Genomic DNA, 57,671 nt, shown 5'->3' on the forward strand with positions numbered 1-57,671 from the left:
ATAATAGTGTAAAAATATATATAATCTGTTGCCGAAATCAACTATATTGCTGTTCATAATGCCAAATTTTCAGAGTTTTACCTCCATGCAACGATCTATATCGCCAAAACTATGTCAGCCTTTAAAGATTGTCGCTTTAGGAGATAGCTTAGTATATGGATATGGCGACCCGGAAAAAGGTGGTTGGGTGGAACAACTCCGACGATGGTGGATGTTACCAGACAGCGTGGGTCATGTGCTTTATAATTTGGGAATTAGGGGCGATCGCACACAGCAAGTTTCCCAACGACTAGAAATAGAATTCCGTCACCGTGGGGAAATTCGTCATCGTGTTCCTGATTTGATTATTTTATCTGTTGGAGTTAATGATACACCAAGATTAGGACGCACAAACGGCAGAAACTACACAGATTTTAATCAGTTTGAATTGGAGATAGCTGCATTACTAGATCAAGCACAACAATTATGTCCTGTAATTTTTGTGGGCATGGTTCCTGTAGAAGAAACTAAAATGCCTTTCCTTGACTGTCTATTCTACAATCACGCCGACCAATATCGCTACAAAGAAGCAACTCGTCAAGCTTGTTATCAAAGGCAAATTCCCTACTTAGATATTTTTGACCAATGGATGCAACGTAGTCCAGCTTGGAGAAGTGAACGCATGAGCAATGATGGACTTCATCCCAACACGCTGGGGTATCAAGACTTGTTAGAAGCCGTACTCAACTGGCCAGAACTAGCAAAATATCATTGTCAAGTTGACTATCAACAAGAACTAGGAACTAGAGAGTGGGGTGTATCGGTGGGAGAAAACGTTGATTTGTGAACAGTCTAGAGTGATTTTTGTTATAATATATTGTTAAGAATTATAAATATTCTTTGCTAATTGAAAATTGCAGAGATGTTTATAATTTATACCCTTGAATCGAATTATTTTGTATGAATAAAATAGCTGTAAAGGCTGATATGAACTGGCAGCAATTAACATCTGCAAATGTAGTTGCTGATACTACTCCTAATTTTCTGGGAGAAATTTTCCAAGAAACCTTTGCTTTAACTCGTCGTCTTTTTATTCAACTGCAACGCCGTCCTTCTACCCTTGTTGCCGGAATTATTCAGCCTGTGATGTGGTTAGTTTTATTTGGGGCTTTATTCCAAAATGCCCCCAAAGGTTTATTTGGGAGTACGACAAACTACGGACAATTCCTAGCAGCCGGTGTCATCGTATTTACAGCTTTTGCTGGGGCTTTGAATGCCGGTTTACCTGTAATGTTTGACAGGGAATTTGGCTTTTTAAATCGGTTGCTGGTTGCACCTTTAGCTTCTCGCTTCTCAATTGTGTTTGCTTCTGCTATTTTTATTATTAGCCAAAGTTTATTACAAGCGGCGGTAATTGTGGCAGCAGCAGCGTTTTTAGGGGCTGGTTTACCGGATACGGCTGGGTTATGCGCGATCGCTCTCATTGTCTTGCTTTTAGCTTTGGGTGTCACGGCTATTTCTCTCGGTTTAGCTTTTGCTTTACCAGGGCATATTGAACTGATAGCTGTAATTTTTGTTACTAATCTACCTTTGTTGTTTGCCAGCACAGCCTTAGCACCTTTATCCTTTATGCCTGGTTGGTTGCAGGTTATCTCTACCCTCAACCCTCTCAGCTATGCGATTGAACCTATTCGCTATTTGTATCTACACAGCAGTTGGTCATTAAATGACATAGTAATGCACGCTTTTTGGGGTGATGTTACCTTTGGTGTAGCGTTATTAGTGTTGTTGGGTTTTGCATTAGTAGCTTTACTGAGTATTCAACCCCAATTGCGTCGGACTCTTGCTTAATATAAAAAGCATCATTATGAGGGGAAATTTCATGAAAAGACCATTTTTACCAGTTCACAAAATTATTATTGCCACTATCGCCGGCATAAGCTTTGCTTCTATTCTCATAGCAAAACCTACCTTAGCTAATCCTAATCAACCTTTTGGTAGTCCCGGTAGCGATGGTAATAGTAATCCTTTATCTGGTAATGCCTCAGATTTCAATATGTTTAACTTAATTCATCAGGCACAATTTGGAAATCTCCAATGGAATGCTAATGAACAAAGTCAACAGTTAGATCAAGCCGCAGCCGCATTCAAAGCTGCACAACAAAAACGTCTGCAAACTCAGTCACAACAAAATCCAGGTGCGTCTGAGGTTACAAATACATTGCCTTTACAAATTTTACCTTTATCAGGTCAATAATACCTAAAAAAGGAGTTCAGGAAAGAGCAGTGGTTTAAGCTGCTCTTCTGGACGCAAATCCTGAAACAAAGAATGGGCGCAGACTCTGCGCCCCTACTGATTTATGATTACAAATTCAGTGCTGCCAAAACATCACTAGCGTGTGTAACTGTATTTACAGCGGTATCAATATGAGTAATCTTGCCATCAGTACCAATTACATAGGTAACACGCTTGGCATAACCACCACCATCAACATCATAAGCAGTGATGATGCTTTTATCGGTATCAGCTAACAGGGGAAAATTGAGATTATATTTGGAGGTGAATGCTTGGTGGGCTGCTTCATCATCAGCACTCACTCCAAGAACAACTATGCCTTTTGTCGAATATTCTGGTTTAGCATCCCGGAAACTACAAGCTTGTTTGGTGCAGCCTGGTGTGTCATCTTTGGGATAAAAATAGAGAACTACGGTTTTACCGGCGAAATCTGATAATGAAACTGTATTACCGTTAGTGTCTTTAGTTGTAAATGCAGGTGCGTCTGTACCAACTGCTAGAGGCATAATTCACCTTGTCCTGTTTAAAAATCTTCATGCAATCAAAATTTTACAATAATTTACAATATTTAAATAAATTGTTAACGAATATTATCAAACAGAAATATTCATGACAAAAGTATTGACAAAAAGCACAATTTATAGTGAGTAAAAATGTCTACTGTGAATTCCCCAAACCTCAAACCCTTAGTTTATACTGATAAAGCCCTAGAAAGAGCCGAGCGATCGCTCATCTGTTCGCCCTTTAATCTCAGTTTATTTGTAGCAATGGCCAGCCAAAGTATCCAACTAGGCACTATTGCCATGGATAAAGGCATCAAGCAAAGTTACACCAACCGTCCATTATCAGAATTAACCTGTGAAAATGCTTTAGCCTGGTTAATTGACGTAGGAGTATTGCGGCGAGAAGTTGATGGACAGGGAATTACAGATAGTTTTCGTCTGACACCGCTGGGACATTTACTCATAGGAAAGTTACAAGATCAAAATTGGCGTAATCCGTCAGTAAGCGATCGCTTCAATGATTTTATTACTCGCTGGTTGCGTTTACCCTTTTAACCAATAAATTGTGGTTAAAACTCTTATGGGGTGGGCATCTTGCCCGCCATACTCATGCAACTTTAAAAAAATCACAGCTTATTTACCGATGCACTACTGATCCGAACATACTAGATTATAGTTAAAAATGAAATCAATAATGGTAGTGGGAACAACATCCCACGCGGGGAAATCACTGTTAACCACAGCTATTTGTCGGATTCTTTCGCGGCGCGGTTGGCGAGTAGCTCCCTTTAAAGGGCAAAATATGGCTTTAAATGCCTACGTGACTGCTAGTGGGGGAGAAATTGGCTATGCTCAAGCAGTGCAAGCTTGGGCGGCGGGAGTAGCGCCCTTAGTAGAAATGAACCCAATTTTACTGAAACCCCAAGGGGATATGACATCCCAAATTATCCTTAAAGGTAAAGCCATAGGGAAAGTCAGCGCCACAGACTATTATGAACAATATTTTGAACTAGGTTGGCAGACTATTAAAGAATGTCTACAATATCTATCTACAGAATTTGATGCTTTAGTTTGCGAGGGTGCTGGTAGTCCCGCAGAAATTAATCTCAAACATCGGGATTTAACTAATATGCGGGTGGCAAAACATTTAAATGCACCCACCCTTTTAGTAGTTGATATTGATCGAGGTGGGGCATTTGCCCATGTAGTAGGAACATTAGAACTATTAGACCCAGACGAACGCGCCTTAATTAAAGGAGTCGCGATTAACAAATTTCGGGGACAACGATCAATTCTCGAACCAGGAATCAAATGGTTAGAAGAACGCACAGGTATATCTGTTGTGGGGGTAATTCCCTATTTAGAACAGGTTTTTCCAGCGGAAGACTCCCTCGATTTACTAGAACGCAAACCAGCAAAAGCTAATTCAGAACTGAATATTGCTGTAATTCGCTTACCTAGAATTGCTAACTTTACCGATTTTGATCCTTTGGAATCAGAACCATCGGTAACAGTAAAATATCTCAGCCCTAAGCAAGATTTAGGACATCCAGATGCAGTAATTATCCCCGGAACAAAAACCACAATTGCAGATTTAATCCTGTTGCAAAAAAGCGGTATGGCAGAAGCAATTCAAAACTATGCAGCTTCTGGAGGAACAGTTTTAGGAATTTGTGGTGGTTTCCAAATGCTGGGACAAACTATCGCCGATCCAGAAGGAGTAGAAGGGCAAGCTGGCAGATATCAAGGGTTAAATTTATTACCAATAAAAACAGTCATTACAGGTCAAAAAATTGCCCGTCAGCGTCAAGTTACCTCCAATTATCCCCAAATGGGCTTACCTGTAACCGGGTTTGAAATCCACCAAGGGCGATCGCGTATCGAAAACCCCGCTGATCAAAAATCCTGTCATCCTCTATTTGACGATGTTAATTTAGGTTTAGTGGATAGTTGTCAATCGGTGTGGGGAACTTATCTACACGGAATTTTTGATAATGGACCATGGCGACGAGCTTGGGTAAATCGTCTTCGACAACAACGAGGTTTGAAATCATTACCAACAGGTGTATCAAACTACCGAGAACAGCGAGAACAAATTTTAGATTCTTTAGCAACTCAAATTGAAGAACATTTAGATTTAACACCGTTTATCTCGTAGGGGCGCAGGGCCTGCGCCCATTCAGGAGTCAGGAGTCGTAGGGGCGAAGCATTGGTGTAAGGGCGAAGCATTCGGAAAATAAACTTGGGAAAAACCGATAATTTATCGTCCGAATGCTTCGCCCCTACAGGAGTATGGCTCACGCCACGCTGCGCTATCAGAAGGAAGAAGAAAGTATATTTATTTCTCCCCTACTCCCTGCCCCTATTTGGAAGTTCCTAACTTAGGGTGTGCTTTTGAGTATTTTGTGACTATAGCGGAAACTTCTGGATTGTAAAGTCGGAGATAATTCCAGTAGTTACCAAAAACTTGACGAACGTAATTTTTAGTTTCATCAAAAGGAATTACTTCCACAAACTCATCTGGATCTTTTTTGGGTATAGTTCGCAACCATTTGGCAACATTACCAGGTCCAGCATTATAACTAGCGATCGCTAACATGGAATTATTACCATACTGTTGATGAGTATGATCAAGATACCAAGTACCCAAATTGATGTTATCGGTGGGATCTTCCAGATTGAGTTTTTTAAAATCTAAATTGATTTGTGGGGCTATCCATGCGCCTGTACTGGGCATAACTTGCATTAAACCAGTTGCACCGACTACCGATTTAATTTTCGGTTGAAAGCGAGACTCTTGCCGCATCAAGGCTGTAACTAACAGCGGATTAAGTTGACGGGAAGTAGACCATTTTTCAATTTCTTTAAAATAGGGAAAAGGATAACGGGCTTGCCAATAAATACTTTGTTGACTTAAAGCTTGATATTCGGCTTTGTCTGTGGGAGTTTTCCTATCTTCTAATTTAGAAATTTTGTCAATCCCAATTAGATAATCACCTTTAGTGAAACTCATCAACCCTTCTGTAAATTGTTCCGCGACACTAGGCTCAGTTTTTTGATTAACTTCGGTTTTCCATTGTTGCCAAGCATCACGATCTTGTCCTAACAAATACAATTCTTGGAAAGTTTGAGAACCCGCTGGAGGTACAGGGCGTTGATAAGGAATAATGGTGGGGTTCATCAAACGTATATTATTAAAATTACCCACATTTAAACCTAAAAGACTGGCAGAACGCCAAGCATAATAAGAGTAAGGAAATTCACTAATTACATACTGATAAGCCGTAATCGCTTCCTGTTGCTTATTTAGTGTCGTTGCCCACTTGCCTACCCAAAATCCGGCTCTGGGAGCTATGATACTAGTCTTGTTATTAATAGTAATTGGTTGCGCCCATTCCCACGCACCTAAATAGTCATTATTCTTAGCTTTAGCTTCGGCTGTTTTCCAGCGAAATTCTGCGGCTTCATCAGATCCGCTATATTTACCTAGTAATAATTTCCATGTAGCATTAGCTGATTGATCATCTTTAAGACTTTCCAAAAGAGTAGCTTTTCTTGCTAAAGCTTGAGGCGCTTGTTCAGGAAATTTACTGATAATTTGGTCGAGATAAGTTATGGAATCTTTACCTTTAGCGATTTCTGATAACCGTAGTAAGGCTGTTCCCGTTTCTGTTTCAGTGGGAAATTTTTGGATGAGTTGTTTGTAAACAGCGATCGCTTGATCTTGCTCTTTATTTAATTGTAATCCCCTAGCAATGCGGTAGAGGCTAGTAGCTGTTTTCGGTGCTTTAACATAGGCATTTTTAGCTTTAGTAAATTGATTATTTTTCCAGTACACTGCACCAACAAGTTCCCAATCTGCGGGTTTAAGTTGTGGTTGTTTTACTAATTGATCTAATACACCAATAATTCCCGGTTCATCAGCGGCGTATTTAACCAAGATTAATTGTAAATTGGGTTGATTAGGATTTTCTCTTAACCGTTTGCGGATAATTTCCCACGTGAGGGGATGGGAAGGGAATTGAGCGATCGCTTGATCATGCAATTTTGGTTGAGCGATCGCATATATGGCTTTAACTACCGCTGCTTCTTGAGGATATTCCTTTAACACCTTTTGGCGCAAATCTGAAGCTTTTTTACCTTCACCTAAAATATCATGTGCCTGGGCTTGTTTTAGTAAAACATAAGGAGCTAAAACGGGATAGTCTTTTTCTAGTCCTAATAATAAACTCAGGGCTTTTTCCCCTTGAGAAGTTTCTACATAATCACTGGCCAACAGATAACGGGCCCGTTCCCGATCTGGGGAACTACCTTGTTCAGCAATTTCCGTAAGTTTTGTTAATCTCTCTGGTACAGATTGAGACAGTATAGAAAATACAACTGACTTAGCTTTGTTAGCCTCAGTTAGTTGTTCCTGCTTATCTGGACTCAAGTTCAGCCATTGGCTTAGGGTTTTGCCAGCTTGGGGGGCTGCCACCATTGCACCAGCAAAAAAGGCACATATTCCAGCGCCCGTAAGCAGATAAATTTGTGTTTTCTGTAATTTCTTCAACATTGATACTCGCTGTTTGCGTAGTGTCTGGAAGAGAAAGTTGGCAATTAATATCTTTGCAACTTTAACATTTAGGGTAACACCCATGATTAACTTTTACGACTTTGCTGCATGAATTTCCGCCAGTTTGGATCAAAATAACTCTTTAACGACAAGTTATAGCGTCAAGCCATGACAATATAATTTTTGCATTTGCTCTACCTCATAGGGCGTTGCTGAATCAGAGTATGAAATTTAAAAATTAGTTTAACTCTTAATTCTTTGCGCCTTTGCGCCTTTGCGTGAGGCTAATTCATACATTCAATCAGCAACGCCTCTCATAGAATAGCGATCGCTATAACTCCTAACTGATAAACAGAACTGATTAAAAATGGTGGGTTAACAATAACGTCACCCACCAAATAAGTAATTTGCTAATGCTATTAAAACCCGTAATTAACCAACATTAGTTAATAGCAACTCACGAGTTTCCGATTTTCTGACTTTTACCTGGCCATCATCATCTACATCAACGATCGCCTTATCTCCATCTGTAATTTCACCAGATAGGATAGCTTCAACCAGAGAATCTTCTAGCAGACGCACAATAGCGCGGCGTAATGGTCTTGCGCCGTAGCTTGGGTCATAGCCTTCTTGTACTACCTTCTCTTTAAAGGCTTCTGTAACTTCCAAGGCTATATCCTTATCTTTCAGGCGAGTAGCAACATCACGCAGCATGATTTCAGCAATTTGCTTGACTTCATCTTTGTTGAGTTGAGTAAAGACGATGATATCATCAACACGGTTGAGGAATTCTGGACGGAAATAAGCTTTGAGTTCTTCGTTAACTAAGTTGCGAATCCGATGATAACTAGCATCTGGTTGATTATCAAACTCAAACCCTAAACTACTACCACCTTTTTCAATTACCTTAGAACCAATATTAGAAGTCAAGATAATTAATGTATTCTTGAAGTCTACTTTTCGACCTTTCGCATCCGTAAGATGACCATCATCTAAGATTTGCAGCAGCATATTGAATACATCGGGATGCGCTTTTTCGATTTCGTCGAATAGCAACACTGTATAAGGTTTGCGCCGTACAGCTTCCGTTAATTGTCCGCCTTCGTTGTATCCTACATAACCAGGAGGTGAACCAATCAACTTAGAAACATTTTGGCTCTCCATGTATTCGGACATATCTAAGCGCACCATAGAGTCTTCGTCACCAAAGAAGTAAGCTGCTAAGGCTTTGGCTAATTCAGTTTTACCTACACCAGTTGGACCAGAGAAGATAAAACTGGCGATGGGACGATCAGGACTTTTTAAGCCGACACGGGCGCGACGGATAGCGCGAGAAACGGATGTAACTGCTTGTTCTTGCCCAATGAGCCGTTTGTGTAAGGTGTCTTCCAGGTGTAAGAGTAACTCTGATTCAGATTCAGTGAGTTTGTTAACAGGAACACCAGTCCAAGAGGCGACAATTTGGGCGATGTCTTCCTCGTTGACAATGGGAGCGTTAACAGGTTGCTGGTTTTCTTCTAAATCAAGTTTGGCTTGAAGTTCCAATTCTTGTATCCGCAACTTACCAGCTTTGCCAAAGTCTTGAGTTCTGATGGCTTCAGATTTGGCTTTGGTAGCGGTGGTTAATTCCCGTTTGAGTTCTTTATTATTGGCAATACGCGAGTTACGTAAGCGCACACGAGAACCAGCTTCATCAATCAAGTCAATGGCTTTGTCTGGTAGGAAGCGATCGCTAATATAACGATCCGCTAACTCCGCCGCTGCAACTACCGCTTCATCAGTAATATTGACTTTATGGTGCTGTTCATAAGCACTGCGTAAACCATAGAGAATATCAATAGTTTCGGCTACCGATGGTTCACCGACCAAAATTGGTTGGAAACGCCGCTCTAGGGCTGCATCACGCTCGATATGCTGACGATATTCATCTAAGGTCGTTGCACCAATACATTGGAGTTCACCCCTTGCTAAGGCTGGTTTCAGGATATTAGCTGCATCTAAACCGCCTTCTGTACCACCTGCACCAACTAAGGTATGAATTTCATCAATCACTAAGATGATGTTACCTGCGGTGCGGACTTCTTCCATGATTTTTTTCAGGCGTTCCTCAAAATCACCACGGAAGCGAGTTCCTGCAACTACAGACCCCATATCCAAGCTGATTACTTGCTTATCGAGTAGAACTTCGGGAACATCTTGATTAACAATCCGTTGCGCTAGACCTTCAGCGATCGCTGTTTTGCCAACGCCTGGTTCTCCAATCAAAACCGGGTTGTTTTTCGTCCTCCGCCCCAGAATTTGCACAGTTCGTTCAATTTCTTTCTGACGACCAACCACGGGGTCTAGTCTGCCCTCTTGAGCCAATTTGGTGAGATTTCTCCCAAACTCTTCTATAGATAAATTCTGATTGCGCTGGAAATTATTTCTACCGCCAGCCGTAACAGTTGTATCTTCACCCAATCGGCTCATGACAGCCGAACGGACAACTTGTAAGTCCACTCCTAGATTTTGTAATACTTTGGCGGCTACTCCTTCACCAGCCTCAGTTAAACCTAATAATAAGTGTTCAGTGTTTATGTAATTATGGCCAAGACCATGAGCTTCTCGGAAGGATTGCTCAAACAGGCTTTTTACTTTGGGGGTAAAAGGAATTTCCGGTGGGACAAAACCAGAACCCCGGCCAATTATTTTTTCTACTTCCCGACGGGCTTCTTTCAGGGTAACACCCAACTCAGCCAGGACTTTCGCAGCAACCCCTGTTCCTTCTCCCATTAAACCCAGGAGAATTTGTTCTGTTCCTACAAAGTTGTGTCCCAGACGGCGTGCTTCCTCCTGAGCTAACATGATTACCCTAATGGCTTCGGAAGTGAAGTGTTCAAACATAGCGGGTTATTGCTCCCTTGCTGCTTGGACTTTGGGTGAGATAAAGTTCACCCTCATCTAAAGTTTCTTGTATTTTCTTAAAGATAATGTATCTTTATTTAAAGCTGAATGGCAGTAGTGAGAGCCGTAAGTAACAAGGCGTAGTTGCCGTCATTCTCCAGATAATGGTGGATAATTAGCAATTACAGAGGTTTTTTGAGTCTGATATTGTTGATGTATTACCAATTATGTACTCATAATAATTATGACAGAGCCTTTAGGTAGCAAAGACCAACAACACCCCCTCTACGGCCGCGATCGCCCCCTTATTGATATTTTACTCGCTCAAGGCGCAACGGACTACAATTTATCAGAATTAGCTAGACTAAAAATTCGCTATCAAGGTTTTCCAGGCGCTAGAGACATCCAAAATGACCTAGATCAGGTTTTGCAAAGTTGGGGTTTAACGGAAGCTGAACTCTTAGAAAAAACTCGCCAACTCCATGATATTGGCGGAATTTACAAAACTCGTGGCAAAAAGGAAGAGCAGGATTGGAATTAGTTAGTTGTCAGTTGTCAGTTGTCAGTTGTCAGTTGTTAGTTGTTTTTTCCCCCTGCCCCCTGCTCCCTGCTCCCTGCCTCTTCTCTGTCACCTGTCACCTGCTCCCTGTTCTCGATAATTTCGGAGTTGTTGTAGAAGTTGTTCTTGGGATAAATTGGGTTGTTCTGGGACGGATTGCGGGGGTTCTCTACTTTCTCAAGAATTTTGGGTGCAGGATTAATAACTAAAGTTTGTTTTTGAGGAACAGGTGCGGTAATTACTACTTTTGGTTGGTTGACAGAAGCTTTGAGAGAATCTAGGGTTGCAGCTACCTGAGTTTGTTCTTTGATATCCTCGGTAGAAGAGACTAATTCACTCAGACCATTGACAAATCGCAGCAGATTTTGGCGAAACTTAGGATCACCTGTCAATTCATCTAAATCAGAGGTGATTTTTTGTGTATTTTCAAAAGTCACTCTCGCTGCATCTAAGGTTTGTTGCAGTAAGACAATGTTTTTTGGATCATTTAAGGATTGAGAAGCATCTTTTAAATTAGTAGAAGCTTCGGCTGCATTTGCAGAAAGGGTTTCTAGATTGTTTAGTAATTCTCCTTGGGTTAAGCGATTAAGGGCTGGGGATAAACTTGTCACTGTCTGACGCAGTTGGTCACTAGTTTGCGTCATACTATTCAAAGCTCCCACTAAAGAAGAACGATTAGTAGTGACGAGATTATCTAAGTTAGTCAGTAAACGACTTGCTTGTTGGGCTGTAACACTAAAGTCTTTAGCTGTTGTTCCTAATTGATCTGCTGTTTTGGTAGTAGTTGCAGTCAGTTGGTTGGTGGAGCGTTGTAATGCTACAGCAGTACCAGAAAATATGCCTAATTGTCCCTGAAAGCTTTTGCTCAAACTTTGCAAATCTTTGGTCAAATCTGCGATATTGGCGGCAGCACTGGAAGAGGTTTCCAAGGTGCGATTAATATTTTTATAGAATTGTTCATTACTGTATTGAGCCGCAAAACTGGCTGATTGACGCACCAATTCGTCAACACTGATACCAATTACACCTTTTAAACGAGAACCATTACAAATAATGAGACTGGGGTTACAGTCTTTATCGAGGGGTTTAGCGATCGCCTCTTTAGGTAACTCTTCTTTTGGCGCAATGTCAATAATATTTTCACTAATTAATCCACTTTGATTCGCTTCAATAACCGAATTAGCAGGAATTTTCAAATCTGGTGAGTTAATTTGAATTTCTACATCAACAGCATTTGTTCCAGCTTGAACATTAGTAATACTCCCAACTTTGACACCCCGAAACCGAACGGCTGAACCCTTTTGCATTCCCCCGGCGTTAGCGAATTCGACAATGGCTTTATAGGAATCTTGTCCTGGGGTAATTTTATTCAACCACAGTAAAATTACGCCAAATGCGCCTAACCCTAGCAGGAGCAACAATCCTACAGAGCCTTCTCTCCATGTGCGTGCGGACGTGAAACTGCTAATTAGATCTCGCATTTGTTCCTCCACCTATATCCTTAGCGTGGCATAAGCCATAAAGTTAAACTTAGAAATTTTTAGATACTTAACCTGCGACTTGAATAGGTCCTTGTACCTTTCCACTCATAAATTGTCTAATCAAAGGATTTTCTGTATTATCTATTTCACTAACTGTACCTTGCCATTGCACTTTACCTTGATAAAGAAATACTATTTGGTCAGAAGTCCGGCGAATGGTACTATCTTGGTGCGTAACAATGGAGTATGTACTACAGACTCCATGTGTATGTTGTAAATTGCGGATTAAATCCTCAATTACCGTTGAGGCGATGGGATCGAGTCCAGCCGTAGGTTCATCGTACAATAAAACCTCTGGGCTATCTGTGGGATGATCTGGGTTAGACATAATCGCCCGTGCAAAGCTGACTCTTTTTCGCATCCCTCCAGAAAGTTCTGATGGGTAAAGATGATTAATGCTTGATAAGCCTACCATATCTAATTTTTCGTTAACCAGTTCTCGAATGCGCGATCGCTTTAATCGGGAATTTTGGTAAAGTAGAAATCCGATATTTTCCTCTACTGTCAAGGAGTCAAATAAGGCTGCTTGCTGAAACACCATCCCAATCCCCACAGGATCAGCAGCATCTTCAATTAACCCAGATCGTCGTACCCCTTGGACATAAATTTCTCCCTCATCAGGTTTCAATAACCCCGCTATAATCCGTAGAACCGTGGATTTACCAGTTCCCGAAGGTCCAATAATCCCTAATGCTTGTCCTCGGTATATTGTCAAATCTACATTATCTAAAACTTTGTTATTCCCAAAAGTCTTAGAAATACCTTTTAATTCAATTAATGGTTCGGTGGTTGGTAATTGGTAATTGGTCATTGGTATACTAGGAAGGGAGGAACAGGTTGAGAGAAAGACAACTTAAGTATATTTTCTCATTCTGAGTGCAGGGAAGCTCAACGAACAATCCCCATTTTTCCTGAATTTGTGAGATGCTTCATGATGCGATCGCTCCATTGAGGATGATATTCTCGACTTATGATGACATCCCCTCCGAATTTTTATTAAAATTCAGCAATTTAATTTTTGTTCCGTTAATCTCAATCTTTCCCTCTTGACTTAATTTATAAAAAGCCCGAGAAAGAGTTTCTGGAACTGTCCCTAATAAAGCAGCTAGTTGTCCTTTTGGTAAATCGAGTTCTACAATATTAATATTACCATTACGTTGGCTCAATTTTAATAGATAATTACTCAATCTTTCTGGAACTTCTTGAAAAGAAAGACTATCAACTAAATGGGTTAATTGTCGCAAGTGTCTAGCGAATGTTCCTAACATAGCTACTGCTAAAGTTGGATGTTGCTGCAAAACTATTAAAAATGCAGTTCTCGGAATAAATACTACTTCTGCATTTTCCATTGCTGCTGCTGAAGCCGGAAAATTTCCGCCATCAAAAGCAGGTACTTCGGCAAAATATTCATCTGCACCGAATATATGAAGAATTTGTTCTTTACCAGAATTCCCTATTTTGAAAACTTTAATTCTGCCAGATTGCACAATAAAAAATCCTGTGGCTTCGTCTCCTTCCCAAAATAGGGTTTCACCTTTTTTATTAAGTTTGGAGAATAGCAATATTAGCGACTGCTTGTAGTTGTTCATCTAAGATGTTTTGAAAGATTGGAGTTTTTTGGAGAAATTGTTTAATTTCTAGAACTTTTTCGGTTACGGTCATAAATATCAGGAAATTTGGTTATATTATTACAGATTATAACTTCAATTTATAGTTAAGGAAATTGTCTGAATCAGGCGGTTATCGAGTTTCGACTCCGCTCAACTACCGCGAAGTCGAGATAATGTCCAGGATTAAAGGATGTACAGGATGGAATCTGAGATATTATCATCAATTACCAATTTTCATTATATTATCTGTGTGGTGATAAGTATGAGAAAATATCAAAAAGTGTATTTTTACTAGATTTGGATTTAGATTTTTTGGTTTAATTAGGTCTGGTAAAAAACCAAAATATTTAATCTCAGAATTTCGTAAAACCATTAGCAATGGTAATTTATACATAAGTTTTCAATGGGAAATAATCGTCGTCTGAACATTAATATCAACATTCAAGTTTTTTCGCAAAACATTGAAAATTGCAGTCAAATTATCCATTGTTGGATTACCTTTGGCAGATAACATTCGATGTAAACTCTTGCTCGGTTTAGAAGTTTCAATTGCCAACTGTTCAAAACCTACAGTTGCATTGACAATATCTCTTAAAATCAATCTTGCTGTTTCTGGTTCACCATTGAGGAAAAGAGAAATAGCTTCATCAAGTAATGCTATTACAAATTCAGGATCTTTTTGAATTCGTGCATTAACAGTTTCTTTAAAGTCTCTAGTCAGTGCCATAATAACTACCTCTTCTCTCTATTCTCGGTTTCAATTTCTTGCTCTTTACTAACTTCTTTTTTTCGCTTTTTGTACTCTTGGTACAATTCTTTAGCACGATTAATATCAGATTGCTGATTTTTCTTTGTTCCCCCACCAAATAAGACTATAAGTTGCTTACCATCCTGAGCCAAATAAATGCGATATCCTGGACCCCAATCAATCTTATATTCACCGATACCATCAAACCATTTAACATTTGATGTATTTCCTAATTCGAGACGAGATTTAGCAACTGTCACCTTTGCAGCAGCTTTGGCATCTAAGCTATTAAACCATTCTTGATAAGGACTTGAACCATCTTCTTTAAGATATTCTTGAACTTTTATAATAGACATAATATTATGGTAACTTATATGTTACTTATTGTCAATAAGTTTCTGACTATTAATGAATTTGTACTAGAAAAAACTTTACCAAACTTCACAAACAAACTTGACTTAAATCAAGGATTTCCCCAACCGAAATGAATACGCTGGAAGCATAAAGATTTGAGGAAAGACTTATGTTCTGTAACCAGTGTGAACAAACTACCCGTGGAGATGTCTGTCATCAGTGGGGTGCTTGCGGTAAAAGTCCTGAAGTTGCTGCTTTACAAGATTTGTTGATACATTGCTTGCGGGGACTTTCCCAGGTTACACTACAAGCAAAATCTCTAGGTATTACAACTCGTGACACGGATGAGTTTACCTGTGAGATGCTGTTTTCCACATTAACCAATGTGAATTTTACCACTTCTGATTTTATGGCTTTTGTGAACCGTGCGATCGCACTTCGCGAAAGTCTCAAGTTACAAATTCAAGCTTTGGGTAATAAAGTTGTAGAATCAGCAATTAATCAGTTCCAACCTGCTATTAATTTACCAGCACAAATCCAGCAAGGTAAAGATTTAGAATTTGAATTTATCAGTCATTCAGCTAAAGATGTAGATATTTTCTCTCTCAAACTTACAGTATTATATGGTCTCAAAGGTTTAGCTGCTTATGCTTTCCATGCTTTAGAATTAAATCAGCATGATGAAGGTTTATATACATTCTGCCATGAAGTTTTAGCTCATTTAGATGACCAAGATAAAACCTTACAAGATTGGTTAAGTCTAGCCTTAAAAGTTGGGGAAATGAACCTGAAAGCAATGCAGCTTTTAGACGCAGGAAATACAGAAACCTTTGGACATCCTACCCCCACACCAGTAAATTTAGGACATAGAATTGGTAAAGCTATTCTCGTTTCAGGACATGATTTATTAGCTTTAAAAGCCATCTTAGAACAAACCGCAAAAACAGAAATTAAAGTTTACACCCACGGGGAATTATTACCAGCGCATGGTTATCCGCTATTAAAACAAAAATATCCCCATCTTTGCGGACATTATGGTACAGCATGGCAAAATCAAACCCATGAATTTGACCATTTTCCTGGTGCAATTGTCATGACTACAAATTGTCTTGTCCCTCCCCATGAATCTTACAAAGATAAAGTATTTACATTAGGTCCAGTGGGTTATCCTGGCTTACAACACCTGAGTATGAGTAATCTTTCTCCAGTTATCAACAAAGCTTTAGAATTACCAGGTTTTAGCGATGAAGAAAATAAAGGAACAGTCACCACAGGTTTTGCTAGAAATGCGGTTTTAGGTGTGGCAGATACAGTGATTAATGCTGTCAAATCAGGGAATATTCGGCACTTTTTCTTAGTAGGTGGTTGTGATGGTGCAAAACCAGGACGAAACTATTACAGTGATTTAGTAGAACAGATTCCTCATGATTGTGTAGTCTTAACATTAGGCTGTGGAAAGTTCCGCTTCTTTGATAAAAACTTAGGTGATATTGGAGGAATTCCTCGGTTATTAGATGTGGGACAATGCAACGATGCTTACTCTGCAATTCAAATTGCGGTAGCTTTAGCAAATGCGTTTCAAGTAGGTGTCAATGAATTACCATTATCAATGGTATTATCTTGGTACGAACAGAAAGCGATCGCCGTTTTATTAACCTTACTTCATCTAGGTATCCAAAATATTCGCATTGGTCCGACACTTCCCGCTTTTCTATCAGCTAACGTCATCAAATTACTATCAGAAACCTATCATTTGCAACTCATTACCACCCCAGAACAAGATTTAGCTGCTTGTCTTGGTTAAACGTAATAGAATTGGAGTTTAGCACCTCATTCAGACTGAACACAATCATGAAATCCATTAATTCATCCGTCTGCATCGGCGTTTATCTGCGTTTATCTGCGGTCAATTATTCTGGAAATCTTATTTTATGCAGCTTCATTTAATTTTGTCTAAACTCCAATATCACCCATAATCTATAATATTTTCTCAAGCAAGCCAATTTCCAATTTTACTAAAGTTTATGTCTCCTTATCCTAGTTTAGTCACAGTTTCCGCACTTTTACTATATTTTGTAGTCACAATTAATGTAGGTAGAGCTAGATTCAAATATCAAGTTCCCGTACCACAAACTACCGGAAATCTCGATTTTGAGCGCGTGTTACGGGTACAGCAAAATACCTTAGAACAACTTGCTTTATTTATACCCGCTTTATGGTTATTTTCTATTTACGTTAGCCCTATTTGGGGTTCTGGAATAGGTGCAGCTTGGGTAGTGGGAAGGATTGCGTATGCTTGGGGATATTATCAAGCAGCCGAAAAGCGAGGTCCAGGTTTTGCAATTAGTTCTCTGAGTAGTATCGTGCTAATTATTGGTTCACTGGTTGGTATCATTTTATCTATGCTGAAATAGTACAGGAATCGTAGGGGCGAAGCATTCGGGCGATAAATTATCGGTTTTTTCCCAAGTTTATTTTCCGAATGCTTCGCCCTTACAGGAGTCAGAAGGAAGAAGGAAGAAGAAAATTCCCAATTACCCAATTAAATCGGGAAAGACTTCTTGAACAGCAGGATGTACAAGACGATGATTATGGACATTCAAACCTTTTGCTAAAGCTGGGTTAACGTCTAAAGCTTTAATTCCCAGACTTGCTAATTGAACAGCATAGGGTAAGGTACTGTTGTTGAGGGCTTGTGTTGATGTCCAAGGTACTGCCCCTGGCATATTAGGAACACCATAATGCACAACACCTTCATCTATATAGACTGGTTTCGTATGTGATGTGGGGTGTAATGTTTCCACACATCCACCTTGATCAACAGCGACATCAACAATCACCGAACCAGGGCGCATTTTTTTAACTAATTCACGCGATACTAAAATAGGGGCTTTTTTACCGGGAATTAAGACTGCACCTATGAGTAAATCAGCTTCTTTAACTGCGGCTTCAATATGGGCGGAATTGCTGTAAAGTAATTCTACTCTTGAACCAAAGAGGGTTTCTAGGTAGGATAGGCGTTCAACATTGACATCTAATATTTGCACCATTGCACCCATACCAACAGCAATCTTGGCGGCTTCTGTACCGACGACACCACCGCCTAAAATTACCACCTTTCCGGCTTTGACTCCAGGGATACCCCCTAAAAGAACACCTCTTCCTCCTTGTTGACGTTCTAGGAATCTTGCGCCAAATTGTACGGCTAACCGACCAGCAACAATACTCATGGGGGTGAGTAAGGGAAGTTTATTTGCTCCTGGTTGTTCTACGGTTTCATAAGCGATCGCACAAGTGCCACAATCTATTAAATGTTCTGTTAATTTACGATCTGCTGCTAAATGTAAATAAGTAAATAACAACTGTTCTTTTTGCAAAAATTTATACTCACTGACCAAAGGCTCTTTTACCTTGATAACTAACTCTCGATTCCAAGCAGCATCAGCATTATCTACAATATTTGCTCCAGCACTGCGGTAATCTTCATCAGTAAATCCCGCGCCAGTACCAGCTTCACTTTGCACAAAAATATTATTACCGTTTTCCCGTAATACCCGTACACTGGAAGGGCTTAAACCTACCCGAAATTCTTGATCTTTAGTTTCCTTGGGAATACCTATTTCCATGGACAGCCTCTAATATTTTATTGTTTCAGTCTAGCCTGCCAGTATCTATGTCGCTATGTCCGTATTCCATGATTCAAAATGCCTCAAATCTCTTGCGGAGATTAAAGAAGCTGCATTGACAAAAGTCCTTATCTTGCCAGCACTATACCTTGACTAATTTGCCAGTTTTATTACAATAGATAAAGAATAATTAAAAATTGTAAAGTACCGACAAGCATCCCTGCAATTTTTCCAAAATCTCTGTAAATCTTTGTTTGCTAATTATCAAGAAAGGAATCACCGATTATGTCACAACCACAACCAACAGTTACCCCAAAATTAGAAGAACCTAAGTTTGGCTTTAATGAATACGCCGAACGATTAAATGGTAGAGCCGCCATGATTGGCTTCATTTTAATGGTAGTAATTGAATACTCTACCAACCAAGGTGTACTTTCATGGTTAGGTTTAAAGTAAATTCCTCATTTTAACGGGAAGAATTCAAGTAGGGGCGAAGCATTCAGGCGATAAATTATCCATTTTTGTCAAAGGCTATTTTCCGAATGCTTCGCCCCTACAATAGGTGTTAATTACCGTACTCCTTTTTTCCCTCAAGGAAATTATAATTATTTGTGCTATTATTTGCCTTTGATGTAATTGGCAAATTGTATTCGGAATATTCTGAGTAAATCTATACAAAAACTTAAGTGGAAATAAGTAAGCTGTGATGAATGCTGTATTGCCTCGTTTTTTAAAGTCAGCCTACCGGAAAGAACCTATAATTAGTGCATTACTAACTATTGGTGTCATAGATGCTCTGATTGGTGGATTAGATGATAGTTGGTCATTATTTACCTTTGGATTAGGAACAGCAGGAGTAGCCCTCGCTTTTAAATTATGGCGAATGCAGCAACGTCCGTCTTTACCAGAAGAACCTGTTGTGCAACATTATTTACCGCCTCAATCTTCTACGGCCCCTTTACCTGTACTGAAGGTTTCTAAGAAAAAACCACGTCAGTAGGTATCACCAATGAAATCGTTAAATTTATTTCCAAAACTTAGAAAAAGTATCACTAAGTCCAAAAAACGCAGAAACAATATTCTGGGGTTGATGGTATTTGTTGTTATATTTAGTCAAATTGGGCAAGATTTAAGTATTAAGTCTGTTCAGGCGGCGAATGAAGTTATACCCAACCCCAGAGATCGTAGTAACATTGGAGAACCTCGACTGCTGCATAGTTTTATCGCCCATTCAGGTATTGTCAAATCCCTCATCTTCAGTCCTAATGGAAAAATGTTGATTAGTGGTGGAGGAGAAAACGAGGGTAGAATCAGATTTTGGAATTTCCAAGCTGGTAAAAATATTGGGAATATTGCTAGGGCGCATTCAGCCGCTGTAGAATCTATGGCGATTTCTCCTAATGGTCAAACTTTTATCAGTGCGGGAAGTGAGAACCGAATTAATCTTTGGAATCTGAAAAATTTAGAGTTTAGTCGTTCTTTGCTAGGTCATAGTAGTCAAGTTTTGTCCTTAGCGATAACTCCTGATAGTAAAATTCTGATTAGTGGTGGTTTAGACGGGATTCGTTTGTGGGATTTACAACAACAACGCCCATTAGCAACATTAGTCCGATTTGATAATGTTATTTATACTTTAGCGATTAGTCCTGATGGTCAAACTTTAGCAAGTGGTGATCAAAAAGGTGTGATTAAGCTTTGGAATTTGCGTAGTGGGGAGTTAATTAGTCAGTTAAAGGGACATTCGCAAATAGTTACATCTTTAGCTTTTACTCCTAATGGAGAAAACTTAGTTAGTGGTAGCAGAGATAAGACAATTAGAGTCTGGAATGTCAATGCTGAAGAAGAAATTATGACCCTAACAGGACATAATAATTGGGTAAATGCGATCGCTATTAATCCCAATGGTAAAATTCTGGCTAGTGGGGGTAAAGATGGAATTAAATTATGGGATTTAACTACAGGTGAACTGAAAGCATCACTTCTTAGTTATAGTGATTGGGTGAGTGCGATCGCTTTTAGTCCCGATGGTAAAACTCTCTCCAGTGGAGGATTTGACAGGAAAATTAATATTTGGAAATTTTAACAAAATTAAATTATTGGTGTTAGTGATATTCAGTAGTTTTTATAATTATAGCGATTCCTATTTAAGTGAGTTACACCGAAGAAAGAGTTAACCGCAGATAGAAGATGATGGACGCGGATAAACGCAGATAAATTTGTACTTTAGTAGACTAGGAAACGCTATATTTGGATCATTATATTCTACATTTTTAATTTATAAATTACTCAATTATACTTCATTAAATGCAGGTGGATAAATAGTTTTCCCCTGATATTTATCTTGATAATTTGCAAGAATTTTTAGTTATAATATATCATCTCAATAAATTATACTTGCAAAATGATCAATAATCAACCTATTTGCATTTCTCTATTTACAGGTGCTTATGGTTTAGATTTAGGTTTAGAACAAGCAGGATTTCATACTGTTAGTGTAGTTGAAAAAGACCGTGATGCAGTCAAAACAATTGCTCTTAATAGACCTTATCTCCAAGAAAGTGCTATTCCCAGAGAATTAGAAAAAGTTACTTCTCAAGAATTACTAGAAGAAGGTGGAAGAGTTTTAAATTTAGGTCGTGCTTTGCGTGTTGGTGAAATAGATTTAGTCACGGGTGGTCCTCCTTGTCAGCCATTTAGTACAGCAGGAAAACGTGGTTCAGTTATGGACCCGCGCGGGAGTTTATTTATGGATTTTATCCGCATTGTGAAAGAAGTCCAACCGCGATTTTTTCTAATGGAAAATGTCAGAGGTTTACTTTCTGCTTCTTTGCGTCATCGTCCTATTAATCAAAGAGGAAAAGATTACCCAGCTTTAGAACTTGATGAAATGAATGGTGCAGCTTTGAAAGTCGTTTTAGCAGAAATGAAGGAATTAGGCTATAACGTAGTTTATAACCTTTTAGAAGCCGCAGATTATGGTGTTCCTCAAAATAGATCCCGTGTAGTTTTTATTGGTTCTAGAGATGGTGAAGCTGCTACATTCCCTCTAGCTAAATATAGTAAAGATGCTAAATTTTTACCAAAATGGAGAACTTTAAAAGATGCGTTAACAGATTTTGTAGATATCCAACCAGAATTTATTGCTTATTCAGAAAATCGTCTCAAGTTTTTAAGATTATTAAAAGCAGGACAAAATTGGCGAAATTTACCAGAGGAATTACAAAAAGAAGCTATGGGAGGTGCTTATAATTCTGGTGGGGGAAAAGTTGGGTTTTACAGAAGATTATCTTGGGATAAACCTTCACCAACAATCACAACCAGTCCCCAACAAAAAGCTACAGATATGTGTCACCCTGTAGAACTTCGTCCTTTAACTGTGCGCGAATCTGCCAAAATTCAAACTTTTCCTGATGATTGGATTTTTCATGGTTCAATAAGTTCTAAATACAAACAAATTGGGAATGCAGTTCCGGTATTACTTGCTAAAGAACTTGGTGAATATCTGATTAATTTAATGCAGGGAAATCAACCAAAAGGAAAAGAAATGGGTAAACAACTTTCCCTATTTTCTTGATATGATTTAATGTTCATACATAATGATATTAAATAAAACATAAACATCACCTTTCTGTCTAACTCTGTCTTCTCTGAGTCAGAAAGGGATATATAGTAAATTTACGTATATAATTTTAACTAATACTGAGGGAGTTTAGTAAAAATAAGTAAATTTACTTTTGTTAATTACCTACAAGTATCTATATTATATAAAAGGTTTTTAGCATTCACTAAACTAATTACTTTATCTTCACTACTCTTTTATGCCAGTAATTCTTCCTTTTATACTTCAGACAGTCCTACCTGTCCTTAGTACCATTTTTGCCCTTTTAGTTCCTGTACTGTCTGCTGTTCTAAGTTTTACCATCACTCGTATCCCCAAAATTCCTTCCTATATTCGACTCATTCTCATTTTATATTCAGATATTGATTCATCTGCTAAAGAACGCAAAATGCTGAATGGTGGACTGCTAGTAATTAGCAGTATTTTAACCTTCATGGCATATAATCTTATACCTTGGACAGGTATACCTTTGATTGGTGCTATTACTACTCCTATTGCTGCTTCTCTGTCTATTGTCGTGACATTGGTGCTTTTAGATGGAGTTTTTAACCTTAATAAAGGCTATTACATACACAAACTGCAAGAGAGAAATTTTGCAGGAATTAGCGACATAGAAACCGATATTAATGACTTGAAAACTATTTTTGGTAAGTCATGGCAAAAACTTACAGATACTATTAATAATGCCAGTCAGAAAATATATGAAGAAGGGAACAAACAGGGAATAAACTTTAATGACAAATCTTTTCAAGGCTATGTCAATCATGAATTAGAAGGCTTGAAATTGTACTTCAATAATAAGTCCGTTACTTACTCTCTAGATCCTACTGTTGATTTATTAAAGGACAATAATAGTGATGATTGGACAAAAGAGGCACTTTCCTTTGGGACAAGTGCAACCATAGGAACTGTAGCTGGTGTGGGAGCTTCAACTGCTGCTTCATCAGTATTTGTTCATGCTAGTTTATTGACAACTATACAAGGCATTTTTGGAATGTCCACAGGTGGTATTGTTGTCGGTGCTTTCCAATATTCATTATTTACTGTTGCTGCTCCTGTTGGAGTAGGACTATTAGCAACTGTGGGAATTTATAGCGGTTTGATGAATTGGAAAAATAAAGATGAAGCCGCCAAGATGAGTAAGTTTATATCAGAAATTATGATAGCAGCTTTACCAATGGCTTGGATTGATGGTAAGTTAGCGGAAGAAGAAGAAGATGCTATAGATAGATTAATGACTACCTCTGGTATTAGGAAGCAAGAGCGAGATTTAGTTAGGAAAGCTATAGATAAACGTCAAAAATTTGAGAATATTATCCAAACCAGTATTCTTTTTGATGAAGAACATCGGGATAAAACTTGCCGTCTCAGCAATAACGAGCGATTGAAACATCGTCTCATGTTATCTGTTGCTTGGGAAATTGCTATTGCTGACGGAAAAATTGAGTTTTCGGAATTGAAACTTCACAATCGCATGGCAGATAAGTTAGGTATTTCACGGGAAGAAGTCAAAGAAATTCGTCGGGTAATTAACCTCAAACATCACCAAGAAATTTTAGTATCAGAGGAAATCATAGAAGCAAATGTTGCTAATCAAAAATTATTAATACCTGTCCGAGAAGTATATCTTCTTAAAGCAGCAGAGAATCTTTAATAAATTTCCTCTCACTCTATAAGGGTGAGGCTAAATCAGCCTGAATTTAATTTCTCTGCTGTTATTTATAAGCATCTAAATTATATTGTGAATATCACGAGGTGGTATTTCATCTGCTGTCAAAGTCACAACTTTACCATCTCGCAAAATACTAATAGATTCTCCTAACCTGCGATGTCTTTCGATTGCATTTGCAATAGCAAATTTCACACCAGCATCTATTTTTTGGTAAAGTTCTGTACGATTAATTTGAGCTTCCTTATCTTGCTGTGATTTGATTCCAGATTCTGTGTTCATAAACTATCACTTCCTGATTTATACCTAATTGAGCAACTAATTGAGGTTCATCCCCTGAATTATTATATACTGTCCAAGTATCACACAAAGGTAAATAAAGGTCAATTAGATTTCTGCGTCCTCGTTCATAGCGTCTACGAATGATATCTTCTAGAATATTATGACCTCCACTTGCTACCCGTTTCTTTACCCTAGTTATTGCTAATTCTGGAGTTTCTAACCAAAAGTAGATTAAATTGATTATATAATCCTGGCTTTTACATTTCCTAATAAAACGCGCAAAATTACGAGCAGCTAAAGTTGTTTCAAAAGCAAAGTCAGCTTTATCATTCACCAGAGTTTCTAATCTTTGCAACATTAACCTTCCGGCTTCAATAGCTACAGATTCAGAATTAAAAGGAGAAATACCTGCTGCAATATTATCAGCATTGACATATTCAAATACTTCTAAAACATAAGGGAGAATTTGCAAAGCTACAGTAGTTTTTCCCGAACCGTTTGCACCGCCGATAATGTACACATTAGGCATGATTCTGGTAATATATATTAACTAATTTATTTGTATTTTACCATTGAAATAAATCTCTATTGAAAATAATTCAACAAACTTTATTGAAAAAAGTTACTTCCCAACACATTACGCTATTTTCTTGATAAGATATTACTATTGTATAGTAAAAACTTGTGTATTAATTAATATGAAATCTTGTATTGATGCTCAACAGCTAGAACTATTCCAATTATTGCAACCGACAAATACCATAAAAACCACAACCAAATTTACTTTTATAGACCTATTTTCCGGTATTGGTGGCTTTAGAATTCCTTTAGAAGAACTAGGAGGAATTTGTTTAGGTTATTCAGAAATTGACAAAGAAGCAATCAAGGTTTACAAAAATAACTTTATTCGTGATATCAATGCTGACGAACCATATTTAGGAGATATCACTAATTTAGATAAATTACCTTTTCAAATAGATATAATTGTCGGTGGTGTCCCTTGTCAACCTTGGTCTATAGCAGGTAAATTAAAAGGTTTAAAAGATCCCAGAGGTCAATTATGGAATGATGTTTTTCGAGTAATAAAATCTAATCAACCTAAAGCGTTTATATTTGAGAATGTTAAAGGTTTAACTGAACCGAGAAATAAACTTAGTTTAGAATACATCCTTGATAATTTAACATCATCTGGCTATGTAGTTAAATATCAGGTGCTTAATTCCTACGATTTTGGTTTACCTCAAGATAGAGACAGAATATTTATTGTAGGAATTAGAAATGATATAAATAACAGTTGGGGTTTTACCTTTCCTCAACCTGTAAATAAACATTGGAAATTATATGATGTAATTCCTGATATTCAACGCACAGATTTTTATAAAAAGAAATTTTCTCCAACAGTGTTATTTACAGATGGTAAAATTCCTGGTTCTAGAGGTAGATTTCAAAAATTAGATGAATTAAATGATTTCTTTCTATTTTCAGATGTCAGAGACGGACATACTACTATTCATTCTTGGGATTTAATCGAAACCACTCCAAGAGAAAAGCTAATTTGTCAAACCATATTAAAAAATCGTAGAAGAAAAATTTACGGTGATAAAGACGGAAATCCTTTAAGTATAGAAATTTTACAAGCTTTAATTCCTCAGTTAAATATTGAAGATATCAATGCTTTAATTGAAAAATCAATTTTACGTTTTGTAGAAAATAAAGGTTATGAATTTGTTAATTCTAAAATTTCATCAGGAATTAAGGGAATTTCTAAAATATATTTACCTCATGCTGATGCTATTGGGACTTTAACCGCAACAGGAACGAGAGATTATTTAGCAACTATATCGCTAGAATGTGATGAACCAAAAATATATAAACAGAAGTTTATTCAGGAAATTTATCTTCTTAAAAAATATAGACCATTAACCGCCAAAGATTACGCAATATTACAAGGATTTCCAGCAAATTTCCAAATCGCACATAATGAAAATAAGGCCAAGCATCAATTTGGTAATGCTGTATCTGTCCCTGTAATCTATCATTTGGCTAAATCTTTACTCAAGATTATCTCAAAATGAAATATTAAACTCATCACAGCGATCGCTCAACTCGTACAATAAAAGATAGATTGTTGCGAATTGTATAGTTAGGGATTATAGCTGTTATGGCTGCTGCCGTTTTCATCGAAAATCTAAAAAAAAGCTACGGTAATGTCGTCGCAGTTCAGGATGTCTCCTTTGAAGTCCAAGCTGGAGAAATCTTTGGTTTACTTGGACCCAACGGGGCTGGGAAAACGACCACTCTCCGGGCTTTGTGTACGCTGACAACCCCTGATGCTGGGAAAATTGAAGTTTCGGGCATTTCCGTATTAGATCACCCCAAATTAGCCCGCCAAAAGTTGGGTTATGTCGCCCAGGAAGTAGCTTTAGATAAGGTACTGACTGGCCGGGAGTTATTACAATTACAAGCCGCACTTTATCATCTTCCTGGTGCGCTGATCAAACAGCGGATTAACACTATTTTGGATTTACTGGGTTTACAAGAATACGCAGATAAAAAAACTGGTACTTATTCCGGTGGTTTACGCAAGCGGTTAGATTTGGCTGCGGGTTTACTCCATTCACCGGATGTTTTGGTATTAGATGAACCAACGGTAGGATTGGATATTGAAAGCCGGGTTGTGGTGTGGGATTTCTTGCGTCAATTGCGGGCTGCGGGAACTACCGTGGTCATTACCAGCCATTATTTAGAAGAAGTTGACGCTTTAGCTGATAGAGTGGCAATTATAGATAGAGGTTTGGTTATTGCTAATGGTACACCTTCTCAGTTAAAAGATCAGGTAGGAGGCGATCGCATCACTTTGAGAATCCGCGAATTTTCACCCAGTGAAGAAGCCGAAACTGCAAAAAAACTTTTAGCGGCTTTACCTTTTGTTCAAGAAATTATCATCAATAGCGCCCAAGGTAATTCTTTGAATTTGGTAGTCACTCCCCAAAATGACGCTTTAATCACGATTCAGCAAACATTAAATAATGCAGGTTTACCGATTTTTGGTATCGCCCAATCTCGTCCTAGTTTAGATGATGTTTACCTAGCTGCAACCGGAAAAACTTTAATGGATGCTGAATTAGCCGCTGTCGCTAATCGTGATCCTAAAGCCGAGAAAAAGCAGAATATGAGGTAGACGCAAACACAGTCAGGACTTACGCACAAGTCACGAAAGAACAAACCACGTTCGCGGAGCGTCCCGAAGGGATAGGAACGAAGGACACGAAGAAAAGAGGGTTTCCGAGATATTTTGCGTAAGTCCTAACAGTAATACGGTTTCACTTTAGCCCTCCCCTCTAGAGGGGAGGGTAAGTTTTACGTCAGTAAAGCGGGGGTGGGGTTCTTCTGAATTAATTGGTAATTGAGTCAGTTTGATATTATTGATTAAGTTTTTGTAAATTGGTATTAGAGGATGTTTTAAAAGTTTCTGGCGATTATAAATTGCTACTACACAAACAAAGTCCACACTATGGCTAACGCCACGCTACGCTATCGACAGGCTCAGTGACTAACGAAAAATTGAGAGTTTGAAACCCATGAAGATGGGTTTTGTCTGTGTAGCCGCGACTTCTAGTCGCCAAGGCTTTTGGTGGTAATTTACCGGACATCACTATAATCGTGTAGGAAAATAAATTTGATTGGGGTACTGAAACTTAGTTCTCGCGGATTTTTAAGTAGCGATTATTTTGTGTTATAACCCTGTCAGACAATGAAATCAAGCGAAAAATTACTCTATGGAACCAGATAAGCTGGCGCGATTGAAAGAGTACGGTGAATTTATCCTCCGCAAAATTGACTCAGTACCTCAAAGCCCTTCCCAGGAGGAAGATTGGATTCCGACTAGCCTTGATGATTGTCTGCGACGGCTGCGAGAAGCGGCTGAAAAAACTGTAGAATTGGCAACATCACCGGTAAAAATCGGCGTAATGGGAGAATTTAGCAGTGGTAAAAGTTTACTGTTAGGCAGTCTCATTGGTTATGCAGACGCTTTACCAGTCAGCGAAAATCCTACCACAGGTAATGTTACTGCTATTCATATTAAACCCCAGGATGGTTTTGTAACTACCCAAGTAGACAATTACACTGTAGAATATTTATCTCATGAAGGGGTGAATGAGTGCTTACACTTCATGCTCAGAGAAGCAAACCGTCGCGCTACTGCTGCAAGTGTAACACCTTTACAGGTTGCTAAAATTAGAAGTGGTAAAGATATTAGTACCTGGTGTGAAGAAGTTTGGAAAAGCTCAAATAATTTAGAATTGCGCTATTTGGTCAGGGAGTTAGTGTCATTTTTGCGGGCTTATCAAGCCTATGGTGAGGCTTTATGCGGTCGTTTTTACCCAATTGATGATGTGACTGCCCGCGAAGGTTTACAACTGGCAGAAATGCCTCTAGCAATTCAATCGCTCAAATTTGAGGATTTACCAGCAGCACATATTCGTTTACCGAGTGCGCCCCAAAGATTAGCAATTCAATTATTACAAAACAGTTTTCCTTTAATTCGTCGTGTTGATATTGAAGTCAAAATATCCAGAGAAATTTGGGATGTTACAGGTGCAGAAGAATTTGTCCTGTTAGATTTTCCGGGTTTGGGTGCAGCTAATTCTGGAACTAGAGATACCTTTTTATCATTGCGAGAATTGGCACAGGTACAGACAATTTTAGTTTTGCTAAATGGTAAATCACCAGGGAGCGATCGCGCCAATAAAATTTTCACAATGATGCAGCAACAACGCCCCGGACAAGACCTCAAGGATTTAATTCTGGTGGGTGTGGGACGTTTTGATCAACTACCTTTAGAAAGTGAAGGTGGTGAAAGAGAACTAGATTTATTAATTGCTAATCAATCAGATTCACAACCTTTACAAACAAATACAGTTTTCCAAAAATTGAAAGTTCTCAAAACTATCATTGATGGTGCAGAGGCTTTTACTTCTCAAAAAGACCGGATTGTTTTATTATCACCACTGTTAGGATTATCTGAATTAGCTAAACGTTCCAGTCAAGTTAAAGCCGGTTCAGAGGAATTTCTCGCCAATTTAGATTATCCCGAATATCTAGAAAGATCGAAAAAACTCCAACAGAAATGGGGTGATTTAAGCACAGGTTTATTAGCCGCAGATGGACGCAATCAATTAGGCAGACAATTGGGTTATTTTTCTCAAGATGGAGGGATTAGTAAATTAAGAGAACTGATTCAAACTCATGTTGCTAATCATGGCTTAAAGCAATTGTATGAAGATACCCGTCGGGCTGCTGATGTCATTCGTCAACAACAAGAATATCTCAAAGAAATTATTGCGGAAATTCATGAACAAGGTATACCCACAGCCGATACTCCAGCTTTAATAGAATTGCGATTGGTGATTGAAAGTTTAGATAAAACCTACAGAAATTTCCAGAAAGGTTTAGGAAAAGAACAACTTAAAGATAGAAGAGGAATTGTAGTTAGTGATGTGATTAAAGATGAACTAACTTTGAGAATTTTGAATTGGAGTCAATGGACATTACTTTTTAATAAAGTCCAAAATGGCACAATTACCTTAGCTGAATTTAAAGGTGCAGCGGGGAAATTATTTGATCGAGGAAATAGGGTGAATAATTCCCTACCAACTAAGAGTGATGACTTTTATCCAGCTTTTGAGAAAACCATTAAAGAATTAGAAAGTTTTGCGAGCGATCGCATTCGTCAAGCTGTGGTAGACTTATTAAACTCATTAGCACATCAAATCACCTTAGAACGGGAAAAACTGCAAGCCATTCTTCAGCCAGAAATGGAACAAGAAATTGAAAAAAAATTTGGTTTAGAAGAAGCAGATTTATTTTATAAACTGTTATTAGGATGTGATCCTCGTCAATGGAAAGAAGCCATTATTGCCGAATTAAATAACAATGATCAAAACATCAAACCAGAAAGTATTTTTCCCTTAGCTAGACAAGATGAAAAACACAGTGTTGGGCAAATTTTTGATTGGTCTCCGGAGAGAAATCAAAACCCATCTAGAAATACCAATCATCAACTTTTTGTCTTGAGACTACGAGATGAAATTACCGCTAGTGCCAGTCTTCACTTAGTCCAATATGTGAGTGAAATTAATCAACAGGTAAATATAGAAATCAATGGCATTTTAGATCAAATTATCCCCAGTTTGCAAAACCTTTCTAAACAAGAAGCATTACTCAGATATATTGCGGCTAGAGATTCACAATCTGAATTAGCTATTCCCACCTGGTTAGAAATTTTAGGAGATATTGCCGCAATTAATGAAGCTGAAGCATATACCTATATTTAATTGGTCAGCATTCAGTGATTAACCATCAACTTAAATAAGGAAAATCAAAAATGCCTGTGGAAATTCAAATTCCACCTAGCTTTAAATTAGGTGTGAGAGAAAATGCACAGTTGCATCTACCCTCAATTCAAATTATCTCTATTAATAGCAACATCTCTTACATTTCTCGAATTACCTGTATAGTTAGAGGCACACCAAATGAATTAGCAGCAAAAATTCAAAGAACTTATAGACAATTCAACTCATCTATCCCTAAACAAATATCTAATATTTGTCAACTAGGACAAGATCCCTGTCTATTAGATTCACCTTTAATGACAGTAGTTGATTGTACTTTAAAGGTGATTGTTGAATATTTTGAATCTGATGCTGTGGGACAACCAATTTTATCTATATCTAAACATATATGTGCTGAATGTGATCTTTGGTTTATCCCCAATTTACAAACATCATCAAATCTACCAGTCGCAGTAAATAATACAGCCATGAACCATTCTCAATTTGACCAATATCTTCATAGTTTAAGTCAACAACTTAGTGAAAAACTTAACGAAAAACAAAGAAAAAGATTTCCTGGTTGGTTAGCTTTAGATTTTGGAACTTCTAACTCCACAGTTACACTTTTTGACCCTATTGAAGTACCTATTGCTGAAGTTTTACCCAGAGAACAAGAACTGAGATTAAGAGAACGCATGGCCGAATGGTTAAATTCTCCCCCTGATTTAGCTTTAATTGATGTTAGTGGCAGCGAATGGGAAAAATTCCTTGCTGATATTAGCAAAAACTTAGAAATAGAATCACATCAATTAAGTGAAATTTTTGAAATTGATAACAAAGAACTTTTTTTAGAAGCAATTCGCCAAATTGAATTATGTTTAGGAACAAGTGATAGATTTCGACGGGCTGTTAGCAAAAAACTTTATTCCATTTATCATGAAGTTTTTCGTGTTCCCACATTAGAATCACAAAATTTAATTCCCGTAGTTTTAGATATTGATCGGCGAAATACCGAAATTCCCAGTGAAATGGAAATATCAGAATTAATTCCCTTAAAACTGCGAATGGGGAGAGACGCAAGAGATAATCGCAAAAAAGCGATAGCCCAAGGATCAAGTATTTCCGTCAAAGAAATTATTAGCAGATTTCACCATTCACCCAAACGCTATTTTGGACAAGATCGATCTTTTCCCGTTATCTTAGAAGAAGATGAAGAAAATATTCAAGTTAATCGCCTAATTCAAGCAGCTTGGGCGCAATTAATCGAACTAACAGAAGACTATCGCCAACGGGCTAGACGCAGATTTTCGGAAGGCGATTTTTTAACAGCAGTTGTTACCTATCCCGCCGTTGCCCCTCCAGTAGTTCGCAAAGAAATTAAGCAATTGGTACAGGAATTAGGCATTGATGATGTGCAAACAGCCTATGACGAAGCCGTTTCTGTGGCTATATTTTTCCTCTGGCGAGAATTTGGCGGTAATCTCAATATTGGCATTGAATCTTTTAAAACTCGCTGTCGTCAAAATGGCAATAAATGGTCACAAAATGTCCTCGTTTTAGATATTGGTGGCGGAACAACAGACTTAGCTTTAATTGAACTTACTCTCGAAGATAAAACCCCATTCTTTGCAGATAATGAAGATAGAGGCTTAGGAGGACGTTACTATAAACTTACTCCTAAACTATTAGGTTCTTCTGGACATTTACAATTAGGTGGTGAGTTAATTACTTTACGAATATTCCGCCTCTTAAAAGTTGCTATTTCCGATTTTCTTCTCACCGCAGTGACTACAGGTGATATCGAAAGCGACAAATTAGAAGACTTAATTAACTCTGAATTAAATGAACGTTTTTTAGAAGATGGAAAATTTAAAACTGGCAGTTTGTTAAAATGTATAGATAAAGAAAATCCCGAAGGTGATGTAGCCTTTAAAGATGCCCTAGATACAGCCGAAAAAGTATTACCAACTCGCTGGCAACAAGCACCACAACGCCTGCAAACCTTTTACACATTGTGGGATCATGCCGAAACCGCTAAACTCAAATTAGGACAAAAACCACCCACAGAGGGTTCTTTATTAACCTTCACTTTAAATGAACAGCAAATTGGTGAACTTCTCGCCCAAAGTTCAGTTAAATTTCAAGTTAGAAGCCCTGAATCTATTTCTCTAACCTTAGACAATCAGCAATTTGAACGATCTGCTATGTCGTCCATTAAGGAAGCTATTGGTATTGCTAAAGGTTTAATGGAAAGCCGTCTAAATTCTGAAACTAATCAAAAAGTAGATTGGTTAATTCTCTCTGGTAAAACTTGTAATCTTGATCTAGTTCAACAACAAATTTACGAAGAATTTAGTCAATCACCATATTTTGTTTGGAATCCAGAACGGATTACCTTTGTTTTAGAATTTACAAAAATTGCCACCTCCGCAGGTGCTTGCTATGCCGAAAAACTGCGTCGCTTTCGATTTGATCCGGAAGAATCCAAAAATCTGTTGCGGAAAGGTGCAAATCAATTAGAAATTGATGTTAAAAACCTATTTTATTATCTTCCTTGTAACTTCAAACGCAAAACCCAAAGTAACGAACCATTACCCATATTTAGTGCAGGACAAGAACTATATCAACTTGCACCTTGGGACACTGTTGCGAAAGTGCGGACACCTTGGCAGGGTATACAATTAACTAATATTATCCATCGTCAAGATTATGAAAATGGAACTTTTCGCTTGTGGGGGAGTTTTGATGGTAAGATATTGATGGATAAATTAGGCATGGAAGAACAGGACTTTCTCAAAAAAATCAAAGTCCAATTTGAGATTGATCAAGCTTTACAATTTAGTGTTTTACTATGTCGAGGTAATCCTCACTATTTAATAGATGTAGCGGGAATTAATATCAATTCTGTTATATCTAAGTCTGCTGAAAATACCCTATTTGCTGATGGTAATTTAAAATGGAATATTGCCATTGAGAATCTACCGCATAACTTAAATGATGGTGATATAGCCGTCAATGTTTTAGAGTCAGCAACTGTTGATCAACCTCATGCTTATCATTTAGTATTTGCAGTTGATAATAATGATAGTAAATTGATGGAAACATTTCATTATTTACAAGATGGTGTTAATCAACCAGGAACAGGATTAATTAGTAAACCCTTACCACCATTCCCCCAAAGTGGTCAACATACCTTCTATATTTATCAAACTGATAATGAAACCAATACTAAAAAATGGATACGTATTGGTACACTCAGTAAACCAGACATTATTACAGATTACCCTTGTCAATATCATATAACTCTTGATAACAAAGGTATATTAAGAATGCACGCTGGTGCAGTTCCTTATTGGACATCTAATAATCAAGAATGTCTCCAAAAAGAAGGATGTGTTTATCGGGCAGAATTAGAATTACAACCTAATGAAGTTGATAAAGAACGTGATCCTTTTTGTGGGATTCATTAAGTCCAAAATCCCCACTTTTTTCAAGAAGTCGGGGATCTACAATCTTCTATTTTCATCCTCACAAAACCATGCAACATTTATATAAACTACTAAATACAGAAAACTCAGAATTAGCCAAAATCTTACGGTTTAATTTATATGGATTAACCGCAACTTTAACAAAAGCCCATCAAGAATACCCCTTAGATCCTGGAATTGGGATATGCGAAGAACTACTCCAAGAACTTGATCATCTTTTACAACCTAAGCCAGTTATAGTAGAAAAACCTCAGTTAACAAATGAATTAAAATTATTGAAATTAAAAGAGGCTTTTAATTACGATCCTGAATTAAATTACTATTTGGGTAATTCTCATATCCACAGCCAAACTGATGCCGAAATCTGGAGTGAAATTCATAGAAAATTATTGCGTGTTCCTGAAGATTTAGCCACATCTTGGCGACAAATGGCTTTAAAATTGGCAGAAGAATTAGGTGCAGTTGCAGATCATAAACATATTTATGAATTACCATTTGTGCGTGATGAAATTATTTATCCAGGCTTGAGTGGTACAGTTAAAGCCAAAGGACTATGTTTATCTCAAAAAGCCCTGGCAAATTCAGGAATTGCTCAAACTCATTTATCTGAGAATCTTCATTTAATAGCCGGATTTTTACTTTTATATATTAAATTTATTGAGATAGAACCAGATTTACATCATGCTTTGAAAAGTGTTTTTAGCTTTGATGTAATTTCCTTATATTCCAAATCGGAACAACGTAATCAATATATTGACGCATTAAGCGATCGCTTTCACCGCACTCAAAAATCCGATCAACATACTGATACAGTCCTAAACTTATGTGCTTGGATTGACATGGATGAAGCCATTCATTCCTTAGTATTTATCCCTCCCGCTGAACGTTATTCTTGGTGGGGAAAATTACAAAAAGAATCCCGTCGTCTTCTCAGAAAAGCTGCTGACAAAGCGATAAAAGCAGGTAATGAAGTCCGGCTTAAGCAATTATCAGGACTGTATGCTGATGTTTGTGAATTTTCTAAAGATGACTTGCAATTAGACTGTGGTGGTAATCCTGGTGAGGTATTAACTTGTTTACGAGTATATGCCCGAATTAATCAGCAAGAGTATCCAGGAAGAGTCATATTTCGGACTTTAAGGTAAAATGAGAATAATTTTTACCAAAAATGCAACTTTGTTGTGAATTGTTAGATTTTTTACAAATTTTGCTGGCATTTGCTAATCTAGAATACAGGCATCAAATGTTTTATCTAGTTTTTAAGGGTTAGCAATGTCTAAAAAGCAAAAAGATATACAACTATCTCTATTTGGTGACGAACGAGAATATTTCAATCGCAAAAGAACATGGACTGCGGCTAAACATCGGATTATGTTAAGGTATATACAAGCTTTCTGTTATAACTTAGGTGGTAGCAAACCCTTCCAATCAAAGTATCTTAACTATGTTGATGGTTTTGCAGGAAAAGGTAAATATGATGAAGGAATTGGTATTGAGAATTTTGTAGATAAATCAGATTTTTGGAAAAGATATAAAACTGATTTTTTAGATACTGATGGTTCACCTTTGATAGCTCTTAAATTAGCCAAAATATTTGAACTTGAAGAGCGCGTTACATTAAGATGCTTTTTTACAGAGAAAAACAAAAAAAGAAACCAAGAACTCAATATTAACTGTAATTTAATAGGGGAAGGATTATCTTACAAAATTTATGAACCTCAAAAATTTGATAAAGTATTACCTCAAATCATGAGTGAATTAGACAACTATCCAACATTATTTTTTTTAGATACTTTTGGTGTTCAAGGAGTAACTTTTGAAGAAATATGTTCTATAGCTGATTATGTTAGTAAGTATAAAGGGGAATTATTCTTCCTATTTCATAATATCGCAGTTGCTCGCAGTGGAGGCAGATATAAAACAAGTTATAAAGATTCCAAGGAAGAGAAAATTACGGAAACATATACACAGCATCTAACTAAACTTTTAGGTGATAAATCAGATTTAGAATGGAAAGAAAAAATGCTTGAATACCAACAAGAAGAGCAAAAAGGGCAAAAATTTGAAAGATGGGTGCTTGAATACTTCAAAGATAGACTGCAAAAAAATAGTAGTTTTAATGGAGTAGCTAGTTTTGAAATCAAAGAAGAGTATAATGATACTCGACCACAGTATCATATTGTAGTTGGCAGTAACCATCCTCAAAAGGCTTTTGGTTTCTTTTTAAATGATTTTGTGTATCAGGAAAATAAATTGCTCTTCCATCAAGATGATAAAACTGGTCAATATCATAAATTTATGGACGATGAATGGGAAGGTCAAAATAATGAACGTATTTCCACAATCAAACCTCAAATAATTGATATTTTACGCATTAAAAATCAAGATTGGATGACTTTAGACAATGCTATAACTATGGTTATTCTTGAAATTGGCAACCTTGGTTACTTAAATAGGAAAAAATATAGAGAAATATTTCTAAATTTGTATGAAGAAAAAATCATAGAAGCTAGAGAATTAGGTGCAAGTGGTAAATTAACTTTGGAAAATTGCATTAGAGTAGTAAAATAATACTAATATAATAAACCTAAGTTTTTTATTGAGTAAAATTATATGTCAGTATCTTCAACAATAGAATGGACTGAAGCTACATGGAATCCTACAACTGGCTGTCATAAAATTAGCCCTGGTTGTCAGAACTGTTACGCAGAACGTTTTGCAGAAAGGTGGCGTGGTATTCCTGGTCATCCTTATGAACAAGGTTTTGATGTAAAATCTTGGGATGAAAGAATAAAAATGCCTCTTTCATGGAAAAAACCTCGTATAATATTTGTGAATTCCATGAGTGATTTATTCCTTGATGAAATTACCGAAGAATTTATTATTAAGGTTTTTAATGTTATGGAAGAAGCACATTGGCATCAATTCCAACTATTAACTAAGCGTCCAGAAAGGATGTTAGAAATATCTAAAATACTCAAGAAATGGCCTCCTAATGTTTGGGCTGGAGTCAGTGTAGAATCACAAGCTTGGACATGGAGAAGCGAAATTTTAAAAGAAGTTCCTGCAAAAATTAGATTTTTATCTTGTGAACCCCTTTTAGGTTCTTTAAAACTTTCTTTGGATAATTTACATTGGGTGATTGTTGGTGGAGAATCTGGTATAGGCGCTCGACCTATGAATATTGAGTGGGTACGGGATATTAGAGAACAATGTATTGAAGCTAATGTGCCATTTTTCTTTAAACAATGGGGAGGAGTTCAAAAGAAAAAATTTGGTAGAGAACTCGATGGAAGAACATGGGATGAATTTCCAATATTAGCAGATAGTAAAAATAGTAAAAATAAAGTGTCAGCATTAGCTACCAAATAAGAATTATCAAAATTCTATTTCTTTACTTATTCACGACTATAAAAAACAGTGGTTAAATAACGTAATCAATATATTGACGCATTAAGCGATCGCTTTCACCGCACTCAAAAATCCGATCAAAATACTGATACAGTCCTCAACTTATGTGCTTGGATTGACATGGATGAAGCCATTCATTCCTTAGTATTTATTCCTCCTGCTGAACGTTATTCTTGGTGGGGAAAATTACAAAAAGAATCCCGTCGTCTTCTCAGAAAAGCTGCTGACAAAGCGATAAAAGCAGGTAATGAAGTCCGACTTAAGCAATTATCAGGACTGTATGCTGATGTCTGTGAATTTTCTAAAGATGACTTGCAATTAGACTGTGGTGGTAATCCTGGTGAAGTATTAACTTGTTTACGAGTATATGCCCGCATTAATCAGCAAGAGTATCCAGGAAGAGTTATATTTCGGACTTTAAGGTAACTACAGGATATTTTTTGTTTTCTTAAAAACTGAAAATACCAAAATGATGATCCTAAAATGGATGTATAGGTGTAGGTATCGGTGGATGTGTGGGGGTTGGTACGGATGTAGGTGTAGGGGTTGGTACGGGTGTAGGTGTAGGTGCTGGAACGAGTATAGTCGGGTTTTGTTTAGCAAATATGACTTGTGATGTCGTTATGTCTTGAGAATTTTTGAATATTGCAACGAAAGCGGTAGTTCCCAAAAATGCTAATAGAGTTATTGATGCTATACGCTTCATATTTTTATCCTTGTCACAACTTATGTCATCCTATTTTGCTATATCTTAAACCCTTAGATATCTTGCTATAGGTATTTTGACTTATGCAACTTTAGAGATAAAAATTGATTTAGAAAAATGTATCAATTTGCTGTTTTTCTAAAATGCCAAGAATGATATTTGCGTCTATTTGATGTCTAAATTTACTTATTCACTACCTGAAAAAAATAATGGTAAAACAAATGCGGCGATAATTCCCCCCAATACAATCACCTCAATTATTTTCAATAATAAACTACCCCCCATAAACTGATTAATTTCTCCTTGAATATTATGAGAGAAATTATTTAACCAACCACGCAAACGAGTGTACCAGTTAGCAGGACTATCTTCTGCGCGGAATTCCCATGATATTATTGATATTAATAATGGCACACCACCAACTTTAGCTGACATCAAGACATGAACTGCTAAAAAGCAGATCATGATTACCCAAGCTATTAGATGAAGATAATACCAAATATGATCAAGTTCTCCTATAGGTAGCCATTCTTCTTTCATCATTCTGCCAGATATTACTGCCAAAACAGCAGCAATTAGGATTTTAGTATTTACTAAACGTTGCAGACTTATCCACCAAATTGGTTTACCGAATTGAGTTAGATTTTGGATTGAGTCTGGTTGTAGTAAGCGTCTTTTTCCAGCATGAAAGCTATAAAGTGCAAAGAATGGCAGTAAAATCAAGAAAAATACTGCTAATGTCCCATGAATATCTTGTATTGGATTAATTTTGGGAATTGGAATATATCCAAATCTTTTGTCAAAAGTATTGTAAACTAAGAATCCGCTAATAATTGCACCAATTACTAAAACTCCGCTGATACCATGCAGGATTCGCAATATCAAGGGTTGATAAGGGGCTGAACGATTCATAAGCTGATATTGTAGTTTTTAAGAAGGTTAATTTTGATGTAGATATAAAATATAAAATTTATATTATCACGTCTCAAACATCGGAAACAATGAATATCAAAAGTCCTCTCCGTTATCCTGGTGGAAAGTCAAGAGCAGTCAAGCAAATCTCTGAATATTTACCTGAAAAGTTTTCTGAATTTCGAGAACCTTTTGTTGGTGGTGGTTCTGTCTTTATTTACTTAAAACAAAAATTCCCTAATTTAAAGATTTCTATTAATGATTTAAACCAGGAATTATTTCTATTCTGGCATTTTACTCAATCTGATTTATCGAAATTAGTTTCTGAAATTCGTCAAATTAAAGAAAACTCAAAAGATGGGAAATTACTATTTACCCAATTAGCGAGTGTAGATGTGAATACTTTATCAGATTTAGAAAGAGCAGTGCGCTTTTTTGTTCTTAACAGAATTACATTTTCGGGAACTATAGAATCAGGTGGATTTTCTTTAGAGTCTTTTCATACAAGATTTACACATTCATCAATAGATCGTTTGCAGAAGTTAGAAAACATATTAACGACAGATATTAAAATTACTAACTTAGATTATAGTCAAATTTTAAATATGGGTGGCAATGATGTATTTATATTTTTAGATCCCCCCTATTTTAAAGCTGAAAAATCTAAACTGTATGGGAAAAGAGGAAATTTACACACTGGTTTTGATCATCTCAGATTTGCAGAAATTTTAAAAGAATGCCCTCATCAGTGGCTAATTACCTATGATGATTCTCCAGAAATTAGAGATAATTTTCATTGGGCAAATATCCTAGAATGGGAATTACAGTATGGGATGAATAATTATAAACAGAAAAAAGCTGAAAAAGGCAAAGAACTATTTATTAGTAATTATAAAATTAACCAATATTCAGAAAAATCTCAACTTACGGCTTAAACACCATATAGCAGTTATCACTAGGATAAAATACAATCGAGGGCGCAGACCCTGCGCCCCTACAGAGTTTGCGATTGGCTGACTGGATCTCACTAAATAAGATCAAAACATCTCTTTCTTCTCTTCCTCTGTGTCCTCTGCGCCTCTGCGGTTCGTTCTCTTCGCATCAAATAGCCACTAAAAGCGATCGCGCGAAACAGATAACCATTTTTCGGTAAAATCACATCCAGTGTCATAAAAAACCGCAGCATGGATTCTACTATTTGGTCTAACTTACTCAAACAATTATTAGAACGTCAATCATTAACCCGCACACAAGCAGCCGAATTGATGCAAGGATGGATTAATGAAGCGATTCCCCCAGAACTATCAGGGGCAATTTTAATGGCTTTGAACTTCAAAGGTGTTTGTGCTGAAGAATTGACAGGAATGGCGGAAGTATTAAAATCTCTATCTTCTGTACCGAGAGCTAAGAGCGGGGAAACCCCGCCCCTACGGTTAATTGATACTTGTGGTACTGGTGGTGATGGAGCATCAACATTTAATATTTCCACAGCGGTGGCTTTTGTAGTTGCAGCGGCTGGTATACCTGTGGCTAAACATGGTAGTCGTTCAGCTTCTAGCCTGACGGGAAGTGCTGATGTTTTAGAAGCATTAGGAATTAATTTGACTGCTACGAGTGAAAAAGTTCAAGCAGCAGTAGAGGAGGTAGGAATTACATTTTTATTTGCCCCTGGTTGGCATCCAGCACTTAAAGCTGTTGCCCCATTACGGCGAAATCTCAAGGTGCGAACAGTGTTTAATTTACTAGGTCCCCTGGTAAATCCCCTATCTCCCACCGGTCAGGTAATTGGTGTATTTGATCCCCAACTGATAGAAACCATTGCAGAAGCTTTAAATCAATTGGGGACACAAACAGCTATTGTTCTGCATGGGAGAGAAAAATTAGATGAGGCTGGTTTAGGGGATATTACCGATTTGGCAATATTAAGCAATGGTCAAGTACACTTATCCATTGTTGATCCTGATGAAGTAGGCGTGACACCTGCCCCTATTACGGCTTTAAAAGGTGGCAATGTAGAAGCAAATGCAGTCATTCTCAAGGAAGTTTTGCAAGGGAAGGGGACAATAGCGCAGCAGGATATAGTGGCGCTTAATGCTTCCCTTGCGTTACAGGTAGCTGGTGCAGTTCCTTTGCTAAATCATGCCCAAGGGGTGACTGTAGCTAGGGAAATATTACAAAGCGGTAGCCCCTGGAAAAAGCTGGAGGATTTGGTTCAATTCCTACAGAATTAACTTCATTGATTTGGGGACGGAATTCGACAACATGGCGTTTGATAGTGACATCGTGATTACCAAAAAAGTCATGCCCTAATAGTCCTGTATCTAATTCTGTACCAGCGATCGCTACTGGGACTTTATTGATCATCATCCCTCCGGCTTCCATTGAATCTAGATAGCCAATGGCAAATTCTACAGCTTTAGCACTAGCGGTATTAGCTCTAGTTTTTCCCACGGGTACTACTCCCAAAGCCACTGCTGTCCTCTGGGTAATCACAGTCCCACTAGCCCCTGTATCTACAATCATCTCAAATCGCTGTGTACCATTAAAAGTAACTTCAATAATTGGTGTTTTACCAATGCGTCGCTTAATTGGGGCAATAAATACCTCATTGTGATAGGGAGCGATCGCCAATGCAGGAGAAGTTGGTTTTAATAATGATGGTTTTTGAGCTTTGATGACGGGATGGGGAGAAACTGTAACGCTAGTTTGTGCTTTGGGAACTTCAATTACGACAGTTTTAGGCTCAGTAATGGAAGATATCCAATTGCGAGGTTGAGCTTTTTGGCGAGCAAGTGCAATTTGACGGTTATATTCAGCGATTTTGCGTTGAGCAAAGGGAAAATTGGGACTATCGCGCCGGACTTTTTTCATGAAAGCGATCGCCTCTTGGAACTGATTCATCACCAAATTCCAATCATCTGCTGTATTTGCCGATTTGCTGATACTTTTAGCACCAGCGGCTTTACTGAGTGCCATTTCAAAAGCACTTAATTGAGTGGGCGCAGGTTTTAGAGGCTTCGATGCTGGTTTAACTTGACTAGAAGGCTTGATCGCTGCCAAACTCCCAGTTGATAAAGATTGTTTAGATCCAACAGGTGCTGTTGTTTGCTGGTTTTGTTCACAAGCAACAGTCAAAACCGCTAAACTAACGAAACAAGAAATGAGGGCTGTACGGGACAAAAAAGACTGAAGCATATTAAATGTTTTAACCGCCCTGGCTGCTCTTTCCAAGTGTACTCTCCCCACAGAATTAAAGATGCTCTACTTCTACTGTTTAACCATTTAATTTTTAATTAATTCCCGTCTCAAATCTAAAGACCTTAACTCATGGGATAATAAACAGTCGCAGTCGCAAACTGGGGCAAAAATTAATTCAAAATAGCCTAACGACACAATTCGCGCCTACAAAAAAACTTTTACTTATCCCCAGTCCCCGAAGAGGCAGAGGGGAAGGGGGGCAGGGAGCAGGGGGAACAAGCCTTTCCTCTGTGCGCGGAGCGAAGCAGAGCAGGGGTAAGAAGCTTTGTCCCAGTCTCCCCCTCCCCCGCTCCCCCGCTCCCCTGCTCCCCCGCTTCTTTTGACCAGCCCCCTATTCCCCAATTACCTATGTCCCTGTCTGACGCAATACCAGCTTTACTTGTTTTAGCAGATGGATCTTCTTATCGCGGTTGGTCTTTCGGTGCTACAGAAACCGCCATTGGAGAAGTCGTATTTAATACGGGTATGACCGGATATCAGGAAGTATTAACTGATCCTAGTTATTGCGGTCAAATTGTCATTTTTACCTATCCAGAATTAGGTAATACTGGCATTAATTCCGAAGATGAAGAATCCGCTAAACCCTATGTCAAGGGAGCGATCGCTCGGAACATTTGTCACAAACCTAGTAACTGGCGTTCCAGCCAATCCTTACCAAATTACCTCCAACAGCATCGCGTCCCCGGCATATACGGCATAGATACCCGCGCTATCACCCGGAAAATTCGCACAGTTGGAGCAATGAATGGCGGCATTTCTACAGCAATTCTCGACGAAGTAGAATTGTTAGAAATGGTACAAGCTGCTCCCAACATGACAGGATTAAATCTGGTTAAAGAAGTAACGACACCAGCAGTTTATGAATGGCATGAAGCCACCACCACCCCTTGGGAATTTAACTCCGAAGCGATCGCTAAAATTGGGGAAACATTTACCGTCGTGGCCTTAGACTTTGGCGTAAAGCGGAATATCTTGCGTCGTCTAGCCAGTTATGGTTGTCGCGTCATAGTTGTTCCTGCCGATACACAACCAGAAGAAATTCTCAAATACAATCCAGATGGTATCTTCCTCTCCAACGGTCCAGGAGACCCCGCAGCAGTAACAGAGGGTATCACCACCACTAAAGCCCTGCTCTCAAGTCAAAAACCAATATTTGGCATTTGCATGGGACACCAAATTTTAGGTCATGCTCTTGGCGCAGAAACCTTTAAACTAAAATTTGGACATCGGGGTTTAAATCAACCTGCTGGCTTAAAACAACGAGTGGAAATTACCAGCCAAAATCACAGTTTTGCCATTGATCCAGACTCCTTACCAACGGCAACCGTTGAGATCAGTCATTTGAATCTCAATGATTTGACAGTCGCTGGAGTCCGTCATAAGTCTCTACCTGTGTTTTCTGTTCAGTATCATCCAGAGGCCAGTCCTGGACCCCATGATGCTGATTACTTGTTTGAGCAGTTTGTGATCCAAATGCAAGCAACACGGCAAGCAACGAGCGGAGCGAGTAACGCCTAGCTTGAGTAAAAATAAAAAATGTCATGATGGTAATTGGTAAAAATCTTTGCCAACCCCCAACCAAGACAACTTGCTCACAAACCATCTATACTGGAACGTTTACTTTTAGTAAAAAAAATGAGGAGGAAATTATAGCTGAACCACTAAATCTAACCGTGAGCCTGAGAGGTACACGCGAAGTCCGGGATAACTGTCAGCTATTCCGCCTCACAGGTTTATTAGACGCTTTTTCTGAGCCGACATTTCGTAAGGTACTTGGCAGTAAAATTGATGAAGGCCCAAAAAACATAATTTTGGATCTTTCACAAATAGACTTTGTAGACAGTTCGGGCTTGGGTGCGCTAGTACAACTAGCCAAACAGGCTCAAACAGCTAAAGGCACTTTGCAAATTGTCACTAATGCCCGTGTTACCCAAACGGTTAAGCTTGTTCGCTTGGAGAAGTTTCTCGCCCTACAAGTTTCAGTTGATGCAGCCCTAGAAAACATCACAGCATCTTGATTGCTTAACTGGAAAATCTGAATTAGGCTATCCGATGTTAAATCTGGATAGCTTAATTTTTGCCTATAGGAAAAATCTATCTCTTCACAGTAACTACTTAACATCTATTTAATGTATTATGTTGAAGGTTAAATAAAATTGAACTACTCGCGGCAGTCCCTACCCTCAATGTACCCATAGGGTAGGGGTTAGAGCGGGTTATTGCAGCGAAGCGAAAATAACCAATCTTTCTATTCTACAGATTTTAAACAGAGGGTAAATATTTACTGTGGCGATAAGACGTATGACTTTCCGGTTATATCCAAATCAGACAACTGAATCGAAATTGCGGTATCACCGGAAGTTACATAAAGACTTGTATAACGCCGCAGTCAATAACAGGTTTACCCAATATCAAAAGTTTAACCACAAGGTTGATTATTTTGAGCAACAAAATTGTTTGCCAGCGTTTAAAGAAGTCTGGGTAGAATACAAAGAGCTTCCTAGCCATGCTTTACAGGCGACTTTAAAGCGGGTTGATTTTGCTTTTGAACGCTGGTTTAAAGGGTTGGGTAAACGCCCTAGATTCAAATCAATCAGGCATTATTCGGGGTGGACATATCCAGATTCTGCTGGGTTTAAAGTAGAATCTAATGGCGAGAATGGGTATCTGAATCTATCCAAAATTGGCAAGATTCAAATGCGTGGACAAGCCAAATATTGGGGGAAACCTACTACTTGCACTATTGTTTTTCGCAATGGCAAATGGTACGCCTCTATAACAGTTAATGTTTTAGAGCAAGCCCTAAAACCAAAAACTTTACCCATTGGTGCGGTAGGAATTGATTTAGGGTGTAAATCAGCATTATCAATTACCGACGGGGAAAATCATCAACAAATTGATGCCCCTAAGTTTTATAGAATTGCTGAACAGAAAATCAAAAAAGCTTCTAAGGAGAAGAGACGTAAACGCGCACCAAATAGAAACAAAAAAATCAAAGCTTCTAGAAGATATAAAAAAGCCCAATTGAAAGTTAGTAAACTAGTCGCACGAGTTGCTAATCAACGTCAAGACTGGGTACATCAAGTTGCAGTAGAAATAATCGGCAGTAATAGCTTCATTGCAACGGAAAAACTAGAAGTTAAGAATATGACTAGTAAAGCGAAAAAAGGTAAGCGCAAAAAGCAAAAAGCTGGGTTAAATAAATCAATTCTTGACGTGGGTTTTGGGATGCTTAGAGCATCTATTAAATACAAAGTAGAACAAATTGGTGGTGTCTTCGTGGAAGTCCCAACCCGTCAAGTCAAACCCAGTCAAACCTGTCCAAAATGCGGAAATCAGCACAAGAAAACACTCGATAAACGAGAGCATCAGTGTGGTGTTTGTGGGTATGTTCAGGACAGGGATATTGCTGCTGCTGAGGTCATGCTTTATTGGGCAAAAGGCACTCTACCGGGGTTAGGAACTAGCCTCGTAGACGCTGATCTTTCTGGCTCTACTTCACGCACCCGCAAAAAAGCGGGAAGCATGAGGCAACTAGGGGAAAAGAAGCGTCAAAAATCTCAAGGGGACTTTGCTAATAACAAACTAGAGGATGTAGAAACCTCTAGTTCAAGCGAAGCTAACTAGAGGTAGTTCATATTACTATAGATATAGCAATCCTAAATCTTTGGTAAAGAAATACCGTATTTGTTGCGTGTTCATAGTTTCATTTTCTCTATTAAACTTATCCGTGAATTAGTTTACGTCCTTGATAAATCAAGGTTTGTTGTGAATTTACAGATGTGTCTATTAGTAAATATACAGTTCCCATAACACCACTATGGCTTTACCTCTCCCAGCCAAAAATACTGGGAAGTATAATCCTGAATCATTCGGACAATCTGCTAAATAGCTTGAAAAGTTGTTGTGTTCAGCTAACTGACAAGAACAACTCCCAAGAGTTCAGAAAACAAGATCAGTAATTTTTGGTAATTTTTGCTAGTTTGGAATATGCTAGGTACGCGAACATTACTTTTGCAATTAGAGCAATGTTTGTGAAAATTATCTCTCAATGTAGTGCTTTATTAAGGAATGATTAATCTGTGAAGTCCAAGGAGGAAACAGGCCAAAATGGAGAAGATGAAACTGTCATGCAGGATTCATCAGATATTGACCCATGGTTGATAAATACAACGCAACTACCCCAGCAAATATCCTCAGATCAAATAAAACAGATATCTCCTTCTGCCTTAGCCTACTTGGGAGATGCAATTTATGAACTATATGTTAGAATGTTTTACCTGTGGCCACAACAGCGACTGGAAAATTACCATCGTTCAGTAGTGGATCAGGTAAGAGCAGAAACACAAGCGATACATTTGCGAATGTTAACTCCTTACTTGAGGAGTAACGAATTAGAAATTGTTCGCAGAGGTCGTAACTCTGCCACGGTTCGTCATAAACGACTGAATCCCGAAATTTATCAACAAGCAACTAGTTTAGAAACCTTAGTTGGCTACTTATATCTTACTGATTACCCCCGTTTAACCGAATTATTACAAAAACTCCATCTAGAGAAATAGTAAAAAGCTACATCTGGTGATAGGAAACTGATTTGTAATGGTTCATTAAATTGATGTCATCGGGCTGTTCACTCATCTAAATAAAACCTCAATACTCATATGACAAGTCAACCCAAAAAATACAATAATAGTGGCGAATCTAAGCGTGGTCAACCTGTGAAAATTAAAGGTAAGCGCGTTGTCCCTCACCCTATCCGTAATCAAGGCAAAAGTGACGGTAAACCCCGCTCATCTCGCTATTCTTCTGAACAATCCCCAGAAATTAGATTAGACAAGGAAGGGAAACCCTATTCTGCGAAACCTCGCTCATCTCGCTATTCTTCTGAACAATCTCCAGAAATTAGATTAGCGAAGGAAGGGAAATCCTATTCTGCAAAACCTCGCTCATCTCGCTACTCTTCTGAGCAATCCTCAGAAATTAGATTAGCAAATGAAGGGAAATCCTATTCTGCGAAACCCCGCTCATCCCGTTACTCTTCTGAACCATCCTCAGAAATCACATTAGCAAATGAAGGGAAATCTTTTTCCAGTAGACATCGTCCCTCTTACCAATCTTTCCAGCAATCTTCAGAAATTACATCTACATCTACATCTACAGAAGAGAGTGATCTCATATACGGTCGTCATCCAGTTTTGACGGCGTTGGAAAATGAACGTAGTATCAACCGTCTTTGGATTACTACCCGTCTCCGTTATGATCCCAGATTTCATCATTTGATTTTGCAAGCTAAGGATAACGGCGCAGTTATTGATGAAGTTGAACCAATGCGGTTAGACCAAATTACTGGTCGGGCAAATCACCAAGGGATAGCTGCTCAAATTGCTCCTTATTCCTATATTGAATTAGAGGATTTGATTAGTCAGGCTAAATCTGTTACTGATCCTGTAATTGTGGTTGCTGATGGGATTACTGATCCCCACAACTTAGGGGCAATTATTCGCACAGCAGAAGCTATTGGCGCTCACGGTCTAGTGATTCCCCAAAGAAGGGCAGCCGGAATTACTTCAACGGTGGTGAAGGTGGCAGCCGGGGCATTAGAAAGCTTTCCTGTCTCTAGAGTTGTAAATCTCGGTCGCGCTTTAGAGCAGTTGAAAGAAGAAGGTTTTTGGATTTACGGGACTGCGGCTACAGGTAGTGAACCATTACAAACTGTTAAATTTAGTGGACCAGTGGTTTTAGTTGTCGGTGGTGAAGGCGAAGGTCTGAGTATGTTGACACAACGTTCTTGCGATGTTTTAGTGTCCATTCCCTTACAGGGCAAGACTCCTAGCCTTAATGCTTCGGTAGCAACTGGTATGGCACTTTACGAAATTTATCGTCAAAAATCGCTAAATACACTGTACCTTGATAAATTACAGACAATTTCTTTGAAAAAAGAATAGTAAAAGAGTATAAAGAAATGTAAAAGACAAAAAATCTAACATATTCTCACACACCCAGTCACACGTTTATAAATCGGCGAAAACCATGAAAACGATTTGGCATAACTTCCAAGAAGGGTTGATTAATACATTAAATGGACTCGGCCTTGCTTGGTGGGTAGAAATTGTTACGCAGAACCCTCGGTGTACATACTACTTCGGACCATTTTTCAGTTCCGTGGAAGCGGACTCAGCAAGTAAAGGCTATATAGAAGATTTAGAAATTGAAGGAGCGCAGGGCATTATAGTTAATATCAAACGCTGTAAACCTAGTGTTTTGACAATTGCTGAAGATTTGGGGGAATGGATTGACCGTAAAGTAAAGCCTGTCTTTAGCGGTCAGTTATAGTCTAATTACCAATTCCATAGGCTGTTATCGTTCCTAGGCCAATCCTGGGAACGAACTACACCTAGTCTAGGGCTTGTAGAAAAAGTCTTTTCGTTAGGAGAAGGTGACAGGTGACAGGGAAGAAGGAGATCAGAATGGTCTTGAATCTGGGTTATTAAGCGTTGTTAGTTGTCAATTGTCAATTGTTAATTATATTGCTTACGCCACGCTACGCTATCAGCAAACCTTAGTCTAAACTTTTATTACCTGGGCGTTGGTTGCTAACCAATGATCTATGTCCCCTAGTAATTGCTGGGGTATTTCCCATGGAAAGAGATGGGCAGTATTGGGGTAACACTGCCATTGAGAATTTGTGAGGTGTCGGGCTGTTTCTAAACTGGCATCGGCCGTGATGTGTCGGTCTTGTTCACCAGCAAGAATTAAGCTGGGACATTGAATTTTCCAGAGATCGGGAATGCGATTATAACCTGCTCTAATGGCGCTGTAGAGAGCATTAGTAGCCGCAGGAGAGGTTTTTAAATAGGCTGGTACGGCATCCCTAGCTATGTAACTGTAGGCTGTGGATGTGTGTTGTTGAATTAAGTAGCGAAAGAGCGATCGCTTGCCGAAAGTATCAATATTCCATTGCCAACTAGGTTTTAGATAATTCAATATGCCAGCAATGCCTGTATAAACATTGTCTTGCCAAGAAATCCGGGGATGATTGCCCCAAGGTCTAGCCGCGGTGGCGACAAGAATTAAGCCAGTCACCCGTTGCGGTAGACGCATTGCTAGTTCCATCGCCAAAATCCCCCCTAGTGACCATCCCAATACTAGGCATTTTTCTATTTCTAATTGGTCTAACAGGGCTTCTAGGTCATATAAATGATCTTGCATCTCAAATTTACCCTGAAACTGACTTTTGCCATATCCGCGCAAGTCTGGGGCGATAGTTTGATAGCGTTTTGATAAATGATTGGTAAAGATGGAGAGGCTACGTCCAGATCCAGGATGACCATGTAAACCAAGAATGGGAAATCCTTGACCTTGGATGTAGAAATTAAGTGGTACAGCCTGAGATGTGCGGTAGCTGCGATCGCCGAAGGCATCACCCATAAATCCCCATTTGCAGTTTTATTTTTCCCTATAACCACCGGCGTAAGTAATAACACACATACTGCCATAAGTGGTGTGATTGCCGTAAGCAACACCAGTTACCTGAAAAGCTGGGTTAAAGATATTTGTCCGATGTCCACGGGATGGGACACCATCATCAATAATTAATTGCATAACAATATCTTGGGCAGTTTTCGTACCATAGCTGATATTTTCTCCAGCGGTGCTTTGCCATTGACCATAGCGATTCATCCGGGTAAAGGGATCGCTACCGTCACTACCATTATGACCGATCCCACCTTTTAAACCTTGATCTTTGACGTGATCTTTTGCAGCTAAAGACATTCCTGTGGAGGCATTTAATACAAGAATAGGAGCGGCTGATTTCAAAAAGGCGATCGCCTCATCAACAGCTATGATCCCTTCTTGGGTTTGTAAATAAGAATTTTCAGCGACTTTGACCTTAGTCCCTTGAAATAGCTGTTTCCAGCTTTCTAAAATCGGTAAATATGTTGCAGGATTTGTCCTTACCAGATTCATTTCTGCAATTACTTTTTGTTCCAAATCTGAAATCATGGTCAAATTTTGTTCAGTCATTGATTATCTAAAGTAACAGTATAAACGTCATAGATTAATCATAAAGCCTATGTAGATCCAAGTTAGATGTAATTTTCCTGATAATTTTGAATTTGGTAAATTTACCATTAAAAGAAATAAAACGCCTATTCTACAAAAAATCCCCCACCTTGCGGCAGGGGATTTTTTTTTACTTACCTAAAATCAGTAGTCAGGATCAACCAAACTTACCAGCAGTAGAGGCAATGAGGAATGCTGCGTAGGTGACAATGTAGCCAACTGTGAAGTGAGCTAAACCAACCACACGAGCTTGAACAATGGAGAGAGCAACGGGCTTGTCTTTCCAGCGAACCAAGTTAGCTAGAGGAGTACGCTCGTGCGCCCAAACCAAGGTTTCAATTAACTCTTGCCAGTAACCTCTCCAAGAGATGAGGAACATGAAACCAGTTGCCCAGATTAGATGTCCGAAGAGGAACATCCAAGCCCAAACAGACAGGTTATTCATGCCGTAGGCGTTATAACCGTTAATCAACTGAGCAGAGTTAGCCCAGAGGTAGTCACGGAACCAGCCCATCAAATAGGTAGAGTTTTCGTTGAACTGAGCAACGTTACCTTGCCAAATACCTAGATGTTTCCAGTGCCAGTAGAAAGTTACCCAACCAATGGTGTTTAACATCCAGAACATGGACAGGTAGAAAGCGTCCCATGCGGAGATATCGCAAGTACCGCCACGGCCGGGACCGTCGCAGGGGAAGGCATAACCGAAGTCCTTTTTATCGGGCATCAGTTTAGAACCACGAGCATCCAAAGCACCCTTAACGAGTACCAAGGTGGTGGTGTGGATAGCCAAAGCGAAAGCGTGGTGAACCAAGAAATCGCCAGGACCAATTGTTAAGAAGAGGGAGTTGGTGCCAGAGTTGATGGCTTCCAACCAGCCACCTAACCAAACATTGCCGTAGTTAGGATAAGCTGTGTAAGCAATACTATCGGGATTAGACAGCAATGTGTCTAAGCCGTAGAGAACTTTACCGTGAGCAGCTTGAATGAATTGAGCAAATACTGGCTCAATCAAAATTTGCTTTTCAGGAGTACCGAAAGCTACAACTACGTCGTTGTGAACGTACAAGCCCAAGGTGTGGAAGCCCAAGAAGAGAGATACCCAGCTAAGGTGGGAAATGATCGCTTCTTTGTGCTGCAAAATTCGGTCAAGAACGTTGCCTTTGTTTTGTTCGGGATCGTAGTCACGGACCCAAAAGATTGCTGCGTGAGCAAAAGCACCAACCATCAAGAAACCAGCGATGTACTGGTGGTGTGTGTACAGGGCTGCCTGTGTTGTGTAATCCTTAGCGATAAAAGCATAAGGAGGCAGAGCGTACATATGCTGCGCTACCAAGGAACAAATTGTTCCCAAAGATGCCAAAGCTAATGACAACTGGAAGTGCAGGGAGTTGTTGATGGTGTCGTAAAGACCTTGGTGAGGCAGGTTGAACTGACCTTCACTTTTGCTACCGGGAATTAAACCGGATTTGGAGTTCAGCATTTCTTTGATGCTGTGACCAATTCCGAAGTTAGTCCGGTACATATGACCAGCGATGATGAACAAAACTGCGATCGCCAAGTGGTGGTGAGCCATGTCAGTCAGCCACAAGGATTCTGTTTGGGGGTGGAAACCGCCCAAGAAGGTGAGAATCGCAGTCCCAGCACCAGTGGAAGTACCAAATATCTGGCCAGCGGTGTCAGGGTTTTGAGCATAAACGCCCCAGTTACCTGTAAAGAAGGGGGTTAAACCTTCTGGATGGGGGGCTACAGTTAAGAAGTTATCCCAACCCACGTGGATACCGCGAGATTCAGGAATAGCAACGTGAACCAAGTGACCAGCCCAAGCCAAAGAACTAACACCAAATAAAGCAGATAAGTGGTGGTTCAGGCGGGGTTCAGCACTCTTAAACCAAGAGAGGCTAGGACGGAACTTGGGTTGTAAATGTAACCAACCAGCAAACAGGAACAATGCTGACAACAGGAGCAAACCAACTGAACCAGTGTATAGTTCTGTGTTTGTCCGCATCCCGATGGTGTACCACCAGTGGTAAACACCGGAGTAAGCAATGTTTACAGGGTTGTTTGCACCAGCTTGGGTGAAAGCTTCAATTGCCGCATCACCGAAATGAGGGTCCCAAATCGCATGGGCGATAGGACGGACGTGAAGGGGATCTTTAATCCACTGTTCAAAGTTACCTTGCCAGGCTACGTGGAACAGGAGGCTGGATGCCCACAGGAAGATGATTGCCAAGTGACCGAAGTGCGTAGCGAAAATCTTTTGGTAAAGATTCTCTTCCGTCATGCCATCGTGGCTTTCAAAGTCGTTGCCTGTAGCGATCGCATACCAAATCCGACGAGTAGTCGGGTCCTGTGCGAGATCCTGGCTAAATTTTGGAAATTTTGTTGCCATAGGTGTGATCTGTCCTCTGACCTTTAGCCATTATTTGTCAGTAAAATTTTAGATTCTAGATTTTGGATTTTGGATTAAATCTTAAAATCCAAAATCCTTTCAGGTTTGGCAGTCGCTCATGGGGGAAACCCCCAAGACCGCGCTGCCTCACCAAAATTCCACTGATTTTTATCCTACTGAAAGGATGTGTGCGTGGAAGAATGCCCAAGTGGTGGCAATTCCTCCTAATAGGTAGTGAGCCACACCTACAGCCCGACCTTGAGTGATGCTCAGTGCGCGAGGCTGAATTGTTGGTGCTACTTTCAGTTTATTGTGCGCCCATACAATGGACTCAATTAGTTCTTGCCAGTAGCCACGACCACTGAACAGGAACATTAAGCTGAACGCCCAAACAAAGTGAGCGCCTAAGAACATTAGTCCGTAAGCGGACAATTCTGTGCCGTAGGAGTTGATTACTTGTGTAGCTTGCGCCCACAAGAAGTCACGTAACCAACCGTTAATGGTGATTGCACTTTCTGCAAAGTTACCACCAGTAATGTGATTTACTGTGCCATCTGGATCTACTGTTCCCCATACGTCAGATTGCATCTTCCAACTAAAGTGGAAAATTACAATTGATAAGGAGTTATACATCCAGAAGAGTCCGAGGAAGATATGATCCCAACCGGAAACTTGGCAAGTACCACCACGACCTGGACCATCGCAAGGGAATCGGAAGCCTAAGTTAGCCTTGTCTGGAATCAGACGAGAACTGCGGGCGTACAATACACCTTTGAGCAAGATGAGAACAGTAACGTGAATGGTGAAGGCGTGAATGTGATGAACCAAGAAGTCCGCTGTACCCAAAGCAATGGGCATCATAGCGATCTTTCCGCCTACAGCTACCATACCGCCACCAAAAGCATGACTAACTACTTGAAGAGCGTTAGGTGCTGTGTTGCCGGGAGCTAGTGTATGCAAGTTTTGCACCCACTGAGCAAATACTGGTTGCAATTGAATTGCACTGTCGGAGAACATATCCTGGGGACGACCCAAGGCACGCATGGTGTCATTGTGGATGTACAAACCAAAGCTGTGGAAGCCGAGGAAAATACAAACCCAGTTGAGGTGAGAAATGATAGCGTCGCGGTGACGAATCACCCGGTCTAACACGTTATTTTGGTTAACTACGGGATCATAATCGCGCACCATGAAGATGGCTGCGTGAGCAGCACCACCAACAATCAAGAAACCACCGATCCAAATATGGTGAGTGAAGATACACAACTGAGTAGCGTAATCAGTTGCCAAATAAGGATAGGGAGGCATCGCGTACATATGATGCGCGATGATGATTGTCAAAGAACCTAAGAAAGCTAGGTTAGTAGCTAACTGAGCGTGCCAAGAGGTGGTCATATTTTCATAAAGACCTTTGTGACCTTCGCCAGTGAAAGGACCTTTATGATTTTCGAGGATTTCTTTAATGCTGTGACCAATACCCCAGTTGGTACGGTACATATGACCAGCAACGATGAACAGTACAGCGATCGCTAAGTGGTGATGAGAAATGTCAGTCATCCACAAGCCGCCTGTTACAGGGTTCAGCCCGCCTTTGAAGGTCAAAATATCAGCGTAAGTTCCCCAATTCAATGTGAAGAAAGGTGTCAAACCGCTGGCAAAGCTGGGATACAGATTTGTCAACAATTCTTTATTCAAAATGAACTCGTGGGGCAAGGGGATGTCCTTAATCGCCACACCTGAATCTAACAGCTTGTTGATTGGTGCAGACACATGGATTAAGTGACCAGCCCATCCCAACGAACCACAGCCTAGCAACACTGATAAGTGGTGATTCAGCATTGACTCCACATTCTGGAACCATTCCAGTTTAGGAGCGCGTTTGTGGTAGTGAAACCAGCCAGCAAATAAGAACAAGCCTGCTAATACTAAGCCGCCAATTGCAGTTACATACAGTTGGAAGGAGCTAGTAATACCCCAGCCACGCCATACTTGAAACAAGCCAGAGGTGATTTGAATGCCGCGGAAACCGCCGCCCATATCACCGTTTAAAATGTCTTGTCCAACGATAGACCAAACTGTTTGGGCGCTGGGCTTGATGCCTAATGGATCAGCCAGCCAAGCTTCGTAGTTGGAGAACTTAGCACCGTGGAACAACATCCCGCTCAACCAGATTGCTACTACAGCCAAATGGCCGAAGTGAGCGGCGAATATCTTGCGAGAGATGTCTTCTAAATCACTTGTATGTGTATCAAAATCGTGGGCGAGGGCATGGAGGTTCCAAATCCAAGTTGTGGTCTTTGGACCTTTGGATAAGGATCTGTCGAAATGTCCTGGCTTTGCCCATTTTTCAAATGAGGTAGGAACCGGGTCATTGTCAACGATCACTCGTGCTTTTTTTTCCTCTCGCTCCGGAGGACTAATCGTCATTCGACCTCCTCTCTATAAGGAATGGGGAATCATGAATACCACCTAGAGTTACATAGTCGCAGTTTTCCGATTTCTCTGAAAAAGCGATGAACTTGCCGTGTGGAAAAGAAAAGTTGTTTCTGTTGAATTATAGAGTGTGAACTTGCACATTGTCAGAGACATTTTAACAATAATTTAAAATCGCCAATTTTATTGCCTAATTTGCTTTACAAGTTCCTATTCATTGCCAAAAGTCAATAGACTCTTCATTTAATTTACAAAGAACAACAATTTGTAAAACTTATAGTTGATACGCAAAACAGATGAAACTACTACTGTTTAGCGATTTTTGGCTAAATTTGGCGAGATAAAAGCAACTTTTTGTCCTATGATCAGGTCACAAAAATCACTTATTTGGCATTGTAATCAGAGAAAAGTAGGTAAATTTATAACTTTGGCCATAGATTTATGCTTTCAGTTCATAGTCCATGGGTCATAATTTGCGTCACAATGATTGCGTTAATTGTTAAAAAATATTAACAGAGGAAAACATGAATACTGGGTGTAAAAAAAATTTTGAGCAGCTTTTTTCAAAGAGATTCCCGATTTTCAAATGGGTGATCACATTAGTGCTAGTTGTTATATTAGGCAGTTGTGTTGAATCAGCAAGCAGTCAAGAAGTATTGATGCAAAATCCCGTCAAAGCGATACCTGCCACGAAAATTTCTGGAACATTTGCGGAAACAGCACCACCAGATGTTATCCAAGCATTGCGCCCTAGTTTAGAGGGTTATCAACCCCAAGTCAGCATCCTGAGTCCCCAAGCAGATGAAATTCTCCAAGACAATACAGTTAAAGTCCAGTTAGAAGTTAAGGATTTACCGATATTTAAAGATCCTCAATGGCAACTTGGACCCCATTTACACCTAATTTTAGATAATCAACCTTACATAGCTGTTTACAACTTAAATCAGCCAGTGGTCTTGCCAGATTTATCTCCAGGTACACATACCCTCCGCGTTTTTGCCTCTCGTCCGTGGCATGAAAGTTTTAAAAATGAAGGTGCTTATGCCCAAACCACATTTCATGTTTTGACGAAAACCGAGGACAATAATCCTGATGTTAAGTTACCTCTGCTTACTTACAGTCGTCCCAATGGTGGTTATGGTGCAGAACCAATTATGCTGGACTTCTACCTAACTAATGCACCGTTACATAGTATCGCGGAAACTAATCCTGACGATACAATGAGTAATTGGCGCATTCGTAGCACAGTCAATGGTGAAAGCTTTATTCTTGATCGTTGGCAACCAATTTATCTCAAAGGCTTTCAACCTGGTAAAACTTGGATAAAACTAGAATTCCTCGATAACCAAGGGCAACCTGTGAAAAATGCCTTCAATACCACTATCAGGTTAATTAATTACCAACCCAATGGTCAAGATACCTTGTCAAAAATTGTCAGGGGAGAACTGACAGCGGAACAGGTACGTGGCATTGTAGAACCGAATTATACAACTGAGACTCCAGTTACTGCACCAACTCCAGAACCCAAACTAGAAAAATCGCCAATTCCTGAAGTTAAAGTTCCTGAAGTTACACCAACTCCAGAACCCAAACTAGAAAAATCGCCAATTCCTGAAGTTAAAGTTCCTGAAGTTACACCAGCACCAGAACCCAAAGTAGAAAAATCGCCAATTCCCGAAGTTAAAGTTCCTGAAGTTACACCAGCACCAGAACCCAAAGTAGAAAAATCGCCAATTCCCGAAGTTAAAGTTCCTGAAGTTACACCAGCACCAGAACCCAAAGTAGAAAAATCGCCAATTCCTGAAGTTAAAGTTCCTGAAGTTACACCAGCACCAGAACCCAAAGTAGAAAAATCACCAATTCCTGAAGTTAAATTTACTGAAGTTACACCAGCACCAGATACCCAAACAATGGAAAATCCTAAAGCACAAAAAATTCAAGAGTAATCAGCAAAAAATACTCAGTTGTAAATTTTGAGACAACATTTCCATTAGTGCTAAACCAGCTACAGGATTACCTACGGAATCTAACGCAGGACTGTAGCTGGCGATCGCCGAAGGCATCGCTCCCTGATTTGGTACTATTGCTATTAGTCCACCACCAATACCTGATTTCATAGGTAAACCAATTTTGACAGCATATTCTGGCGAAGCTTCATATAAACCGCAAGTTAACATCACTGCATTCACAATGTGACGGTGTTGATGATTTATTATCTCGCTTTGACAAGCTAATACTTTTCCTAACTTCGCTAAATCTGCCACTCGCCCAGAGATACAACATATTTGTTCATAAATGTCAAGAGCTAATTCACTATTCTTTAAATTCCCGGTTTCGTAGAGATAGTTAGTAATATCTATATTTATCTGAGAACGATTAGCTCGAAGTGAAGCGAGAATATCTACATCTATATATAATTGAGTACCTGCTAATTCATTTAACCATGTACAG

48 protein-coding genes and 2 pseudogenes (1 of these 50 only partly in view) are annotated in these 57,671 nt (G+C 39.0%); 31 read left to right on the top strand and 19 right to left on the bottom strand.

What is annotated here, in order from left to right:
* Positions 1-85 precede the first annotated feature (85 nt).
* From FJR38_RS19215 to FJR38_RS19225, 3 genes are all read left to right on the top strand, one after another.
* Entirely contained in the window at positions 86-826 is a 741-nt protein-coding gene (locus tag FJR38_RS19215; RefSeq protein ID WP_254449511.1) for a GDSL-type esterase/lipase family protein, read from the top strand.
* Positions 827-939: 113 nt separating this feature from the next.
* Positions 940-1,830, top strand: coding sequence for an ABC transporter permease (locus tag FJR38_RS19220; protein WP_168538809.1), 891 nt, complete (start codon positions 940-942; stop codon positions 1,828-1,830).
* Between the two features lie 31 nt (positions 1,831-1,861).
* The gene (locus tag FJR38_RS19225) at positions 1,862-2,236 is read left to right on the top strand and encodes a hypothetical protein (protein WP_168538811.1); all 375 of its coding nucleotides are present in this window, start codon (positions 1,862-1,864) and stop codon (positions 2,234-2,236) included.
* Positions 2,237-2,343: 107 nt separating this feature from the next.
* On the opposite strand, the gene FJR38_RS19230 is transcribed toward FJR38_RS19225, so the two are convergent.
* A complete protein-coding gene (locus FJR38_RS19230; RefSeq protein ID WP_168490873.1) occupies positions 2,344-2,781 on the bottom strand; it encodes a peroxiredoxin in 438 nt (145 codons plus the stop codon).
* Between the two features lie 147 nt (positions 2,782-2,928).
* Between FJR38_RS19230 and FJR38_RS19235 the strand changes: the two genes are divergently transcribed.
* Both FJR38_RS19235 and cobQ read left to right on the top strand, forming a co-directional pair.
* Entirely contained in the window at positions 2,929-3,333 is a 405-nt protein-coding gene (locus FJR38_RS19235) for an Npun_F0494 family protein (RefSeq protein WP_168490871.1), read from the top strand.
* Positions 3,334-3,460: 127 nt separating this feature from the next.
* Complete coding sequence (cobQ, locus tag FJR38_RS19240; protein ID WP_168538813.1) at positions 3,461-4,936, top strand: cobyric acid synthase CobQ; 1,476 nt, start codon at positions 3,461-3,463, stop codon at positions 4,934-4,936.
* A gap of 204 nt (positions 4,937-5,140) precedes the next feature.
* Here the strand turns inward: cobQ and FJR38_RS19245 are convergent, their stop codons facing one another.
* Both FJR38_RS19245 and FJR38_RS19250 read right to left on the bottom strand, forming a co-directional pair.
* The gene (locus tag FJR38_RS19245; protein WP_168538981.1) at positions 5,141-7,333 is read right to left on the bottom strand and encodes a transglycosylase SLT domain-containing protein; all 2,193 of its coding nucleotides are present in this window, start codon (positions 7,331-7,333) and stop codon (positions 5,141-5,143) included.
* A 432-nt stretch (positions 7,334-7,765) separates the two neighbouring features.
* Complete coding sequence (locus tag FJR38_RS19250) at positions 7,766-10,216, bottom strand: ATP-dependent Clp protease ATP-binding subunit (RefSeq protein ID WP_168538815.1); 2,451 nt, start codon at positions 10,214-10,216, stop codon at positions 7,766-7,768.
* A 244-nt stretch (positions 10,217-10,460) separates the two neighbouring features.
* Here FJR38_RS19250 and FJR38_RS19255 point away from each other — a divergent pair, with 244 nt between their 5' ends.
* Positions 10,461-10,757, top strand: coding sequence for a DUF3288 family protein (locus FJR38_RS19255; RefSeq protein ID WP_168538817.1), 297 nt, complete (start codon positions 10,461-10,463; stop codon positions 10,755-10,757).
* A gap of 87 nt (positions 10,758-10,844) precedes the next feature.
* On the opposite strand, the pseudogene FJR38_RS19260 reads toward FJR38_RS19255, so the two are convergent.
* From FJR38_RS19260 to FJR38_RS19280, 5 genes and pseudogenes are all read right to left on the bottom strand, one after another.
* Positions 10,845-12,256: pseudogene (locus FJR38_RS19260) on the bottom strand (MlaD family protein).
* A 67-nt stretch (positions 12,257-12,323) separates the two neighbouring features.
* Positions 12,324-13,127 (bottom strand): ABC transporter ATP-binding protein, encoded by an 804-nt coding sequence (locus tag FJR38_RS19265; RefSeq protein WP_168490861.1) that lies wholly within the window; start codon positions 13,125-13,127, stop codon positions 12,324-12,326.
* A gap of 157 nt (positions 13,128-13,284) precedes the next feature.
* Positions 13,285-13,878, bottom strand: a complete 594-nt coding sequence (locus tag FJR38_RS19270; RefSeq protein WP_254449513.1) for a Crp/Fnr family transcriptional regulator — start codon at positions 13,876-13,878, stop codon at positions 13,285-13,287.
* Positions 13,879-14,326: 448 nt separating this feature from the next.
* Positions 14,327-14,653: a DNA-binding protein gene (locus tag FJR38_RS19275; RefSeq protein ID WP_168490857.1), complete on the bottom strand. Its 327-nt coding sequence runs from the start codon at positions 14,651-14,653 to the stop codon at positions 14,327-14,329.
* Positions 14,654-14,658: 5 nt separating this feature from the next.
* Entirely contained in the window at positions 14,659-15,030 is a 372-nt protein-coding gene (locus FJR38_RS19280) for a type II toxin-antitoxin system RelE/ParE family toxin (RefSeq protein WP_168490855.1), read from the bottom strand.
* 6 nt (positions 15,031-15,036) lie between these two features.
* Between FJR38_RS19280 and FJR38_RS29095 the strand changes: the two genes are divergently transcribed.
* The 3 genes from FJR38_RS29095 (at position 15,037) to FJR38_RS19290 (ending at position 17,442) form a co-directional block, all read left to right on the top strand.
* On the top strand, positions 15,037-15,162 hold the full coding sequence (locus FJR38_RS29095) for a hypothetical protein (protein WP_256366932.1): 126 nt from the start codon (positions 15,037-15,039) through the stop codon (positions 15,160-15,162).
* A 35-nt stretch (positions 15,163-15,197) separates the two neighbouring features.
* On the top strand, positions 15,198-16,832 hold the full coding sequence (gene hcp, locus FJR38_RS19285) for a hydroxylamine reductase (protein WP_168538819.1): 1,635 nt from the start codon (positions 15,198-15,200) through the stop codon (positions 16,830-16,832).
* A gap of 220 nt (positions 16,833-17,052) precedes the next feature.
* Entirely contained in the window at positions 17,053-17,442 is a 390-nt protein-coding gene (locus FJR38_RS19290) for an MAPEG family protein (protein ID WP_168490851.1), read from the top strand.
* A 120-nt stretch (positions 17,443-17,562) separates the two neighbouring features.
* On the opposite strand, the gene ald is transcribed toward FJR38_RS19290, so the two are convergent.
* Positions 17,563-18,654 carry an alanine dehydrogenase gene (gene ald, locus FJR38_RS19295; protein WP_168538821.1) on the bottom strand — a complete coding sequence of 364 codons (1,092 nt, stop codon included), beginning with the start codon at positions 18,652-18,654 and terminating at the stop codon, positions 17,563-17,565.
* A gap of 285 nt (positions 18,655-18,939) precedes the next feature.
* On the opposite strand from ald, the gene FJR38_RS19300 reads away from it, so the two are divergent.
* The 5 genes from FJR38_RS19300 to FJR38_RS19320 all read left to right on the top strand — a co-directional run bounded on the left by FJR38_RS19300 (position 18,940) and on the right by FJR38_RS19320 (position 23,927).
* Positions 18,940-19,110 (top strand): chlorophyll a/b-binding protein, encoded by a 171-nt coding sequence (locus FJR38_RS19300; RefSeq protein ID WP_168538823.1) that lies wholly within the window; start codon positions 18,940-18,942, stop codon positions 19,108-19,110.
* A 250-nt stretch (positions 19,111-19,360) separates the two neighbouring features.
* Entirely contained in the window at positions 19,361-19,654 is a 294-nt protein-coding gene (locus FJR38_RS19305) for a hypothetical protein (protein WP_168490846.1), read from the top strand.
* 90 nt (positions 19,655-19,744) lie between these two features.
* A complete protein-coding gene (locus FJR38_RS19310) occupies positions 19,745-20,737 on the top strand; it encodes a WD40 repeat domain-containing protein (RefSeq protein WP_168538983.1) in 993 nt (330 codons plus the stop codon).
* A 318-nt stretch (positions 20,738-21,055) separates the two neighbouring features.
* The gene (locus tag FJR38_RS19315) at positions 21,056-22,228 is read left to right on the top strand and encodes a DNA cytosine methyltransferase (protein WP_168538825.1); all 1,173 of its coding nucleotides are present in this window, start codon (positions 21,056-21,058) and stop codon (positions 22,226-22,228) included.
* A gap of 244 nt (positions 22,229-22,472) precedes the next feature.
* On the top strand, positions 22,473-23,927 hold the full coding sequence (locus tag FJR38_RS19320; RefSeq protein WP_168538827.1) for a TerB family tellurite resistance protein: 1,455 nt from the start codon (positions 22,473-22,475) through the stop codon (positions 23,925-23,927).
* Between the two features lie 75 nt (positions 23,928-24,002).
* Here FJR38_RS19320 and FJR38_RS19325 read toward each other — a convergent pair whose 3' ends face one another.
* Positions 24,003-24,224 (bottom strand): hypothetical protein, encoded by a 222-nt coding sequence (locus FJR38_RS19325; RefSeq protein ID WP_168538829.1) that lies wholly within the window; start codon positions 24,222-24,224, stop codon positions 24,003-24,005.
* On the bottom strand, positions 24,187-24,753 hold the full coding sequence (locus tag FJR38_RS19330; protein WP_168538831.1) for a zeta toxin family protein: 567 nt from the start codon (positions 24,751-24,753) through the stop codon (positions 24,187-24,189). The genes FJR38_RS19325 and FJR38_RS19330 overlap by 38 nt, the downstream gene beginning before the upstream one ends.
* Before the next feature lie 169 nt (positions 24,754-24,922).
* On the opposite strand from FJR38_RS19330, the gene FJR38_RS19335 reads away from it, so the two are divergent.
* From FJR38_RS19335 to FJR38_RS19370, 8 genes and pseudogenes are all read left to right on the top strand, one after another.
* On the top strand, positions 24,923-26,299 hold the full coding sequence (locus FJR38_RS19335; RefSeq protein WP_168538833.1) for a DNA cytosine methyltransferase: 1,377 nt from the start codon (positions 24,923-24,925) through the stop codon (positions 26,297-26,299).
* Between the two features lie 86 nt (positions 26,300-26,385).
* Positions 26,386-27,405 (top strand): ABC transporter ATP-binding protein, encoded by a 1,020-nt coding sequence (locus FJR38_RS19340; RefSeq protein WP_168538835.1) that lies wholly within the window; start codon positions 26,386-26,388, stop codon positions 27,403-27,405.
* A 598-nt stretch (positions 27,406-28,003) separates the two neighbouring features.
* On the top strand, positions 28,004-30,562 hold the full coding sequence (locus tag FJR38_RS19345; protein ID WP_168538837.1) for a dynamin family protein: 2,559 nt from the start codon (positions 28,004-28,006) through the stop codon (positions 30,560-30,562).
* 50 nt (positions 30,563-30,612) lie between these two features.
* A complete protein-coding gene (locus FJR38_RS19350) occupies positions 30,613-34,029 on the top strand; it encodes a virulence factor SrfB (RefSeq protein ID WP_168538839.1) in 3,417 nt (1,138 codons plus the stop codon).
* Between the two features lie 68 nt (positions 34,030-34,097).
* Entirely contained in the window at positions 34,098-35,192 is a 1,095-nt protein-coding gene (locus FJR38_RS19355; RefSeq protein WP_168538841.1) for a hypothetical protein, read from the top strand.
* Positions 35,193-35,319: 127 nt separating this feature from the next.
* On the top strand, positions 35,320-36,618 hold the full coding sequence (tcmP, locus tag FJR38_RS19360) for a three-Cys-motif partner protein TcmP (RefSeq protein WP_168538843.1): 1,299 nt from the start codon (positions 35,320-35,322) through the stop codon (positions 36,616-36,618).
* A gap of 42 nt (positions 36,619-36,660) precedes the next feature.
* Positions 36,661-37,419, top strand: a complete 759-nt coding sequence (locus FJR38_RS19365; RefSeq protein WP_168538845.1) for a DUF5131 family protein — start codon at positions 36,661-36,663, stop codon at positions 37,417-37,419.
* Positions 37,420-37,479: 60 nt separating this feature from the next.
* Positions 37,480-37,884: pseudogene (locus FJR38_RS19370) on the top strand (hypothetical protein); the annotation flags it as partial.
* A 52-nt stretch (positions 37,885-37,936) separates the two neighbouring features.
* Here the strand turns inward: FJR38_RS19370 and FJR38_RS19375 are convergent.
* The gene (locus tag FJR38_RS19375) at positions 37,937-38,164 is read right to left on the bottom strand and encodes a hypothetical protein (RefSeq protein ID WP_168490832.1); all 228 of its coding nucleotides are present in this window, start codon (positions 38,162-38,164) and stop codon (positions 37,937-37,939) included.
* Positions 38,165-38,350: 186 nt separating this feature from the next.
* Complete coding sequence (locus tag FJR38_RS19380) at positions 38,351-39,076, bottom strand: cytochrome b/b6 domain-containing protein (protein ID WP_168490830.1); 726 nt, start codon at positions 39,074-39,076, stop codon at positions 38,351-38,353.
* An 89-nt stretch (positions 39,077-39,165) separates the two neighbouring features.
* On the opposite strand from FJR38_RS19380, the gene FJR38_RS19385 reads away from it, so the two are divergent.
* Together FJR38_RS19385 and trpD are read left to right on the top strand one after the other, a co-directional pair.
* A complete protein-coding gene (locus FJR38_RS19385; RefSeq protein ID WP_168490828.1) occupies positions 39,166-40,011 on the top strand; it encodes a DNA adenine methylase in 846 nt (281 codons plus the stop codon).
* A gap of 249 nt (positions 40,012-40,260) precedes the next feature.
* Entirely contained in the window at positions 40,261-41,307 is a 1,047-nt protein-coding gene (gene trpD, locus FJR38_RS19390) for an anthranilate phosphoribosyltransferase (protein WP_168538847.1), read from the top strand.
* Here the strand turns inward: trpD and FJR38_RS19395 are convergent.
* Positions 41,237-42,271 (bottom strand): TIGR02281 family clan AA aspartic protease, encoded by a 1,035-nt coding sequence (locus FJR38_RS19395; protein WP_168538849.1) that lies wholly within the window; start codon positions 42,269-42,271, stop codon positions 41,237-41,239. The genes trpD and FJR38_RS19395 overlap by 71 nt on opposite strands.
* Positions 42,272-42,682: 411 nt before the next feature.
* Here FJR38_RS19395 and carA point away from each other — a divergent pair, with 411 nt between their 5' ends.
* The 6 genes from carA to FJR38_RS19425 all read left to right on the top strand — a co-directional run bounded on the left by carA (position 42,683) and on the right by FJR38_RS19425 (position 48,667).
* Positions 42,683-43,852, top strand: coding sequence for a glutamine-hydrolyzing carbamoyl-phosphate synthase small subunit (gene carA, locus FJR38_RS19400; RefSeq protein ID WP_168538851.1), 1,170 nt, complete (start codon positions 42,683-42,685; stop codon positions 43,850-43,852).
* Between the two features lie 128 nt (positions 43,853-43,980).
* Complete coding sequence (locus FJR38_RS19405; RefSeq protein WP_174763489.1) at positions 43,981-44,352, top strand: STAS domain-containing protein; 372 nt, start codon at positions 43,981-43,983, stop codon at positions 44,350-44,352.
* Positions 44,353-44,620: 268 nt separating this feature from the next.
* Entirely contained in the window at positions 44,621-45,961 is a 1,341-nt protein-coding gene (locus FJR38_RS19410; RefSeq protein WP_371418246.1) for an RNA-guided endonuclease InsQ/TnpB family protein, read from the top strand.
* A 455-nt stretch (positions 45,962-46,416) separates the two neighbouring features.
* Entirely contained in the window at positions 46,417-46,896 is a 480-nt protein-coding gene (locus FJR38_RS19415; RefSeq protein ID WP_168490816.1) for a ribonuclease III domain-containing protein, read from the top strand.
* A 99-nt stretch (positions 46,897-46,995) separates the two neighbouring features.
* A complete protein-coding gene (gene rlmB, locus FJR38_RS19420; RefSeq protein ID WP_174764056.1) occupies positions 46,996-48,279 on the top strand; it encodes a 23S rRNA (guanosine(2251)-2'-O)-methyltransferase RlmB in 1,284 nt (427 codons plus the stop codon).
* Between the two features lie 85 nt (positions 48,280-48,364).
* Positions 48,365-48,667, top strand: coding sequence for a DUF1816 domain-containing protein (locus tag FJR38_RS19425; RefSeq protein WP_168490815.1), 303 nt, complete (start codon positions 48,365-48,367; stop codon positions 48,665-48,667).
* A gap of 231 nt (positions 48,668-48,898) precedes the next feature.
* Here FJR38_RS19425 and FJR38_RS19430 read toward each other — a convergent pair whose 3' ends face one another.
* The 4 genes from FJR38_RS19430 to psaA all read right to left on the bottom strand — a co-directional run bounded on the left by FJR38_RS19430 (position 48,899) and on the right by psaA (position 55,214).
* On the bottom strand, positions 48,899-49,762 hold the full coding sequence (locus FJR38_RS19430) for an alpha/beta fold hydrolase (protein ID WP_168490814.1): 864 nt from the start codon (positions 49,760-49,762) through the stop codon (positions 48,899-48,901).
* A gap of 18 nt (positions 49,763-49,780) precedes the next feature.
* On the bottom strand, positions 49,781-50,359 hold the full coding sequence (locus tag FJR38_RS19435; RefSeq protein WP_168490813.1) for a CAP domain-containing protein: 579 nt from the start codon (positions 50,357-50,359) through the stop codon (positions 49,781-49,783).
* A gap of 196 nt (positions 50,360-50,555) precedes the next feature.
* Positions 50,556-52,787, bottom strand: coding sequence for a photosystem I core protein PsaB (gene psaB / locus FJR38_RS19440; RefSeq protein ID WP_168490812.1), 2,232 nt, complete (start codon positions 52,785-52,787; stop codon positions 50,556-50,558).
* Positions 52,788-52,955: 168 nt separating this feature from the next.
* Positions 52,956-55,214, bottom strand: a complete 2,259-nt coding sequence (gene psaA / locus FJR38_RS19445; protein WP_168490811.1) for a photosystem I core protein PsaA — start codon at positions 55,212-55,214, stop codon at positions 52,956-52,958.
* Between the two features lie 530 nt (positions 55,215-55,744).
* On the opposite strand from psaA, the gene FJR38_RS19450 reads away from it, so the two are divergent.
* Positions 55,745-57,166, top strand: a complete 1,422-nt coding sequence (locus FJR38_RS19450) for a hypothetical protein (protein ID WP_168538853.1) — start codon at positions 55,745-55,747, stop codon at positions 57,164-57,166.
* On the opposite strand, the gene FJR38_RS19455 is transcribed toward FJR38_RS19450, so the two are convergent.
* Positions 57,167-57,671, bottom strand: partial view of a glutaminase gene (locus tag FJR38_RS19455; RefSeq protein ID WP_168490807.1) — the 3' portion only. The gene runs 422 nt beyond the window's last position; 505 of the gene's 927 nt are visible here — the last part of the coding sequence; its start codon lies off the right edge, out of view; the stop codon is at positions 57,167-57,169.

This window comes from Anabaena sp. UHCC 0253 (assembly GCF_009712085.1).
Classification (GTDB): Bacteria; Cyanobacteriota; Cyanobacteriia; order Cyanobacteriales; family Nostocaceae; genus Dolichospermum.

Excerpts from the sequence above, each read along its gene's own strand:
- FJR38_RS19215 (WP_254449511.1), top strand. The coding sequence starts at position 86 with ATGCAACGATCTATATCGCCAAAACTATGTCAGCCTTTAAAGATTGTC.
- FJR38_RS19220 (WP_168538809.1), top strand. The coding sequence starts at position 940 with ATGAATAAAATAGCTGTAAAGGCTGATATGAACTGGCAGCAATTAACA.
- FJR38_RS19225 (WP_168538811.1), top strand. The coding sequence starts at position 1,862 with ATGAAAAGACCATTTTTACCAGTTCACAAAATTATTATTGCCACTATC.
- FJR38_RS19230 (WP_168490873.1), bottom strand. The coding sequence starts at position 2,781 with ATGCCTCTAGCAGTTGGTACAGACGCACCTGCATTTACAACTAAAGAC.
- FJR38_RS19235 (WP_168490871.1), top strand. The coding sequence starts at position 2,929 with ATGTCTACTGTGAATTCCCCAAACCTCAAACCCTTAGTTTATACTGAT.
- cobQ (WP_168538813.1), top strand. The coding sequence starts at position 3,461 with ATGAAATCAATAATGGTAGTGGGAACAACATCCCACGCGGGGAAATCA.
- FJR38_RS19245 (WP_168538981.1), bottom strand. The coding sequence starts at position 7,333 with ATGTTGAAGAAATTACAGAAAACACAAATTTATCTGCTTACGGGCGCT.
- FJR38_RS19250 (WP_168538815.1), bottom strand. The coding sequence starts at position 10,216 with ATGTTTGAACACTTCACTTCCGAAGCCATTAGGGTAATCATGTTAGCT.
- FJR38_RS19255 (WP_168538817.1), top strand. The coding sequence starts at position 10,461 with ATGACAGAGCCTTTAGGTAGCAAAGACCAACAACACCCCCTCTACGGC.
- FJR38_RS19265 (WP_168490861.1), bottom strand. The coding sequence starts at position 13,127 with ATGACCAATTACCAATTACCAACCACCGAACCATTAATTGAATTAAAA.
- FJR38_RS19275 (WP_168490857.1), bottom strand. The coding sequence starts at position 14,653 with ATGGCACTGACTAGAGACTTTAAAGAAACTGTTAATGCACGAATTCAA.
- FJR38_RS19280 (WP_168490855.1), bottom strand. The coding sequence starts at position 15,030 with ATGTCTATTATAAAAGTTCAAGAATATCTTAAAGAAGATGGTTCAAGT.
- FJR38_RS29095 (WP_256366932.1), top strand. The coding sequence starts at position 15,037 with ATGGTAACTTATATGTTACTTATTGTCAATAAGTTTCTGACTATTAAT.
- hcp (WP_168538819.1), top strand. The coding sequence starts at position 15,198 with ATGTTCTGTAACCAGTGTGAACAAACTACCCGTGGAGATGTCTGTCAT.
- FJR38_RS19290 (WP_168490851.1), top strand. The coding sequence starts at position 17,053 with ATGTCTCCTTATCCTAGTTTAGTCACAGTTTCCGCACTTTTACTATAT.
- ald (WP_168538821.1), bottom strand. The coding sequence starts at position 18,654 with ATGGAAATAGGTATTCCCAAGGAAACTAAAGATCAAGAATTTCGGGTA.
- FJR38_RS19300 (WP_168538823.1), top strand. The coding sequence starts at position 18,940 with ATGTCACAACCACAACCAACAGTTACCCCAAAATTAGAAGAACCTAAG.
- FJR38_RS19305 (WP_168490846.1), top strand. The coding sequence starts at position 19,361 with ATGAATGCTGTATTGCCTCGTTTTTTAAAGTCAGCCTACCGGAAAGAA.
- FJR38_RS19310 (WP_168538983.1), top strand. The coding sequence starts at position 19,745 with ATGGTATTTGTTGTTATATTTAGTCAAATTGGGCAAGATTTAAGTATT.
- FJR38_RS19315 (WP_168538825.1), top strand. The coding sequence starts at position 21,056 with ATGATCAATAATCAACCTATTTGCATTTCTCTATTTACAGGTGCTTAT.
- FJR38_RS19320 (WP_168538827.1), top strand. The coding sequence starts at position 22,473 with ATGCCAGTAATTCTTCCTTTTATACTTCAGACAGTCCTACCTGTCCTT.
- FJR38_RS19325 (WP_168538829.1), bottom strand. The coding sequence starts at position 24,224 with ATGAACACAGAATCTGGAATCAAATCACAGCAAGATAAGGAAGCTCAA.
- FJR38_RS19330 (WP_168538831.1), bottom strand. The coding sequence starts at position 24,753 with ATGCCTAATGTGTACATTATCGGCGGTGCAAACGGTTCGGGAAAAACT.
- FJR38_RS19335 (WP_168538833.1), top strand. The coding sequence starts at position 24,923 with ATGAAATCTTGTATTGATGCTCAACAGCTAGAACTATTCCAATTATTG.
- FJR38_RS19340 (WP_168538835.1), top strand. The coding sequence starts at position 26,386 with ATGGCTGCTGCCGTTTTCATCGAAAATCTAAAAAAAAGCTACGGTAAT.
- FJR38_RS19345 (WP_168538837.1), top strand. The coding sequence starts at position 28,004 with ATGGAACCAGATAAGCTGGCGCGATTGAAAGAGTACGGTGAATTTATC.
- FJR38_RS19350 (WP_168538839.1), top strand. The coding sequence starts at position 30,613 with ATGCCTGTGGAAATTCAAATTCCACCTAGCTTTAAATTAGGTGTGAGA.
- FJR38_RS19355 (WP_168538841.1), top strand. The coding sequence starts at position 34,098 with ATGCAACATTTATATAAACTACTAAATACAGAAAACTCAGAATTAGCC.
- tcmP (WP_168538843.1), top strand. The coding sequence starts at position 35,320 with ATGTCTAAAAAGCAAAAAGATATACAACTATCTCTATTTGGTGACGAA.
- FJR38_RS19365 (WP_168538845.1), top strand. The coding sequence starts at position 36,661 with ATGTCAGTATCTTCAACAATAGAATGGACTGAAGCTACATGGAATCCT.
- FJR38_RS19375 (WP_168490832.1), bottom strand. The coding sequence starts at position 38,164 with ATGAAGCGTATAGCATCAATAACTCTATTAGCATTTTTGGGAACTACC.
- FJR38_RS19380 (WP_168490830.1), bottom strand. The coding sequence starts at position 39,076 with ATGAATCGTTCAGCCCCTTATCAACCCTTGATATTGCGAATCCTGCAT.
- FJR38_RS19385 (WP_168490828.1), top strand. The coding sequence starts at position 39,166 with ATGAATATCAAAAGTCCTCTCCGTTATCCTGGTGGAAAGTCAAGAGCA.
- trpD (WP_168538847.1), top strand. The coding sequence starts at position 40,261 with ATGGATTCTACTATTTGGTCTAACTTACTCAAACAATTATTAGAACGT.
- FJR38_RS19395 (WP_168538849.1), bottom strand. The coding sequence starts at position 42,271 with ATGCTTCAGTCTTTTTTGTCCCGTACAGCCCTCATTTCTTGTTTCGTT.
- carA (WP_168538851.1), top strand. The coding sequence starts at position 42,683 with ATGTCCCTGTCTGACGCAATACCAGCTTTACTTGTTTTAGCAGATGGA.
- rlmB (WP_174764056.1), top strand. The coding sequence starts at position 46,996 with ATGACAAGTCAACCCAAAAAATACAATAATAGTGGCGAATCTAAGCGT.
- FJR38_RS19425 (WP_168490815.1), top strand. The coding sequence starts at position 48,365 with ATGAAAACGATTTGGCATAACTTCCAAGAAGGGTTGATTAATACATTA.
- FJR38_RS19430 (WP_168490814.1), bottom strand. The coding sequence starts at position 49,762 with ATGGGTGATGCCTTCGGCGATCGCAGCTACCGCACATCTCAGGCTGTA.
- FJR38_RS19435 (WP_168490813.1), bottom strand. The coding sequence starts at position 50,359 with ATGACTGAACAAAATTTGACCATGATTTCAGATTTGGAACAAAAAGTA.
- psaB (WP_168490812.1), bottom strand. The coding sequence starts at position 52,787 with ATGGCAACAAAATTTCCAAAATTTAGCCAGGATCTCGCACAGGACCCG.
- psaA (WP_168490811.1), bottom strand. The coding sequence starts at position 55,214 with ATGACGATTAGTCCTCCGGAGCGAGAGGAAAAAAAAGCACGAGTGATC.
- FJR38_RS19450 (WP_168538853.1), top strand. The coding sequence starts at position 55,745 with ATGAATACTGGGTGTAAAAAAAATTTTGAGCAGCTTTTTTCAAAGAGA.